At 47.9% G+C, this 57,671-nt stretch carries 55 protein-coding genes and 5 pseudogenes (1 of these 60 running past the window's edge); 3 read left to right on the top strand and 57 right to left on the bottom strand.

Annotated elements, in window-relative coordinates; translation table 11 throughout:
* The 23 genes from argH to A8990_RS13400 all read right to left on the bottom strand — a co-directional run.
* Window positions 1-626, bottom strand: partial view of an argininosuccinate lyase gene (gene argH / locus A8990_RS13510; protein WP_116189568.1) — the 5' end (the start) only. The gene continues 790 nt to the left of window position 1, outside the view; only the first 626 of its 1,416 coding nucleotides appear in the window; it begins with the start codon at window positions 624-626; its stop codon lies off the left edge, out of view.
* 30 nt (window positions 627-656) lie between these two features.
* Window positions 657-1,895: an argininosuccinate synthase gene (locus A8990_RS13505; protein ID WP_116189567.1), complete on the bottom strand. Its 1,239-nt coding sequence runs from the start codon at window positions 1,893-1,895 to the stop codon at window positions 657-659.
* Window positions 1,896-1,943: 48 nt separating this feature from the next.
* The gene (argF, locus tag A8990_RS13500; protein ID WP_116189566.1) at window positions 1,944-2,900 is read right to left on the bottom strand and encodes an ornithine carbamoyltransferase; all 957 of its coding nucleotides are present in this window, start codon (window positions 2,898-2,900) and stop codon (window positions 1,944-1,946) included.
* Window positions 2,901-2,937: 37 nt separating this feature from the next.
* Window positions 2,938-4,146: an acetylornithine transaminase gene (locus A8990_RS13495; RefSeq protein ID WP_245996006.1), complete on the bottom strand. Its 1,209-nt coding sequence runs from the start codon at window positions 4,144-4,146 to the stop codon at window positions 2,938-2,940.
* Between the two features lie 29 nt (window positions 4,147-4,175).
* Complete coding sequence (gene argB / locus A8990_RS13490; RefSeq protein WP_116189565.1) at window positions 4,176-4,955, bottom strand: acetylglutamate kinase; 780 nt, start codon at window positions 4,953-4,955, stop codon at window positions 4,176-4,178.
* A gap of 66 nt (window positions 4,956-5,021) precedes the next feature.
* On the bottom strand, window positions 5,022-6,260 hold the full coding sequence (argJ, locus tag A8990_RS13485) for a bifunctional glutamate N-acetyltransferase/amino-acid acetyltransferase ArgJ (protein WP_245996005.1): 1,239 nt from the start codon (window positions 6,258-6,260) through the stop codon (window positions 5,022-5,024).
* Window positions 6,261-6,283: 23 nt separating this feature from the next.
* The gene (argC, locus tag A8990_RS13480; protein WP_116189564.1) at window positions 6,284-7,333 is read right to left on the bottom strand and encodes an N-acetyl-gamma-glutamyl-phosphate reductase; all 1,050 of its coding nucleotides are present in this window, start codon (window positions 7,331-7,333) and stop codon (window positions 6,284-6,286) included.
* Between the two features lie 141 nt (window positions 7,334-7,474).
* Window positions 7,475-8,383, bottom strand: a complete 909-nt coding sequence (locus A8990_RS13475; RefSeq protein ID WP_181909570.1) for a YitT family protein — start codon at window positions 8,381-8,383, stop codon at window positions 7,475-7,477.
* Window positions 8,384-8,497: 114 nt separating this feature from the next.
* Window positions 8,498-9,614, bottom strand: a protein-coding gene (gene prfB, locus A8990_RS13470) for a peptide chain release factor 2 (protein WP_116189562.1) whose coding sequence is annotated in 2 segments (ribosomal slippage) — window positions 8,498-9,541 and window positions 9,543-9,614 — 1,116 coding nt in all. Because the reading frame shifts where the segments join, the coding sequence is not laid out codon by codon here.
* 55 nt (window positions 9,615-9,669) lie between these two features.
* Window positions 9,670-12,177, bottom strand: a complete 2,508-nt coding sequence (gene secA, locus A8990_RS13465) for a preprotein translocase subunit SecA (protein ID WP_116189561.1) — start codon at window positions 12,175-12,177, stop codon at window positions 9,670-9,672.
* Between the two features lie 216 nt (window positions 12,178-12,393).
* Window positions 12,394-12,939, bottom strand: coding sequence for a ribosome hibernation-promoting factor, HPF/YfiA family (hpf, locus tag A8990_RS13460; RefSeq protein ID WP_116189560.1), 546 nt, complete (start codon window positions 12,937-12,939; stop codon window positions 12,394-12,396).
* A gap of 234 nt (window positions 12,940-13,173) precedes the next feature.
* The gene (locus A8990_RS13455; protein ID WP_116189559.1) at window positions 13,174-13,371 is read right to left on the bottom strand and encodes a cold-shock protein; all 198 of its coding nucleotides are present in this window, start codon (window positions 13,369-13,371) and stop codon (window positions 13,174-13,176) included.
* Window positions 13,372-13,543: 172 nt separating this feature from the next.
* Window positions 13,544-14,251, bottom strand: a complete 708-nt coding sequence (locus tag A8990_RS13450) for an acylneuraminate cytidylyltransferase family protein (RefSeq protein ID WP_116189558.1) — start codon at window positions 14,249-14,251, stop codon at window positions 13,544-13,546.
* An 18-nt stretch (window positions 14,252-14,269) separates the two neighbouring features.
* A complete protein-coding gene (locus tag A8990_RS13445; protein WP_116189557.1) occupies window positions 14,270-15,310 on the bottom strand; it encodes a nucleotidyltransferase family protein in 1,041 nt (346 codons plus the stop codon).
* Window positions 15,307-15,948, bottom strand: coding sequence for an acetyltransferase (locus tag A8990_RS13440; RefSeq protein WP_116189556.1), 642 nt, complete (start codon window positions 15,946-15,948; stop codon window positions 15,307-15,309). Before A8990_RS13440 ends, A8990_RS13445 begins: the two co-directional genes overlap by 4 nt.
* Entirely contained in the window at window positions 15,945-17,039 is a 1,095-nt protein-coding gene (gene neuB / locus A8990_RS13435; protein ID WP_116189555.1) for an N-acetylneuraminate synthase, read from the bottom strand. Before neuB ends, A8990_RS13440 begins: the two co-directional genes overlap by 4 nt.
* Complete coding sequence (locus tag A8990_RS13430) at window positions 17,036-17,710, bottom strand: PIG-L deacetylase family protein (protein ID WP_116189554.1); 675 nt, start codon at window positions 17,708-17,710, stop codon at window positions 17,036-17,038. Before A8990_RS13430 ends, neuB begins: the two co-directional genes overlap by 4 nt.
* A 13-nt stretch (window positions 17,711-17,723) precedes the next feature.
* Complete coding sequence (neuC, locus tag A8990_RS13425; protein WP_116189553.1) at window positions 17,724-18,896, bottom strand: UDP-N-acetylglucosamine 2-epimerase; 1,173 nt, start codon at window positions 18,894-18,896, stop codon at window positions 17,724-17,726.
* Window positions 18,897-18,917: 21 nt separating this feature from the next.
* A complete protein-coding gene (locus A8990_RS13420) occupies window positions 18,918-19,604 on the bottom strand; it encodes a WbqC family protein (protein WP_116189552.1) in 687 nt (228 codons plus the stop codon).
* Entirely contained in the window at window positions 19,601-20,278 is a 678-nt protein-coding gene (locus A8990_RS13415; RefSeq protein ID WP_181909569.1) for a class I SAM-dependent methyltransferase, read from the bottom strand. Before A8990_RS13415 ends, A8990_RS13420 begins: the two co-directional genes overlap by 4 nt.
* Entirely contained in the window at window positions 20,253-21,467 is a 1,215-nt protein-coding gene (locus A8990_RS13410; protein ID WP_116189550.1) for a LegC family aminotransferase, read from the bottom strand. Before A8990_RS13410 ends, A8990_RS13415 begins: the two co-directional genes overlap by 26 nt.
* Window positions 21,468-21,483: 16 nt before the next feature.
* The gene (locus tag A8990_RS13405; RefSeq protein ID WP_116189549.1) at window positions 21,484-22,491 is read right to left on the bottom strand and encodes an NAD-dependent 4,6-dehydratase LegB; all 1,008 of its coding nucleotides are present in this window, start codon (window positions 22,489-22,491) and stop codon (window positions 21,484-21,486) included.
* A 10-nt stretch (window positions 22,492-22,501) separates the two neighbouring features.
* On the bottom strand, window positions 22,502-23,839 hold the full coding sequence (locus tag A8990_RS13400) for a UDP-glucose dehydrogenase family protein (protein ID WP_425463904.1): 1,338 nt from the start codon (window positions 23,837-23,839) through the stop codon (window positions 22,502-22,504).
* 316 nt (window positions 23,840-24,155) lie between these two features.
* Between A8990_RS13400 and A8990_RS32740 the strand changes: the two are divergent.
* A pseudogene (locus A8990_RS32740) lies at window positions 24,156-25,401 on the top strand (ISL3 family transposase).
* A 107-nt stretch (window positions 25,402-25,508) separates the two neighbouring features.
* Window positions 25,509-26,015 carry an acyltransferase gene (locus tag A8990_RS13390; RefSeq protein WP_116189547.1) on the top strand — a complete coding sequence of 169 codons (507 nt, stop codon included), beginning with the start codon at window positions 25,509-25,511 and terminating at the stop codon, window positions 26,013-26,015.
* Between the two features lie 52 nt (window positions 26,016-26,067).
* On the opposite strand, the pseudogene A8990_RS32735 reads toward A8990_RS13390, so the two are convergent.
* The 4 genes and pseudogenes from A8990_RS32735 to A8990_RS13375 form a co-directional block, all read right to left on the bottom strand.
* Window positions 26,068-26,598 (bottom strand): annotated as a pseudogene (locus tag A8990_RS32735) (transposase).
* Complete coding sequence (locus A8990_RS32125; protein WP_245996002.1) at window positions 26,544-26,732, bottom strand: hypothetical protein; 189 nt, start codon at window positions 26,730-26,732, stop codon at window positions 26,544-26,546. Before A8990_RS32125 ends, A8990_RS32735 begins: the two are co-directional and overlap by 55 nt.
* A 588-nt stretch (window positions 26,733-27,320) precedes the next feature.
* Entirely contained in the window at window positions 27,321-28,286 is a 966-nt protein-coding gene (locus A8990_RS13380) for a Gfo/Idh/MocA family protein (protein ID WP_116189546.1), read from the bottom strand.
* Between the two features lie 30 nt (window positions 28,287-28,316).
* A complete protein-coding gene (locus A8990_RS13375; RefSeq protein WP_116189545.1) occupies window positions 28,317-29,366 on the bottom strand; it encodes a Gfo/Idh/MocA family protein in 1,050 nt (349 codons plus the stop codon).
* Window positions 29,367-29,405: 39 nt separating this feature from the next.
* Between A8990_RS13375 and A8990_RS13370 the strand changes: the two genes are divergently transcribed.
* Window positions 29,406-30,107, top strand: a complete 702-nt coding sequence (locus tag A8990_RS13370) for an SGNH/GDSL hydrolase family protein (protein ID WP_181909568.1) — start codon at window positions 29,406-29,408, stop codon at window positions 30,105-30,107.
* Window positions 30,108-30,115: 8 nt separating this feature from the next.
* Here the strand turns inward: A8990_RS13370 and A8990_RS13365 are convergent, their stop codons facing one another.
* From A8990_RS13365 to A8990_RS31820, 30 genes and pseudogenes are all read right to left on the bottom strand, one after another.
* Window positions 30,116-31,552, bottom strand: coding sequence for a hypothetical protein (locus A8990_RS13365; protein ID WP_147306806.1), 1,437 nt, complete (start codon window positions 31,550-31,552; stop codon window positions 30,116-30,118).
* Between the two features lie 19 nt (window positions 31,553-31,571).
* Window positions 31,572-32,903 carry a glycosyltransferase family 2 protein gene (locus A8990_RS13360; protein ID WP_181909567.1) on the bottom strand — a complete coding sequence of 444 codons (1,332 nt, stop codon included), beginning with the start codon at window positions 32,901-32,903 and terminating at the stop codon, window positions 31,572-31,574.
* Window positions 32,904-32,936: 33 nt separating this feature from the next.
* On the bottom strand, window positions 32,937-33,899 hold the full coding sequence (locus tag A8990_RS13355; protein ID WP_116189541.1) for a glycosyltransferase: 963 nt from the start codon (window positions 33,897-33,899) through the stop codon (window positions 32,937-32,939).
* 23 nt (window positions 33,900-33,922) lie between these two features.
* Window positions 33,923-35,389 carry a glycosyltransferase family protein gene (locus A8990_RS13350; RefSeq protein ID WP_116189540.1) on the bottom strand — a complete coding sequence of 489 codons (1,467 nt, stop codon included), beginning with the start codon at window positions 35,387-35,389 and terminating at the stop codon, window positions 33,923-33,925.
* Window positions 35,390-35,410: 21 nt separating this feature from the next.
* Window positions 35,411-36,373, bottom strand: a pseudogene (locus tag A8990_RS13345) (Gfo/Idh/MocA family protein); the annotation flags it as partial.
* A gap of 12 nt (window positions 36,374-36,385) precedes the next feature.
* Window positions 36,386-36,775 (bottom strand): annotated as a pseudogene (locus tag A8990_RS32730) (FAD synthase family protein); the annotation flags it as partial.
* 47 nt (window positions 36,776-36,822) lie between these two features.
* Complete coding sequence (locus A8990_RS13340; RefSeq protein ID WP_220376807.1) at window positions 36,823-37,665, bottom strand: LicD family protein; 843 nt, start codon at window positions 37,663-37,665, stop codon at window positions 36,823-36,825.
* A 232-nt stretch (window positions 37,666-37,897) separates the two neighbouring features.
* The gene (fliD, locus tag A8990_RS13335; protein ID WP_116189538.1) at window positions 37,898-39,718 is read right to left on the bottom strand and encodes a flagellar filament capping protein FliD; all 1,821 of its coding nucleotides are present in this window, start codon (window positions 39,716-39,718) and stop codon (window positions 37,898-37,900) included.
* Between the two features lie 84 nt (window positions 39,719-39,802).
* Window positions 39,803-41,749, bottom strand: coding sequence for a glycosyltransferase family 2 protein (locus tag A8990_RS13330; RefSeq protein ID WP_116189537.1), 1,947 nt, complete (start codon window positions 41,747-41,749; stop codon window positions 39,803-39,805).
* A gap of 77 nt (window positions 41,750-41,826) precedes the next feature.
* Entirely contained in the window at window positions 41,827-42,240 is a 414-nt protein-coding gene (locus A8990_RS13325) for a hypothetical protein (RefSeq protein WP_147306805.1), read from the bottom strand.
* Window positions 42,195-42,578 carry a flagellar export chaperone FliS gene (gene fliS / locus A8990_RS13320; RefSeq protein WP_116189535.1) on the bottom strand — a complete coding sequence of 128 codons (384 nt, stop codon included), beginning with the start codon at window positions 42,576-42,578 and terminating at the stop codon, window positions 42,195-42,197. The genes A8990_RS13325 and fliS overlap by 46 nt, the downstream gene beginning before the upstream one ends.
* A gap of 6 nt (window positions 42,579-42,584) precedes the next feature.
* On the bottom strand, window positions 42,585-42,953 hold the full coding sequence (locus A8990_RS13315) for a flagellar protein FlaG (protein WP_181909566.1): 369 nt from the start codon (window positions 42,951-42,953) through the stop codon (window positions 42,585-42,587).
* A gap of 83 nt (window positions 42,954-43,036) precedes the next feature.
* Window positions 43,037-44,095 (bottom strand): tetratricopeptide repeat-containing glycosyltransferase family 2 protein, encoded by a 1,059-nt coding sequence (locus A8990_RS13310; protein ID WP_116189533.1) that lies wholly within the window; start codon window positions 44,093-44,095, stop codon window positions 43,037-43,039.
* A 57-nt stretch (window positions 44,096-44,152) separates the two neighbouring features.
* Window positions 44,153-44,962 (bottom strand): flagellin N-terminal helical domain-containing protein, encoded by an 810-nt coding sequence (locus A8990_RS13305; RefSeq protein ID WP_116189532.1) that lies wholly within the window; start codon window positions 44,960-44,962, stop codon window positions 44,153-44,155.
* A 127-nt stretch (window positions 44,963-45,089) separates the two neighbouring features.
* Window positions 45,090-45,323 carry a carbon storage regulator CsrA gene (gene csrA, locus A8990_RS13300; protein WP_116189531.1) on the bottom strand — a complete coding sequence of 78 codons (234 nt, stop codon included), beginning with the start codon at window positions 45,321-45,323 and terminating at the stop codon, window positions 45,090-45,092.
* A gap of 2 nt (window positions 45,324-45,325) precedes the next feature.
* Window positions 45,326-45,748, bottom strand: coding sequence for a flagellar assembly protein FliW (gene fliW / locus A8990_RS13295; RefSeq protein WP_181909565.1), 423 nt, complete (start codon window positions 45,746-45,748; stop codon window positions 45,326-45,328).
* A gap of 58 nt (window positions 45,749-45,806) precedes the next feature.
* Window positions 45,807-46,373: a DUF6470 family protein gene (locus A8990_RS13290; protein WP_116189529.1), complete on the bottom strand. Its 567-nt coding sequence runs from the start codon at window positions 46,371-46,373 to the stop codon at window positions 45,807-45,809.
* 21 nt (window positions 46,374-46,394) lie between these two features.
* Entirely contained in the window at window positions 46,395-47,315 is a 921-nt protein-coding gene (flgL, locus tag A8990_RS13285) for a flagellar hook-associated protein FlgL (protein ID WP_181909564.1), read from the bottom strand.
* Window positions 47,316-47,338: 23 nt separating this feature from the next.
* Window positions 47,339-48,895: a flagellar hook-associated protein FlgK gene (gene flgK, locus A8990_RS13280; protein ID WP_116189528.1), complete on the bottom strand. Its 1,557-nt coding sequence runs from the start codon at window positions 48,893-48,895 to the stop codon at window positions 47,339-47,341.
* Between the two features lie 15 nt (window positions 48,896-48,910).
* Window positions 48,911-49,414, bottom strand: coding sequence for a flagellar protein FlgN (locus A8990_RS13275; RefSeq protein WP_181909563.1), 504 nt, complete (start codon window positions 49,412-49,414; stop codon window positions 48,911-48,913).
* A 21-nt stretch (window positions 49,415-49,435) separates the two neighbouring features.
* A complete protein-coding gene (flgM, locus tag A8990_RS13270) occupies window positions 49,436-49,702 on the bottom strand; it encodes a flagellar biosynthesis anti-sigma factor FlgM (RefSeq protein WP_116189526.1) in 267 nt (88 codons plus the stop codon).
* Window positions 49,703-49,801: 99 nt separating this feature from the next.
* Entirely contained in the window at window positions 49,802-50,224 is a 423-nt protein-coding gene (locus A8990_RS13265) for a flagellar protein (protein ID WP_116189525.1), read from the bottom strand.
* A 127-nt stretch (window positions 50,225-50,351) separates the two neighbouring features.
* Complete coding sequence (locus tag A8990_RS13260) at window positions 50,352-51,209, bottom strand: ComFC family protein (protein ID WP_116189524.1); 858 nt, start codon at window positions 51,207-51,209, stop codon at window positions 50,352-50,354.
* A complete protein-coding gene (locus A8990_RS13255) occupies window positions 51,206-53,083 on the bottom strand; it encodes an ATP-dependent helicase ComFA (protein ID WP_245996001.1) in 1,878 nt (625 codons plus the stop codon). The genes A8990_RS13260 and A8990_RS13255 overlap by 4 nt, the downstream gene beginning before the upstream one ends.
* Before the next feature lie 494 nt (window positions 53,084-53,577).
* Window positions 53,578-54,192, bottom strand: a complete 615-nt coding sequence (locus tag A8990_RS13250) for a hypothetical protein (protein WP_116189523.1) — start codon at window positions 54,190-54,192, stop codon at window positions 53,578-53,580.
* Between the two features lie 105 nt (window positions 54,193-54,297).
* On the bottom strand, window positions 54,298-55,017 hold the full coding sequence (locus A8990_RS13245; RefSeq protein WP_116189522.1) for a LiaI-LiaF-like domain-containing protein: 720 nt from the start codon (window positions 55,015-55,017) through the stop codon (window positions 54,298-54,300).
* Entirely contained in the window at window positions 55,014-56,144 is a 1,131-nt protein-coding gene (locus A8990_RS13240; protein ID WP_116189521.1) for a hypothetical protein, read from the bottom strand. The genes A8990_RS13245 and A8990_RS13240 overlap by 4 nt, the downstream gene beginning before the upstream one ends.
* 13 nt (window positions 56,145-56,157) lie before the next feature.
* Window positions 56,158-56,679, bottom strand: coding sequence for an anti-sigma factor family protein (locus tag A8990_RS13235; protein WP_181909562.1), 522 nt, complete (start codon window positions 56,677-56,679; stop codon window positions 56,158-56,160).
* Window positions 56,676-57,218 (bottom strand): RNA polymerase sigma factor, encoded by a 543-nt coding sequence (locus A8990_RS13230; protein WP_181909561.1) that lies wholly within the window; start codon window positions 57,216-57,218, stop codon window positions 56,676-56,678. Before A8990_RS13230 ends, A8990_RS13235 begins: the two co-directional genes overlap by 4 nt.
* 192 nt (window positions 57,219-57,410) lie before the next feature.
* Window positions 57,411-57,671: pseudogene (locus A8990_RS31820) on the bottom strand (group II intron reverse transcriptase/maturase); the annotation flags it as partial.

Here is a 57,671-nt window from a genome sequence, read left to right as displayed (position 1 = left end):
CGGTCGATCGGGAACGTCGTTCCCGCGAGCGCGCCCGCGCCGAGCGGCAGCGTGTTCACGCGCTTGTAGCTGTCCTGCAGACGCTCGATGTCACGGCCGAACATGGACACATACGCCATCATATGGTGCGCGAACAGAATCGGCTGCGCTCGCTGCAGATGCGTATAACCCGGCAGGATCGTGTCGACGTTGGCTTTGGCCTGCTCCACAAGCGCTGCTTGCAGCTTCTGCAGAAGATCAATGAACTCGACAACCCGCTTGCGCAGGTACAAGTGCATATCCGTCGCAACTTGGTCGTTCCGGCTGCGGCCTGTGTGCAGCTTGCCGCCGACCGGACCAATATCGTCGATCAGCGTCTTTTCGATGTTCATATGAATATCTTCATCGGAGATGGAGAATTCAATGTCGCCGCGGCCGATGCGCTGCAGAACGCGGTGCAAGCCGTCCTTGATTTTCTCCACGTCATCAAGAGGCAGAATGCCCTGCTTGCCGAGCATTGTGACATGCGCCAAACTGCCTTGAATATCTTCTTCAGCAAGCTCTTTATCAAACATAATCGATGCCGTATATTCTTCTACCAGTTGGTCGGTCTTCTTCGTAAACCGGCCGCCCCACAATTTACTCACAGTAGGTGCACTCCTTTATTCTCGCTCTACTTATTGCTTCTTGCTTTGCTCCACGCCGGAGGATACTTTCAAACGCAGCGCGTTCAGGCGGATAAAGCCGGTTGCATCGCCTTGATCGTACGCTTTGGACGGATCAGCTTCCATCGTTGCAATGTCCGGGTTGTACAAGCTAACTGGGCTCTTCACGCCAGCGCCGATCACATTGCCTTTGTACAGCTTCAGACGTACAACGCCTGTGACGTTCTTCTGGCTTTCCAAAACCAGCGCTTGCAGGGCAAGGCGCTCAGGCGCGAACCAGAAGCCGTTGTATACGAGCGACGCATATTTCGAAATGAGCGAATCACGCAGGTGCATAACGTCGCGGTCCATGGTGAGGGACTCCATTTTGCGATGCGCTGTGAACAAGATTGTACCGCCTGGTGTTTCGTACACGCCGCGGCTCTTCATGCCGACAAAACGGTTCTCGACCATATCGACGCGGCCGATACCGTGCTTGCCGCCAAGCTCGTTCAGCTTCTCCATTACTTCGAGCGGGCTCAATGCTTTGCCGTTCACCGCAGTACAGTTACCCGCTTCAAACGTCAGCTCGACGTATTCGGATTGGTCCGGTGCATCCTCAGGGGATACGGACAGAACGAACATGCCTTTGTTCTCGTCGCTGCTCGGATCGAACCAAGGATCTTCCAGCATGCCGCTCTCGAAGCTGATGTGCAGCAGGTTGCGGTCCATCGAGTACGGCTTCGCTGCCGACGCTTGAACGGGAATGTTGTGCTTCTCTGCATAAGCAATCATCTCAGCACGTCCTGGGAACTGCTCGCGGAACTCTTCAATACGCCAAGGCGCGATAACCGCGATATCCGGTGCCAATGCAGCAGCCGTCAGCTCGAAACGCACTTGGTCATTGCCTTTACCGGTCGCACCGTGTGCAATCGCCGTAGCGCCTTCAGCGCGTGCGATATCAACCATGCGCTTCGCGATCAGCGGACGCGCGATCGACGTGCCGAGCAGGTATTGACCCTCGTACAGCGCGCCGGATTGGAACATCGGATAAATAAAGTCTTGTGCGAACTCATCGCGCAAGTCATCGATGTATACTTTGGAAGCGCCTGTTGCCAGTGCTTTTGCTTCCAAACCGTCAAGCTCATCCTTCTGTCCGATATCTGCCGTAAATGCGATAATCTCCGCATCATACGTTTCCTTCAGCCATTTCAAAATAACGGACGTGTCCAGACCGCCCGAGTATGCCAGAACGATTTTTTCCTTCGCCATGAGTTCGTTAACGCTCCTTATTTATAATTTCAGTTATGTTTAACGCCATTACATAATGGCAGCCATAATTGCTTTCTGTGCGTGCAGACGGTTCTCCGCCTGATCAAAGATTATCGAGTGCTTGCCGTCGATGACGCCTTCGCTCACTTCTTCGCCGCGGTGTGCAGGCAGACAGTGCATGAACAAATAGTCGTTCTTCGCGTAACGCATAAGCTCCTCATTGATCTGGTAGTTGGCAAAAGCAAGCTCACGTTCCTTCTGCTCCGCTTCAAAGCCCATGCTCGCCCAAACATCCGTGTACACAACATCCGCATCGGCAACGGCTTCCTTCGGATCAGAACAAACGTGGATGCGCGAACCTGTCTCGGCTGCATTCTCCTTCGCCTGACGAATGATCTCCGCGTCCGGCTCGTAGCCTTCCGGCGTCGCCACCGAGATGTGCATGCCGAGCTTGGCAGCGCCCATCATCAAGGAGTGAACCATATTGTTGCCATCGCCAACGTAAGCGACCTTCAGCCCTTCCAGGCGACCCTTATGCTCAAGCACCGTCTGGTAGTCGCACAACGCCTGACAAGGGTGAGACAGGTCTGTAAGGCCGTTAATGACCGGAATCGTCGCAGCGCGCGCAAGCTCAATCACGGTGCGATGCGCAAACGTGCGGATCATAATGCCGTCCACATAGCGGGACATCACCTGTGCCGTATCCGAGATCGGCTCGCCGCGGCCGATTTGGAGATCGTTGCGGCTCAAGAACAATGCATGCCCGCCGAGCTGGTACATACCCACCTCGAAGGATACGCGAGTACGCGTCGACGATTTCTCGAAAATCATCCCGAGCGTCTTGCCCTTCAGCGGCTGAAACACTTCGCCGGATTTCTGCTTGCGCTTCATATCAATCGCCAGATCAATCAGGTAGCGCACCTCGGCAGGCGAGTAATCCGCGAGCCCAATAAAGTCGCGGCCTTTCAGGCTGACCGCTATTTCTTCCGTTAACAGATTAGACATATGTTCGTTCTCCCTTTCTTCTACAGCTGTCAGCTATCTAAACCGGAGCCGTTTGATCCGCAAAAATCGAAGTTAAAATGCTTACTCCAAGGTCCACTTCCTCACGTGAAATGAGCAGGCTAGGCAGCAGACGCACCACATTCGGTCCTGCAGATACAACGAGCAAGCCGCGTTTCTGACCTTCTGCAATGATGTGCGCAACCGGACCGCCGCACACGATGCCGACCATAAGTCCTTTGCCGCGAATCTCTTGCACGAACGGGTTGCCTGCAAGCTTCTCACGCAGCTGGTTCATCAGATATTCGCCCGTCTCTGCTGCGCGTTCTGCCGCTTTCTCTTCGAGCAGCGTTTCAATCGTCGCTTTCACGACAGCTGTAGCAATCGGGGTTCCGCCAAACGTCGAGCCGTGGCTGCCTGCGTTGAACGCTTCAGCCAGCTCGCCTTTTGCGAGCATCGCGCCAACCGGGAAGCCGCTTCCGAGCCCTTTTGCCAATGTGAAAATATCCGGTTCAATACCGTAGTGCTGGAAACCGAACAGCTTGCCCGTACGGCCCATGCCTGTTTGAATTTCATCGACGATGAGGAGCAAGCCGCGCTCCTTGCAAACCTTCGCCAGGTGCTGCACGAATTCAGGCTCTACCGGGATGACGCCGCCTTCGGCTTGGATCATCTCAATCATGATTGCCGCCGTCTTGTCGGTAATCGCCGCTTCAAGCGCATCGTAGTCATGCAGCGGAATGTATTTGAAACCTTCCGGCAGCGGGCCGAAGCCTTCTTTTACCTTCTCCTGGCCTGTTGCAGTCAGCGTCGCAAGCGTACGTCCATGGAACGATTGGGCGAACGTGATGATTTCATTGCGACCGTTCCCCTTCACCTTCTGATGGTAACGGCGGGCCAGCTTGATTGCCGCTTCATTCGCTTCCGCGCCAGTGCTGCAGAAGAACACCGCGTCTGCATGGCTGTTATCCGTCAGCAGCTTCGCCGCCGCCTCCTGATTCGGAATGTGGAACAGGTTGGATACATGCCACAGCTCATCAAGCTGCTTCACGAGCGCTTCCTTCACTTGCTTCGGCGCATGGCCCAGGTTCGTGACGGCAAGACCGCACATGAAGTCCAGATACTTATTGCCTTGATCATCCCACAACCAGCTGCCCTCGCCCTTCACGAGCGCGATCGGGTATCTTGCATACGTTGGAAAAAGAGAGCTGCTTGCTGTTTCTGCCACTTTGTTCATATCGCTCATCATTCGTTCACCCCACTAATAATTAATAGAATTTATGCTTGCACAATTCGTGTGCCGATGCCGCCTTCGAGCACTGCTTTGCTCAGTACGCCAGGGACATCGCCATTCACGATTACGACTTCCTTCACACGGCCGTGGATGCAGGCAATCGCTGCACGCACCTTCGGAATCATGCCGCCGTAGATTTCGCCGCTTACGATCATCGCTTCGATCTCTTCCACGGTAACGGTCGGCAGCACTTGCTTCTGGCCGTTCATAATGCCCGGCACGTCGGTCACAACGATCATTCGCTCTACGCCGAGATGCGATGCAACAGCACCTGCCGCCGTATCTGCGTTGATGTTGTAACGCTGGCCTGCAGCGTCAATGCCGATCGGTGCGATGACGGGGATGTAGCCCATGCCCATCACGCCTTCGATGATCTCGGCGTTCACGTCCGTCACATCGCCGACGAAGCCGATCTCATCCGCGTTCGCGACCGGCTGTGCCTTGATGAGCTCGCCGTCTACGCCGGACAGGCCAAGCGACTTCGCGCCGCTCTGCTGAATGCGCCGCACGATCTCTTTGTTGATGCGCCCGGCGAGCACCATCTCCACGACATCGAGCACTTCGCCCGTCGTCTTGCGAAGCCCGTTCACGAACTCGCTCGGGATGCCGAGCTTGCCGAGCGTCTCAGAGATCGCAGGACCGCCGCCGTGTACGATAACCGCCTTCACGCCGCGCTCTTGCAGATCTCGCAAATCCTCGAAGAATGAAGCCGGCAGCGCCGCTAAGGTGCTGCCTCCGCATTTCATAACAAACCGTTGTTCCATCGTTCGCCCGTTCTCCTTCTATTCGAAAGCGCCTTGCTCTATCAGCCAGCCGCTGTCCGCTGTCTCTTAAGTGCGGTATGCCGCGTTGATGCGGACATAGTCGTACGTCAGGTCGCAGCCCCACGCCGTAGCGGAGCCTTCGCCCATATGCAGATCGACATAAATGACGACGGTGTCGCCTTTCAAATAAACGAGTGCAGCCTCTTCGTCAAAAGCAACCGGACGCGATTGTGTCAGCGTCACGATATCGCCAAGCGCGATATCGACTGTCTCCGGGTTGACCGGAACCCCTGCGCGGCCTACTGCCGCGATAATACGGCCCCAGTTCGCGTCTGCGCCGAATACGGCGGACTTCACGAGCGAAGAGCCGATAACCGTCTTCGCAATCGCCTGAGCGGATGCGTCGGACTCAGCGCCTCGCACCTGCACTTCCACAAGCTTCGTTGCGCCTTCGCCGTCGCGCGCGATCGCCTTCGCCAGCACTTCGCATACGTAGCGAAGGCCTTCGGCGAATGCTGCGTAGTCCGGGTGGCCAGCGTGCAGCTCGTCATTGCCTGCGAAACCGCTCGCCATGGCAACCAGCATGTCGTTCGTGCTCGTATCGCCGTCAACCGTGATCATGTTGAACGTCACGTCCGTCACTTGACGCAGCAGCTTATGCAGCTCCTCGCTGCCGATCGCCGCATCCGTCGTCACGAAACCGAGCATCGTCGCCATGTTCGGATGGATCATGCCGCTTCCTTTGGAAGCGCCGGCGATATGTACCGTCTTCCCGTCGATGACAACGGAAACACATACTTCTTTCTTCACGAGGTCCGTCGTTAGAATCGCTTGGCAGAAATCATCTGCTGCTTCGTACGAAGAACCGAGTCTTGCTGGCAGCTCTGCAATGCCGCCGCGCACGCGGTCCATCTTCAACAGCTCGCCGATTACGCCTGTCGACGCGACTGCGACCTGCTCCGCTGGCACGCCAATCGCTTCCGCGAACGCGCTGCGCATCTCATATGCGTCAGCTTCGCCTTGCTTGCCTGTGCATGCATTCGCGTTGCCGCTGTTCACGATCACCGCGCGCAGCTTGCCGCCAGCGATGCTCTCGCGCGTCACCTGAAGCGGCGCCGCCTGGAACACATTCGTCGTATACACGCCGGCTGCTGCTGCTGGCACTTCGCATACGATCGCGCCAAGATCGTGGCGCGTCGTCTTCTTTAAGCCGCAGTGCAAGCCGCCGGCTTTAAAGCCTTGCGGTGTCGTGACGGAGCCATCCGGTACGACCGTATAAGTTGCTGCCATGTTCCCCTGTCCCATCGTTCAATCGCGTCTCCTTATGTTTACGGATATACCGGTACGAACTTCAAGCCTTCCGTCTCGTCCCAGCCCATCATTAGATTCAAGTTCTGAATCGCTTGCCCTGCAGCGCCCTTCACGAGGTTATCAATAACCGAAATAATCGTGATCCGGCCCGTACGCTCATCGTACGCAAACCCGATATCGCAATAGTTCGAACCGAATACTTCCTTCGTCGCCGGCCATGTGCCATTGCTGCGGATACGAACGAACGGACGACCCTCGTAATAATTGCGGTATAGCGAAATGAAATCTTCGACCTTATGGTCGCCAGTAACTGTCGCATACATCGTGCTCATAATGCCGCGCGTCATCGGAACGAGGTGCGTCGTGAACGTCGTGACGACCTTTTGGCCAGCAACGTCCGACAGCACTTGTTCGATCTCAGGAATATGTTGATGCTTATTGATCTTATAAGCTTTAAAGTTTTCATTCAGCTCGGAATAATGCGTGCCAAGGCTCGCGCCGCGGCCAGCGCCGGATACGCCGGACTTCGAATCGATAATAATCGTCGCCGGGTCGATGTACCCTTCCTTCACGGCCGGAATCAGGCCGAGCAGCGTCGCTGTCGGGAAGCAGCCTGGATTGGATACGAGATCTACGCCTTGCACGGCGTCGCCGTATACTTCGCATAAACCATACACCGCTTGATCCAAGTATTGCTGCTCCGCTGCTTCTTTCTTGTACCAAGTCTCGTACTCGGCACGAGATTTCAACCGGTGGTCACCGGAAATATCAATAACCTTAAGGCCTGCCGCAAGCAACGAAGGCGTTAGCTTGGTTGCAATGCCCGCTGGTGTAGCTATAAACACGACATCCGCTTTGCTCTTGATCAAAGCCGGGTCGACATCATCAAGCAAATCTGTCCGAATTTCTGTCAAATGCGGATATCCTTCCGCGATTGGCGCTCCCGCGCTAGAAGACGAAATAACCGAAGTTACTTCTACCTTCGGATGGCTGGCCAGTAGCCTTATGAGCTCAACGCCGCCATATCCGGTCGACCCGATAATTGCTGCTTTTACTGCCGTACTCATACCCGTTCTCTCCCATCCTTAATTTCCTAACTATCCATTTTACACGAACAGGAGGATAGAGGAAATAGATAACACTTTGTATTATTATACATATGTATTCATATAAATACAACGCAAAATTGTGGCATATTTCTCACGTTTTTACGTCAGTTGAAACCCTTCCCCAAGCACCTCTGTCGTATCGCTAATAATGACAAAAGCATACGGGTCCGTCGACTTAACAAGGCTCTTCAGCTTCGAAACTTCGTTCTGCCCCAAAACAACCATGAGCACCGTCCGAGCTTCGCCTGTGTATCCACCATGACCGTCAAGCTTGGTGAGCCCCCGATCGAGATCATGCAGCACAACCTTCGACAGCTCCTCTGGCTTGTCCGAAATGACGAACGCCACCTTCGAAGTAGCAAGCCCTGTCTGCACAAAATCTATCGTCTTACTCGTCACGAACAGGCCAACTAGTGCATACAGTGCATTTTCCGGTGCGATCAGAATGCCCGCCGCAGTAATGACCAGCCCGTCGAAGCAAGCAACCGCAAGTCCAAGCCGAATACCTGTAAACTTATGCAGCAGCTGCGCCGCTAGATCCAGGCCGCCCGTCGACGCCTTGCCGCGGAAGACAAGACCAAGACCTGCTCCGACACCGATACCGCCATATATCGAAGCGAGCATCGCGTTATCCGTTGGTGCATGCCAGTGCGACGTAAACAGGACAAGCAGCGGCAGCAGGAACGAGCCAAGCGCCGTCTTCAGCGCGAACTTCTTCCCAAGCAGCCAAAGGCCAAGCAGGAATAGCGGAATATTGAGAGCCCACTGCGTGTATGCCGGTGTAATCCCCCATTCGTGTTGAACGAGAATAGAAATACCCGATACGCCGCCGGATGCGATGCCAAGCGGAACAAGGAACAAGTTGAAGCTGATGGCAATGAGAAAAGAACCAATAAGCAGCAGTACTACGCTGATTACGGCTTCCGTCTTGGCTCCGATCGGCTTTCTCGTTCGACTGTTCGGTTGATGCTTCGTGAATGAATGCTGCCCATCTTGCTGTTTCTTCATCGTGATGACCCGTCCTCTGTGTATGTATGTTCTTCCATTAGGATATCGCAAAAAAGAGTTCCAACACATTCAGTGTAGGAACTCTTTCCCTGGGCTATGCAAGCAGCCCTAATTTCATTGCTCTTCGTGGCGAATTTTGCTGCGCAGATAGCCGTCGATAAACATATCGATATCGCCGTCCATTACCGCGCCGACGTTGCCCGTTTCCACCGATGTGCGATGGTCCTTGACCATGCTGTACGGATGGAAGACGTAGGAGCGGATCTGGCTGCCCCATGCAATGTCCGATTGTTCGCCGCGGATTTCCGCCAGCTGCTTCTGCTGCTCTTCGATCTTCCGCTCATAGAGCTTGGAACGAAGCATCTGCATCGCGCGCTCACGGTTCTGAATCTGAGAACGCTGTGTCTGGCATGATACAACGATTCCTGACGGGATATGCGTGATCCGGATCGCCGACTCGGTCTTATTGATGTGCTGACCGCCCGCGCCGCTGGCCCGGTACGTGTCCACCTTCAAATCCTCGGACCTAATCTCGATCTCGATATCATCGTCGATCTCCGGCATAATGTCGCACGATACGAAAGACGTATGGCGACGGCCCGAAGCGTCGAAAGGCGAGATGCGCACCAGACGATGCACGCCCTTCTCCGCTTTCAAATAACCGTATGCATTATGGCCTTTAATCGATAAAGTGACGCTCTTAATTCCAGCCTCGTCGCCTGCCAGGTAGTCGAGCAGCTCGACCTTGAAGCCGTGCTTCTCCGCCCAGCGAGTGTACATCCGGTACAGCATTTGGCCCCAGTCTTGCGACTCGGTACCGCCTGCGCCAGGATGAAGCTCCAGGATGGCATTAAGCTTATCATAGGGCTCGCTCAGCAGCAGCTGCAGTTCGAACTCGCTCACCTTGCCCATTAGCTCGGCGACGCTCTTCGTCAGCTCTGCAGCCAACTCCTCATCGTCGCCCTCTTCTTCTGCCAGCTCCAGCATCGTCTGCAAATCCTCTTGCTCGCTTTGCATTCGCGTGTACTGGTCGACGACAGACTTCACGGCGTTCAGCTCGGCAATGGTGCTTTGCGCCCGCTCGTTATCATCCCAGAAGTCTGGCGCACTCATGCGTTCCTCGAAGTTCGCGATCATCTCTTGCTTAAGATCTAAGTCAAAGAGACCCCCTGAGTTCTTGGAGACGCTTCGCCATTTCACGCAGGTCCTGTTTGACCGCTGTGTCTATCATGACTGTCGCTCACCTCAAAATATGTTCGTTGCCCTACCTTATGCAGCGAGCAGGCCTATTGTCCGTGGCACTGCTTATATTTCTTGCCGCTTCCGCAAGGGCATGGATCGTTACGGCGTACGCGTTCTTCCTTAACAACCGGACGTTTCTGCGCCATTTCACTGCTGCCGCCGGACTCGGTTTGGCCTTTAGCAACCTCTTGACGCTCCAGGTTGTTCTCGACATGCGCCTTCATAATATATTTGGTGACTTCTTCTTGAATATGCTCAATCATTTCCTTGAACATTTCGAAGCCTTCAAATTGATATTCGCGAAGCGGATCCGTACCGCCGTATGCACGGAGGTGGATACCTTGGCGGAGCTGATCCATCGCGTCGATGTGATCCATCCATTTGCTGTCTACTGCACGCAGCACGACAACCTTCTCGAATTCACGCATCGTTTCCGCGCCGATTTCTTCCTCACGCTGATCGTACAGCGCAACGACTTTCTCGAACAGGAACTCGATGATCTCGCTCGGCTCTTTGCCCCATAGATCATCCTTCGTAATCATATCTTCATGCAGGAAGTTGCCTTCCGCATAATCGATAATCTCTTGATACTCCCAGTTCTCTGGCACATCGTCTGCCGGGCAGTGCGCTTCAACAATCTTCGTAATCACCGGCTTAATCATCTCAAGAACGATCTCTCGAATGTTCTCGGAGAACAATACTTCACGGCGCTGCTTGTAGATGATTTCACGCTGCTGGTTCATCACGTCGTCATATTGAAGGACGATCTTCCGTTGGTCGAAGTTGTTACCCTCAACCCGCTTCTGAGCAGATTCAATCGCACGGGAGATGAGACGGCTCTCGATCGGCTGGTCTTCCTCGAAGCCCAGACGCTCCATCATGCCCATAATGTTCTCGGAACCGAAACGGCGCATCAGTTCGTCTTCCAGCGACAGGTAGAACTGCGATGAACCTGGGTCGCCTTGGCGTCCAGCACGACCGCGCAGCTGGTTATCGATCCGGCGGCTCTCATGACGCTCCGTACCGATAATGTGCAAACCGCCCAATGCGTCTACCGATTCGCCGAGCAAAATATCCGTACCACGGCCAGCCATGTTCGTCGCAATAGTGACGGAACCCGATTGACCTGCACGCGAGATGATTTCCGCTTCTTCCGCGTGGTACTTCGCATTGAGGACTTTATGCTGAACGCCTTTCTTCTTCAGCATGTCGGACAGCTTCTCCGAGTTCTCGATGGAAACTGTACCTACGAGCACCGGCTGATTGTTCTTGTGGCGCTTGACGATTTCTTCAACAACTGCCTTGAATTTACCCATCTCCGTCTTATAGACAACGTCCGCAATATCATTACGCACGTTCTTCTTATTCGTTGGTACGGTAATAACTTCAAGACCGTAAATCTTCTTGAACTCTTCTTCCTCTGTCTTCGCTGTACCTGTCATACCCGACAGCTTGCGGTACATCCGGAAGTAGTTCTGGAAGGTGATCGTCGCGAGCGTCATGCTCTCGTTCTGCACCTTGATCTGCTCTTTCGCTTCAATCGCTTGGTGAAGCCCGTCGCTGTAGCGGCGGCCAGCCATCAGACGGCCTGTGAACTCGTCGACGATGACAACTTCATCTTCTTGCACAACGTAGTCCACGTCGCGCTTCATAATAACATGCGCTTTAAGCGCTTGTTGAATGTGGTGGTTAATTGTGACATTCGCATGGTCGAACAAGTTCTCGATGCTGAATGCTTTCTCCGCTTTCTCTACGCCGGCTTCAGTCATCGTTACCGTACGCAGCTTAATATCAACGGTGTAATCCTCTTCTTCTTTCATGCGCTGTACGAAACGGTCCGCAGCAAAATACAGCTCCGTCGATTTCGCAGCCTGGCCAGAAATAATAAGCGGCGTACGCGCTTCATCGACGAGGATGGAGTCAACTTCGTCAATAATGGCATAATAAAGCGGACGCTGTACCATCTGTTCCTTATACAGGACCATGTTATCGCGCAAATAGTCGAAGCCGAACTCATTGTTCGTTCCGTATGTGATGTCGCAAGCATAAGCTTCTTGCTTCTGTTCATGCGTCAGGCCGTGCAGGTTACAACCTACAGTCAAGCCAAGGAATCTATATAGCTGACCCATTTGCTCGCTATCGCGAGTTGCCAGGTAGTCGTTGACCGTTACGACGTGAACGCCTTTACCTTGCAGCGCGTTCAAATAAGTCGCAAGCGTTGCGACGAGCGTTTTACCTTCACCTGTTTTCATCTCAGCGATTTGGCCTTCGTGCAGCACCATACCGCCGACCAGCTGAACGTCATAGTGACGCTTGTCCAGCACCCGCTTGGATGCTTCTCTACAAACAGCGAACGCCTCCGGGAGCAGGGAGTCAATATCTTCTCCTTGTTCAAGACGAGCTTTAAATTCCGCCGTCTTGTCTCGAAGCCCTTCGTCCGATAGTTGTGAGATTTGCGACTCTAGGCCATTTATTTCCTCAACAGTTTTTAAAAGACGCTTAATCTCTCGTTCGTTGGCGTCTCCGAATAATTTTTTAACAAGTCCGAGCATGGTCTTCCCCTTTCGTGTGTTACGCCTGTTTGCATAAATTGTATCAGTTTGCGGCAGTTCTCGCAATGTTGGCCCCCTTAGGGATACGCTGGGTTGGGCAAACCTGCCATTTCGCCAGCGTGCCATCCGAATATGAAAAGACCCCGGTTGCCCGCCAATGCCATTAAGTCCTTTGACTTAATGACATTGCGGTTACCCGGGGTCCTGTGACTTGTCCTAATCTGCTGCGATTAATCCGTATTTGCCGTCACTGCGTTTGTAGACAACATTTACTTCTTTCGTCTCGGAATTCGCGAACATGAAGAACGAATGTCCGACCATATTCATTTGCAGAATGGCCTCCTCAACATCCATCGGCTTTAATAGGAAGCGCTTCGTCCTGACAAGCTCATATTCCTCTTCTTCATCAAGCACGCGAACCGCTGCGCCGTCGTCTTTAAATAACGTGCGAATGCCGCTCTCCCTACGGAATTTATTGTTTAATTTCGTTTTATGTTTCCGGATTTGCCGCTCCAGTTTGTCCACAACTAAATCAATAGAAGCGTACATATCCTCGCTCTTTTCCTCTGCTCTAAGTATAACGCTCGCGAGCGGGATCATCACTTCAATAACATGCTTTCCTTTCGTTACTGACATTGTTACATTTGTTTCGGAGGTAATCGGCTCTTCAAAATACTTTTCCAGGCGGTTAAGTTTCTTCTCGACATATTCGCGCAAGGCGTCAGTCACCAAGATGTGTTGACCTCGAATGTTGTATCTCATGTGGCATTCCTCCTTTTACATGACCTTATTATAACACTCTATTAACGTGATCTCAAAGATATTTTCAGTCAATTTTGAATATTTAAATAAATTGGTAGAACAGGTAGTTCGCTAGGCCACATGCTAGTTTCTAGCTGCACAACAAAAAGCCCCGGATCAGATGTCCAGGGCTGTTGCTGCTCACATTCGGTTAAGCGTTTACCACTTATTATTGGCCGCTTAACAGCGGGATGATTACAGTTTAGTTACGTTTGCTGCTTGAGGACCACGCGCGCCTTCAACGATGTCGAATTCTACGGCTTGACCTTCTTCAAGAGTTTTGAAACCTTCAGCTTGGATAGCCGAGAAGTGAACAAATACGTCTCCGCCTTGCTCAGTCTCGATGAAACCATAACCCTTCTCTGCGTTAAACCATTTAACTTTACCTTGCATTCAGAACATTCCCTTCATCTTCAAATAACTGTAGGATCACTAGGCGTGGCCCACAAATCGAATATATCATCGATTTCACAATATTGTCAATAATTATTTTGTAAGCGAATACATTGCCGTATTGTGGGATTCTTCTCATCCGCACTTAATTCAATTTAAGTCAAATAATACTTCAATGGGGAAATCGTTCGGGTGAGCCATATTGTCTAAGCAATAATTCTCCCCATTCCAAATCAATAGGATGATCGATATCGAGAGAACGGCTCTTCGGCATAGTATGAGCTAAAATGCTTCCGGCTAAAAACGATTCCTTCTTGTAGACTTCTCTTATAAACGAAACATAAACTGCCCCGTTTAGCACAAAAGTTCCACTATCATCTTGACGACGAAGTATCTCTTTATCCTTGATCACCGATTCCATCATTCCGTCTTCTTGGACACGATACATCCAAGCTATAGGTTTTTCTACGGGAGAAACGGATACGACACTATGTGCATCAGAGGATAGAAATAATTCTATACTGTCGTCAATATCGCGCGAAAGACGGAAAGGAGACGTAGGTTGAAGAAGGACCACGGTCTCGTATTCCGGAAACTGATCCAAGGCATGAAGGATCGGTGCCATCCCTGGCGTATCGTCTCTAGCCAAATATTCAGGTCGAAGGAATGGGACGTCTCCCCCCCAACCCTTGGCGACTTCAGCAATTCGCTCGCTATCCGTGGAAACGATACATCTATCAATATATTTTGAACCCCTGGCAGCTTCGAGAGTCCATGCAATCAGAGGCTTACCACCAAGTTGTCTGATATTTTTGTCAAGGATCCCTTTGGAACCTCCACGTGCGGGAACAATTGCAAGAATCCGACCAAGATCTTTCATACTTAACCGATCCCCCTTCTATTCTGCATATTCCGCATTGGCCCGCTCGTAATCATCCATTCGTCCGATATCCATCCAATATTCACGGATTGGAAATACCGATGAAGGCTTGTCCTTACGTAACAAATCCTCAAACAATGTCGGCATATCATAAAAAGTCTTTGGAGGAATAAGCCTCAGCACGTCAGGATCTAGAATGTAAATGCCCCCGCTGATGAAAAACCGCTGCAGCGGTTTCTCCTCTATCGCTTGCAAGCGATGATTGTCCACTTTGACAACTCCGTACGGGACTTGATACTCATACTCACGAACGCACATTGTTGCCATGGATCCCGTCTCTTTGTGAAACTGAAGTGCATGCGTAAAATTAACTTTCGTAAGGAGATCACCATTCATGACAATAAACGGAGCGTCTGGAGGTTCCGGTAGGAGACTCAGAGCTCCAGCAGTTCCAAGACGCTCGTTTTCCTGCAAATATCGAATATTGATATTCCATTTTTTCCCATTACCGAAATAATCCTTAATCATGTCGGCCTTATAATTGACCGAAATATAAAACCGGTGAAAACCATGTGCAATGAAGTTATCCAAAATGACTTCCAATATGGGCTTAGTACCCACTTTGAGCAATGGTTTGGGGCAATCATTGGTTAATGGAGCAAGTCTGCTACCTAAGCCTCCGGCCATTAGAACGACGATATGGTCATTACGAGGGATCTCCAAAAATTGATCTATAAATTCGATGTCAACTAGTCGCCCTTTATCGTCGATAATCGGGACTTGGCGAAGCTGACGACTTTTCATCACTGCCAGAATTGTCTCTCGCTCTTCTCCCATCCTGATCATAATCGGATTCTTGTTCATGACTTCCGTGACCGGAGCATTGAGAGATAACCCTTTAAGGATTCCCCTTCGAACGTCTCCATCGGTAACCGTACCTCGCAACTTATCGTCCCCATCTACAACTAGAACGATTTGTTTGGCGTTCGCATCAAGAACCTGAAGCGTTTCGAGAATGGTTTCATCAGTTGTTACGAGCAATTTTCTCCAATCTCTCATTTGCTTCCCTCCCTTGCTGGTATACCGATAACCGTTGATCCATCGGGTACATTCTTCGTGACGACGGATCCGGCACCGACAGTCACGGCCTCGCCGAGTTGTATGCCTTGCAATACCACTGCACCTGCTCCAATATGAGAGCAAGCTCCAATCCTTACTCCACCGCAAATGACCGACCCCGATGCAAGATGAACATGGTCACCAATTCTGCACTCATGCTCGACAACCGCGCGGGAATTGACGATTACGTTACTGCCAATGACCGCACGGGTTTGAATGACTGTACCGGCTAATATTTGAGTACCTATTCCAATCAAAGCAGATGGTGAAATAATCGACGATGCATCTAACAACGTCGCCCAATTGTAATTCCAAGCGGACCATCGCTCGAAAGCATCCTTCCGCTTAAAGCCGGCACGTATCTGTCCAAACCCGATTACCAATCGGAACAATTCCAATTGGTAGTTAGCTCGGAATTGTTCTTCTGTCCCTAGCCAAGGAACGCCAAGAAGCGAACCCTTGTCTTCCTTATCGACATATCCCACTATTTCCATGAGTCGGCTTCGAGCCGCTTCAATAATAACGCTGGCATGGCCTCCGCTTCCTAATATCACAATCGGTTGATCAACCGGTTTCATGTCCGGTTCTCCGTTTCCTTTTTTAATATCTGGTTAGCGGGATATGTTGACTCGGCAAACTGACCTAACAAATCCCAGTAATGCATGGGAGAAATACCCGTACCAGGCCGTTTAGCCGTTAGATTGGCCGAACTCCAAGGATCACCTGCATGGACTTCGGAGGCTGTGACCAAACTTTTGCGGGAAATGCTGCGATTCTTGAATTCAGACGGGGTTGGAACTTTTCGGGAGTCCCCAAGCGCCCTCTCCACTCGTCTAATATTTTGAACCATAAACGCTAGCTCGTCAGGCTCCAAAGAACTCTGATGATCTGGGCCTGGAAGTTTCCGATCCAACGTGAAATGCTTCTCTATTATCTCCGCCCCAAGAGCTACTGCCGCCAAAGCTACTTCGATTCCTTCGGTGTGGTCCGAGTAACCTGTCCGAAGCGTGAATGAGGAACTTATCGTCTCAATTGCACGTAAGTTCACTTCATCTATCGGTGTTGGATAATCCGTCGTACAATGCAGGATTGATACTTTATCCCGCAACACGTTACGACCGTTAATCGAAGCATAAACCTCGAACAGCTTCTCGTTTGTCGGATTTCCTTCAGGACATAGATATCCGAACGCCAATACCCGTAAAGCATCTTCAATTTCTGCCAACGTAGCCATTCCAGTAGAAATAATAATAGGCAAACCAGTCCTGGCCGCGTTAAGCAGTAACGGACCATTCGTCAAGTCACCGGAGGAAAACTTCAATCTGCCCACATTGCACTTTTGCACCAAAAATTGCAAGCTCCAGTCATCGAAAGGGGTGGAAAGAAACTCGATGTTGCAACTGCGGCAATAGGAAACAAGCTCTAGAAAGGTTTCTTCTGTTAGTTCCAACGACTTGAGCATGTGCCATTGGGACTCTTCGGGAGAAGTCAATTTCTTCTGATATTCGGCTTTTTCCGTCTCCGGGATGACCAAAAGGTCCGCCCGGAACGTTTGGAATTTAACTGCGTCGGCACCTGCGCGGACCGCCGCGTCCACTAGCCGGAACGCCATCGCAGGAGAACCATTATGGTTTACTCCGGCTTCTGCAACAATATAAGTTTGACTCATGGCACCCATACCTCTCTCAAGAGCATGAACGACTCTGCAGCTTCAAAGCCGCTCGAAGTCCCACGAAATTTAGCTAGAGCATGGATCGCTTCGACACTTCTAGGAAACGGAAATTCATGAAATTCGTTTTCGAAGAGCAGGGCGATTTCGCATTTCCGATCCAATTGCTCCGCGATATCCACGAAAACATTAGGACGAAAACCATTAAGGTCGGGATTAAATCCGAACTCCGTCTCCGAAAGAGTTTCATAGAGCATGAACCTTTTGACAGATGGATAACGAAACCATTTGCTACATGCTGCTACTGCATCGAATACAATCTTGTGATCTGAATGAGCATCTCCGGGATACGGAGCGTATACCACTTCGGGACAAAGTTCCCGAAAGAGCGATCCAATTTTTTCAATAATTGAAGGTAACATTTCAGGAGTCAACCTCGCTGCGGGGAGACCAAGAGTATGAATACCTCTGAATCCATATTTATCCGCCACAAGCTGGATTTCCCTATCCCGCTTCACATTACGTTCGATTGTCCATCCTGGAAGATTTACCGCCTCGGTTACGATAACCCAATGTAGCAAATCCCCATTTGCTATATGACGGATGAGCGTACCACCGCACCCCAACGTTTCATCATCAGGATGAGGAGCGACCACCACTACATTTTTCATTAATTAATCTCCTTCAGGCATGGAATATATGCTTTTTGGCCAATAATCTCGTTTTCTCAGGGAGCGATCGCAAAATTTCAATCGACTTATCGGCCATTTGCCCATCCCCATAGACGTAACGATCCTCGATTGCTTGCTCACTAAAGCCTTTGTCGAATAACGCTTTCTGAACAGCTGCCTTGATTTCATTAAAAGAGGCGTTTACAAATTGGACATTCCGTCCGGAAATCCTCCCTCTTTGCCTTTCTCCTACATTCACAGCAGGCAACCCTAAATAAGGTGCCTCCAGAATACCGAGTGAGGAATTTCCTACAATGCAGGAGGCGTTCTTCAAGAGAGTCAAGAAAGCCGCACGTGGCAGATTGCGATAAAGGTGAAAACCTGGCTTACTAGCGAATTTATCCAAAACATCCAGCACCTTCGTGAAACCCGGATCACTATTAGGAGCACCGATAAAGACCGGTACATTAAGTTCACTTAACGCTTCCAATGCAATCTCTACTTCCTTCGACGCCATATCAATTGCAGAACTCAACGGATGATAGATAAAAATTACGTACTGTCCTTTAACATCTGGTCCAAGTAGTTCCGCCAATTGTTCCAAAGAAATACCGTTCTCTGAAGCAAGTCGATCTATACCGCCATTCCCTACTGTATGGACACGCCAAGCCTCTTCCCCGAGATTCATCAAGCGCTCGCTATGCGCGGGATGCATCGTCAAATGAACATGGCTTAACTTGGAAGCAGCGTGACGAACCTCTTCATCCACGTCGCCTTCCGACGGATCCGTCTGATCGCCTCCGGCAATATGTACGATAGGTACACCCATGTAAGTAGCAGCCATCGATCCCGCCAATACTTCCTCTCGGTCACCAAGCACAATCATAAGATCGGGCTTTTCCTCTGCAAGTACCGAAGCGAGACCTTGAATAATTAGACCGATTGATTTCACCTTAGCACTGACGGAATCAGACCAGATAAAACTTTCGATCTTTGCAACTATATGGAAGCCGTCCTGCTCGATCTGATGCACGGAATAATGATGAAGCGGCGTCAAATGCGCACCACTAACAACGATTCCCAGTTCAAAATCCTCTGCTGCATTCAAGCGTTTTAGAAGAGGGAACAGCAGATCATACTCAGAACGAATGCCGGTAAGCGCCAACACTTTACGGATTTGAGACATTATTTTTTCACCGCCCGATAACTACGAGGTATGATACAAGTAAGAATGAATTTCATCTTTTGAGACGTTCATCATCATATCAATCATAGACAATCCCGACAAGAAAGTTCCATGAAATTGGGTATAGCTTGGCGGATTCGACCTAAGATAACGAACCGAAACATTGTTTTGAGTAAAGGAGCCTTCATCCAAGTAGTTGAGACTGCCCGTCCCGCTTAAATATATATCTGCATTAAGCTTTAGACAGGTTTCAAGCACGAGATTTGACTTGCGGCCTTCAATCTGCAGCTCAGATAATCGAACGATCTTAGTTTGAATTCCAAGTCTCTCAATAAAAAAGAAAAACAACCGGTCGTTAATCGCTCCAAGCCGATCGTAAGTTTGTCCCAAGTATATCGCTTCTAACTCTTCGGAATATTCATGCCAATATGGAGCTTTGGCATAAGCGCCCTTCAACGAGTTCCAATGCTTAGCAGGCCAACGTGAATCCGAAAGGAGCTTGTCTTCGATGGTGTCGCTAAGCCCCCTAGAAACTGGTATTGTTATCCAGAAATCGCTGCTTTTTTGGCGAATGCGGTTGCGATTTTGTACTCCATTATTTTGATACTGGACATTGTCCATTAGCACAAATATATCGGATAATGCAATTTTACGAAAATAAGGAGGCCACGGCAGGTATTGACTCTGATGCATCGAGACGGTAGTCACGGAAGTGCCTCATACTCCGGTTTGCGGTAAGTAACAATCCAATGGCGAGAAACCCGTGTACCGAACTCAAAACCAAACGAACCAATATCCAACTCTCTGTCAGGAAAGCAGCGGGCCAATTGTTCTTTCTCAACAATAAGTATCGTTGCACCTAACTGATTGGGGACTATCGACTCATACGTGCTGTCCCCCTTTGGTACACTGTTAATATGCGAGAAGTCGCCTGGCGCAGCCATTGTTCCAATAAAAATTCCGCCGGGGCGCAGCACTCGCTCAATTTCGCGGATTGCATCCGACAGAGTTTGCCAAGTGTTATAATAAAGCACCTGCCATGCTACGACGGCATCGAAACGTTGATTCTCAAAAGGTAGCTTTCCCTCTTTTACGGACCGGAGATCTGCCTCACTGCCTCTCTCCACTAATCTCGCCTGCAAATAACGGATCGCAGATTCACTTACTTCCACTCCTGATACTTCGAAGCCCCGATCAATAAAGTGAATTAAATTGGAGCCCGTACCGAATCCGTAATCGAGAACAGCGCGGCATTCTCCGTTCTTCAACGTATGATGACCTACCCTTATGAGCACATCATCCGGATAGCCTAGTATGTTCTGATTCGTCTTATAGATCGATTCCCAGATATCGATATTAGTTTCGCGTGTGTTCGCTGACAATGCTATCCCTCATTTCCTTAGATCCGAGAAAGGGACTACTCGGCACATTTATTATCGTAGCTTCTAGCCGCTCCGCTACGGTCAAATCCATTCTTGGAACATCGCTGTACATAGGCATTCGGTGTAGCAAACTCCAGACAGGTCGTGTCATAATTCCTTGATCATTAGTCACTTCTAGAAGTTCATCCCGAAACTGAGCTGTTGACTCGGAGAGAATAAGTGAGTTGAGCCAATAATTACTTGCCGCATGGTTAGGTTCCATCAAAACAGACACATCTAATTGATGATGTTGGAATACGTCAGCATAACGAGAAGCCAGTGCCCTTTTACGACTAAGCATTCCATCCAGTCTCTCTAATTGCGAGCATCCAAGCGCAGCATTTAAGTTAGGCAGCCGGTAATTATAACCGATCACATCATGCTCATAAGCCCATCTATGAGGAATACGTGCCATTGTGGTCCAGTGCTTCGCCATCTTCGCTACTTCAGGCTTCCGAGTGATAATGGCACCGCCGCCACCAGTTGTAATGATCTTGTTTCCGTTGAAGCTCAATGCTCCCACTTCTGACAAAGCTCCGGCCGACCTACCTTTATATAAAGATCCAAGCGCCTCCGCTGCGTCTTCGACTACAGTTATGTGGTAACGTGCACACACCTCATTCAGCATATCCATATCGACAGGGTGGCCGAATACATGCATCGGTACCGCCGCCTTGATTCTTCGGCCAGTCAAGGAATTATAGCATTCCGCTCCGCGAATCACTGCGATTTCTTGCAGATAGTCTGCAAGTTTACGTGCATCCATACCGCAGCTGACCGACTCGCTGTCCACTAAATGGGGGATGGCACCACAGTATGAAACCGCATTGGCCGTAGCGATAAAGGTCAACGCGGGCGTCAACACCTCGTCATTCTGTTCTACGCCCGCAAGTTTCAATGAGATATGCAGGGCCGCTGTCCCGTTTACGACTGCCACGACGTGAGCGCCATCCATACGTTCAGACAGCATTTTCTCAAAACGGTCGACATAAGCACCTACGGAAGAAACCCATCCGGACCGAACGCAATCCGTTACGAAAGCTAAGTCTGTTTCATCAAACCTGGGTTCATGCAGCGATATCGCCTGATCCTGATAACCGACTACTTCCTTGATTGCATCGACGACTGCATTCGCCCATCGAATTTCCATTGGTTCGCGCTCCTTCTCACATATTATATATTTCGCTCTTGTACTGACCTAAATTCTCCGAATTAGTAAACCAAATCACCGTCCTGCGAATTCCTTCACGAAATCCTTCGTTTCCTCCGAATCGCGGCTGCCATTCCAATAGACGCTTGGCCTTAGAGTTGTCGCACCACAATCTTTCCACTTCGCTAAGTTTAGGACGCAGTCTATTATCGTCACATTCTATAACAATCTCGGCATTCATAACCTCCGCGATCATCCTCGCGGTATTTCCGATGGATATTTCAAAGTTACTTCCAACTTGAATGACTTCGCCAACCGCTGCATCCGACTCCATCACTCGAACAAATCCGCTTACCGTGTCCTCAACATACGTAAAATCCCTGGTTGGGTGAATAGATCCCAAATGAATCTTGTTATTCCCAGCCGCAATTTGCGTGATAATCGTTGGAATGACCGCGCGAGCAGATTGACGAGGTCCATAAGTATTAAAGGGACGAATAATAGCCACTGGAGTTCCAAAGGAACGGTGAAAAGCAATCGCCATTTGGTCGGCACCGATCTTGGATGCCGAGTACGGAGATTGTCCGACTAGTGAATGCTCTTCCGTGATCGGCACATATTCAGCAGTCCCATATACTTCGCTTGTCGATGTATGTACGATCTTTTGAACATTTAACTCCTTTGCTGCTTGCAAAATGTTTAAAGTGCCCTTGATGTTCGTATCTACATAAGTGTCCGGAGAATGGTAAGAATAGGGAATCGCAATTAAAGCCGCCAGATGCAATACCGCATCGCATCCAGACATTGCTTTCTTAACTCCATATGGATCCCGAATATCGCCGGAAAATACTTCTATGCTTTTCTTTATATTTTCACCGCTTTGATCCAACCATCCCCACGAATTAAAGGAGTTATATTGAACAAAAGCTCGGACGTCATATCCAAGGCTCACTAAATACTCTACAAGATGTGAACCAATAAATCCGTCTGCCCCCGTAACGAGGATTTTTTGATATTTCCTCATAAGACCCTCCCTATGTACTCTGAATTCTATCCATCGGCTTTGAACGACCAATGGGAAAATAGATTATTCCAGCTTTCTTCACGCTTTCGTAATCAAAGACGTTTCGTCCATCAATTATGATTGGACTCGCCATGACTTCAGCCACTTGTTTCAAATTAATTTCACAAATTACCTCCCACTCCGTGAGGAGGCATACGGCGTCGCATCCAGTGACGGCTTCCAGTGCGTCTTCGAAACCTATTATATCAGGGTGACCAAGATATCTGAGGAAATTATCCATGGCGACTGGATCATAAAGCCTAATTTTCGCTCCCAGTTCAAGCAGCTTTGCTACGATTTCCAAAGAAGGCGCTTCCCTCACATCGTCAGTTCCAGGTTTGAAGGCCAATCCCCATATCGCGATCTTTCTTCCTTTCAAAGTTCCCAGTGCCTGTTTAAGCTTCTCGATAATCCCCCAGCGCTGCATTTGATTAACCTCAACAACCGACTTCAGTAACTTGAAATCGTACTCGACGTTGCCTGCGATTTGGATCAAAGCTTTCGTATCCTTTGGAAAACACGAACCTCCATAGCCGATTCCAGCTTTCAGAAAAGAAGACCCAATTCGCCGATCTAATCCCATTCCAAGGGCTACCTCTTCAACGTCGGCGCCTACTTTCTCGCAAATATTCGCAATTTCATTTATGAAAGAAATTTTAGTTGCCAAAAAGGCGTTTGACGCATATTTGATCATTTCTGCACTGTGTATATCTGTCAACATGATCTGATCACTCAATGGCCGATGAAGTTCAAACAACAGCGTCGAAGCCCGCTTAGAATCTGCCCCAATGATAATGCGGTCAGGGTGCATCGTGTCGAAAATTGCCGAACCTTCGCGCATAAACTCCGGAATGGAAACAACGTCAAACGGATGCTTTGTTTTAGTAGCGATCCATTGTTTAACCCTCACATTTGTCCCTACCGGAACGGTGCTTTTTATTGCTATAACCAAATATCCGTTCATTGCCAAAGCCACTTGATGCACTGCAGATTCAACAAAGCTAAGATCCGCTTCACCGGTCGACAATGGAGGTGTGCCAACGGCTACGATTACAAGATCCGCGGTTCGAACCGCCTCCAGTAGTTCGGTAGTAAAGTGCAATCTACCCACATTCATATTTATGTCCATTAATTCCTTCAGACCTGGTTCATAGATCGGGATCTCACCGTCTCTTAGCATGGAAATTTTTTTTTTGTCGTTATCGACACACGTTACCTGATTTCCGATTTCAGCATAGCAAACGCCAGAAACCAAGCCGACATAACCTGTGCCGATTATGGTGATTTTCATGTTCTTCACTCCCGAGATTTTTATATAAAGTTCGGTTCCGCTAGTACGATTTAAACCTCTCTTATTTATTCGGAAGATGTCCCGACATTCATTAGGAAAAATGCTTGTATTATCAGTTAAAAAACCAAGAGTTATTTTCCAACTATAGAGACCTACTCTCATCAAGAACTTCTTTATTAGTAATAATAATTAATAGTATAATAAATTTGGCTCAAAACCAAAATTAGCGGTTGAAAAAATTGAGTTCGTGTTGAGCGAGGATTAAAATGGAAAAACATCTGTAAATCCTTTATTGTTGTAAGTCCTACCCAACAACAAGAAAAGGAAATGACAGATGCAAATCCAGTATATCAACGAATTGCTCGGATTACCAGAACTTCACCTTCAACAAATCATCACTACGGATATACAGGAAGTTCTTCTCGAGGCATCTCCTGTAGCTTATTAATAAGCTTGCCCGTCTGTCACTCCGAACAAGATGTCAGGCGTGACGGTCGGAATAAACGGCGTAAAATTCAGCATTTGAGTATCTTTGGAAGAAAAAACTATCTTCTTGTTCCCGCCATTCGCTTGGTTTGTAGAGGTTGCCGAATCAGTTTCGTTTGGATGTATGACTTTGTAGGTCCTAAACAGCAATATAGCTGGGCTTTTCGTGCTCAAACGGTAGAACAAGCCCTTGGCTCCACGGCAGCACATAGCGCAAGAATGCAAGAAGCGCCTGTCAGTACGGTACAGCGCATGCATCAGAACGCTCTTCCAGAAAAAAGAAAACACTTAGCCGAACAGTATGGCAGGAAGCTCGGGACGCGTCAGGCTTGGTACTGGGTGTCGACGACTTTGCCATCAAAAAGGGGTACACGTACAATACTGCTATTCATAATCTTCGCGGGGAAACCATGCTGGATTTGCTAGCGGGACGTAAACTCGAAGATCTTCGTGCCTATGCGCCTGAGCATCCCGACTTTCTAGCACTAAACCCCAAAGCGGTTGTGATGGACTTGGTTCAAGCCTATCACGCATGGATCAGTAAATGTTTCCCACACACCATCCGCGTTGAGGATCGCTTCCATATTCACGGATATGTGATCGAAAGTGTCCAGGACGTGCGCAAGTCTGTCCAGCAAACGCTTTCCCCCAGGGCTAGCACGATCTTGAAAAGTCCTCATCGATTTTTAAATCTCTCTGTCGAAAGCCTGACTAAAAAGAGCAAAGCTCAGTTAGAAACTCTCCTTGCCTTCTCGCCAGTCCTACGTAGCATTTGGGAATGGAAGGAAGCCTTAGCCTTTTCTCAGTGTTATGACTATTCATCGAATGTCTCCATGGCCCGCTTAGGTTTTATCCGATGGTTGTAACAAGGCGAGAACATCGACCATGCTTCTGTAAGAAGCACCTTGAATACCATGCGCAATTGGCAAGATGAAATCGTGAACTACCATCGTTATCGCTGGACGAAAGTAGCCATTGAAGGAAGGCATACTCGCATCAAGGCTTACCAGCGGAGGCACTACTTCACCCGTAATCGGGAGTGCTATAAAGCTGGCATTTTAATTGAATGCAATCGTCTTCACTTGTCGAGTTGAAAAATTCAACCGCCAATTTTTAGTTCAAACCCTAATTTTTCCCTAAATTTATACTGAAGGAAATTGTTCAGAGAACGAAACATTCATTTCTAAGGAGAGTTACAATTATGAAATTAATAAACCGTCTAAAGCGTGCTATTCGTGTGAAATGGTGGACTAGGAAAGTTTCACGTAAAGTAGCGAAAGTTGGAAACGGATTGTTCGTTGGTCATCAATCGATCGTTACTCGCAATACCTATTTGGGCAACAATGTAAGCTTTAACGGAATGAAAATTGCAGGCAGAGGGAAGGTCTCAATCGGAGATAATTTCCACTCAGGTGAAGAGTGTTTGATGATTACGGATGTCCACAATTATGATAATGGAAATGCCATCCCGTATGATAACACTTACATTGTAAAGTCTATTACTATAGAAGATAATGTTTGGTTGGGTACTAGAGTCATTGTTCTGGGCGGAGTGACCATTGGAGAAGGGGCAATCATCCAAGCAGGCAGTGTTGTCGTTTCAGACGTACCTAAGTATGCAATTTATGGAGGACATCCTGCTAAATTCATTAAAAGCAGAAATGTTGAACATTACGAAACCCTAAAAGCAAAAAAAAAATTTCACTAATTCCAATAAAAAATAGGCTCAACCTCAAAATCAGTGCTTGACGATTATCACATCATGCGGTGCCAATTACATTCCACCAGGATGCCGTCTTTGTAGTAGTTACGATATCGTATGAAGTAATGGAGAAGTTGGAATGCTTAATGCGGTTGTGCCGACCTTCTATCGTGGCGTTCATCCATTGGCAACGATGATAATTGATGATCTCTTCTTGCTGCCAATTCCGCATAGTTCTTACGAGGCTTTGAACGGCCGAATGAAAGATTGATCACCTTGTATGCACCACCGTTCAAAACCGACTTCGGCAATGGCAACGGTTGAGAACAGCCATACCAAGTTGTGAAGGCTTCTTCCCATCCCATGCGCTGCGTAGCAACGAACCATAGTTCAGCAAATTTTCTAATCGCTTGCGGCAATCCTCATTCAATGCGTCTGCAGGCGGATTTAGCAAGCGATGATGGGATTTCAGAAATGTTCGTACGCGCGGCGATAACCGCTGTTGAATGGTCTTTCGAACCTGTACGCACTCGATTACATAACCATGCGCATGAAATCGCTCGGCAATCCGGATCGCTTTGGGGAACATTTGCTGATCCACGTATGATAGGCTTGAGCCAGATCCATCACAACCGCTTTGGGCTGCAGGAGACAGAAGTCTGGATGGGCGGCAGCATAGGTTCGCAAGTCTTCCAGCTTCCGTCCCGCCAGCAAATCGAGCATGTTTCGCTGCGAAGATTATCAACGCCAGTGTTGTAGGTATGACCTTTCTTGGATAACGAAGTCATCCACGCCTAGCACCAACTCAGTCACCGCTTTTGCCTCTCCCCAGGCTTTGGTTTGAACGAGGCTACTCATCTGTGGAATGGCTTCGTGGTGCATACGTTGTACCGTACTCGTCGGTGCTTGTTGCATGCGAGCACTGTGTGTCACCAGGCTGTACAATACAAGCGAATAGCCGGTACTTAGAGATAGGATCTCTTTTCGAAGACAGGGAGATGGCGGATAATCCGCATCCCATTTGTGCCCTTAACGAATAACTTGCATAACGGACAGACAGATCGGACAACATTAACGTTGTTCGACCGGTATGGCCTCCATATTAAGTTCATTGCAGTTGGCAAATAGAATCTGGTTGATATGTAACTCTGGTATGTTAAGAAGTTCGTTGATATACTAGGTTTGCGTCTGCTTGTTCCTTTTGTTGTGGTTTGGGAATTACAACAATACAGGAACAGCAGATGTTTATCCATTTCTACCCATGGATTAATTCGTCAAGCACTGGTTTCGGCTTTGAGCCATATAAAATGGCTATTGTTTGGAAAACGACAGTCGACGAATCAAATCCATCGTTTCAACTGCATCTAATAATGAGTGTTTACCGTTGTAGCTGGTTTTCAGCCGGACAACATGATTCGCAAAATACTCCAACATTCTTACAAAGCCTGGTTTGGCCTCTATATCTTCTTGTTGCGGGGTCAACTCAACGACTTGAGTAGAGCGAGTAGAATAAACACCCTTCTCCAAGTTTGAAAAAGAAATTCTACCATCAGGTATGTATAACTCATAACTCCAATTCCCAAGAGCATGCCAAAATGCCTGAAAAGTGACGGCAACATTCGACTGTGTCCTAATCATTGCCGCGTACCGATGATTAAACGGTTCTTTACTAAATTGATTTTCAAAAGCGTGAACATCCAGTATATCACCTGCGTAAAAACGGATTAGGTCTATGCAATGTATTGAATTTGTCGTTAACAATCTCTCGAGCGCTTCGGCAGTGTATCCTTGTTCTTTCAACATGCGGTAACGCTCAAACCCATCTAACCGCATTCCTAGCAAACCGCCAGAAACATCAATCTGCTGTTTGGCTTGTTCAACTACACTATAGAATCGTCGGTTGAATCCAACCATGACGCTCGTCCGATAAGATTGTGCCATTGCAAGCAATTGTTCTGTCTCGCCAATGTTTAGACCAGGTGGCTTCTCAACCAATATAGGAATTCCATACGGAATTAGCTTCTTCATCACATCTACGATCTCTGTAGCTCCAACGGAGCAAATTAAACCATCCGGCTGCTCTTTCTCGATCATGACATCAATATCCAAATATACGTTATCTATTCCCAGTGCAACCGCTCTAGCATTTCCCTGTTCCGAACGATTGACCGCTGCCATAGGCTGTAATTTAAATCTGCAGTTAGCGTTTCCCCAACGCAAAGCCTGCATATAGGCCGAAGCTATCCCCCCGGTACCAATGATAGCTATCTTCATCATACCCTATTCCACCCAATCTCGAAAAAAATATTATGTGAACGAAAACACTTTCTCAATTGTATGATTTTCATTAATTGGGAGCATTATCATCTTGTTTCCCATTTCATGAGAAGCATGAATCGCGATAACAACCTCTAGTGCCTTCAATGCATCGGAGGGGTCCGCCAGAATTTCTCCCTTAGCTAGATTCTCTAAGCCCACCCGTGTCAGTTCTACAATATCCAAATGCTCGAAAAAATGCTCTGTGACGTGTTTCAGTGGCGTTCCATATCGGGTTACTGGCAATTCGCAATCTTCAGATGCTCTTTTTTCAACCGTCATCCTTTTTTTTGTTTCTTCTATTGTCACCCTGCCATAGGTACCATTAATAATCAGCAAGGGAGGGATTCCTAGATCCTCTGTCATTTCAAAGTATACGCGAATTCCGCAATCCAGATGAACTAGTGCGTAACCCCCCGGATCAAAAAAATGTTTGCCTCTCGGATTTTCTACTCCTTCATCGTTTAGAAATCCTATTAATTTGTCTACTCTTGCTCCTGTCAAGTAGGAGATTAGATCAAATATGTGCATTCCATTGCAACCCATCTGCCCTCCGCCCATCGAGAATGTTACGCTTTCTACCTTTCCAATCTCACCGATCTCCAACAGAGACTTCAGTTCAACATAATCGAGACACCAACGGCGAGAATGATTAACAAGTAAAAGGACATCGTATAGGCTAGCTGTTTCTATCATATTAATTGCTTGCTCGATTGATGTAGCTATCGGCTTCTCACACAATATATTTTTGACTCCCAGATTAACTACCTCGTGGAATATATCGTAATGGCTCGGAGCATTTGTGGAGATCACAACAATATCCGGTTTAAGCTCTACTATCATTTGTTTATAATCGGAAAATCCGCCGCCGCTTGGCAGAAATCCATCGGATATTAATTCTTCTACTCTTGCCACATTCAAATCGGCGCCGCCCGCCAAGTCCAACTCTTTCGAGTTGCGACATGCCTGGATATGTCGAATCCCCATAGGTCCCAAGCCGATTATTGCAACCTTTTTCATATTCAAACCTCGATTCATCATGATATACTGATCCTAATCAATTACTCAGGAGTGTTCCACATGCACGTTCTCATTCTTGGAGATTCTCTAGCACTGCCACGACCGCGACATGCCCATGAATATAATCCGGCAGATGACGAGCCTCTTGCCGTCTCCTTCCGTCATACATATGGTGCCCGCTTGTCTGAATGGCTCTCGAAAGTATATCCGGAGCCACATCCTATCGTCACGAATCGTGCGGGAAGAGCATTTACAATGGTACAAATTCATGATGAATTCGCTAATCAATTATATTTCATGGAGCCAAATGTCATCATATTGCAGATCGGTCTGGTTGATTGCTGGCCACGTAAAGAGAATAATGGTTCTCCAAAAACTTCTCCAAATGAGTTCGAGTCCCGCCTCAGTGCATGCCTTAAGGCTTTGTATTTGCGTCCTCATGTCCGGCTAATCCTAATAGGCATCTTACCATGCGCGGCTTACCTAGAACAAAAATCGCCGGGTGTATTGGATTCTATTGCTTTATATAATTCCATATTGAAGCAAAGTGTCGATTTCCACCAGGTGTTTTTTGTGGACATGGCTTCCGAAGTGGACCCTTATCATCCGAACAATTATTTGCACTCAGACGGGTATCATCTAAGTCCCATGGGTAATGCGCTTGTGTTTCAAAAAATATCTACGTTAATCACCCAATTCGTTGAGAATGATGCTGAGTTTAAGCTGCCCTTGCAGACACTTCCATTTCATGATGAGTATTAGTATCTTTTTTAAGACGACATTTGGCGACTCGCTAAAGCTGGAATATAGGAAGGGGCCAATGATCGATAAGTGATTCCCTGGCGTTCGCCGAACTCAAGCAGTTCTTCCATGAGCCGATAATGCCGTTCATAATAAGCGCGGGGATCGTTATAACGAAAATAAGAAGCATGTGCAAGGTAAACCTCATCTTTAACGTCGTTATCAGGCGTCGATTGACTGTGTTCCCATTGACGTCCTTCTGTTAGTGGAATCCCGTCACATCCCAGAATATAAACAAGTGGTGCTAATGCAGAAGCCGTCGTCAATCCAAGTCTTGTCAGTACATTATAGGTTTGCTTAACCGCAAACGAATCAGCTGATGGAATATTAAATGACGAACTAATCACCGGAATGCCAATCAATTGTTCTTTCACTTGCGGGAAATAGGTAAGCAATAACGGCACATACACCTCTGGGACGATGCAAAACCTTTTTTTATTTTCTAGAAAATTAATAACATATTTTCTATATTCTTCTCCAAATCCCGTGTAACTTAGCCATAGCGGGTCAGAGAATACGAGAATATCTGCTCCTATCTTTTCTACTAAGTCAGAATTCTTTACAATAGTATTACAAATAATTTTAATGGATGGCTCTAATTTCACATCCCATGCTTTCTCAAGTGAGGGCCCTGTGCCGAAAACATAAGCCAGCTCTATATTACTAAATTGACTTTTCATACGTTCGAAGTTCAATATCGATTGAGAGAGATACTCTTTCCTCTGCACATTATGGAGCGTTCGAAAATACAGAAAAGAATAAATTATGGCCTCAGGTGTATCAGAGTACTCCGGATCTACGCAAGCTATTTTCACTTTAAACTCGTTTAAACATTCATCTGCTAATCTATCCTTTTTCCATACGAGTATCAGGTCACATGCCTCTAATTGTCTTCGCCACTGTTGTTCGTTTTCAGAAGTATGAGATATAAATACATCCAAACTGGACCTGTTCGGTAAATACCATTTCAATCTTCTCTCTATGTCATTAAATATGAAATCTTCAGTAATCTCAGGGTATATAAAAATATGCTTAACTACCCCACGATATAGAGGGTAGTACACAGAGTTATTTTCCATCTCAACAGGCTTTGGCGTTACAATATTGGAGTTATCGATTCCAATTTCCCGTAAAGTATCCACAATAGGCTGGGAGTCCAAGTATGCTGCAACAACATATATCCATTGTTTTTTTTCTGGGTGCTCTCGCAGTTGCTGCAGGCTTAATACCGGTTTCCCTCTAAACTCCTTCGCTTCCGATGGATAAGTATTTGCAAAAAATGCAACTTTATCCCCCAATTTAATTTCTTCTATTTGATCCATGTATTGTTCGGCCACTTTACCCGTACCATAAACGACTACGAGGGCAGACTTCGTGAATGCTTCAACAGGCAGTTTAAACTTCACTTCACTAATCGACATCCTTTCAAAAAATACATTCTTCTATTTTCAAGCCTAACCGAAGATAACTATCTATATCGATTAATTTGATCTCCCTGCCAGATTGACGAATGACACGATAAATGTCTTTACTGAATTGACTATTCGTCACAATTACCGCGTTTACTATCTTGCTGGCACTCTCGAATGACTGAATTGCGAGGCCATCCACCTGCAACCCTAATTTTGTAATGTCTTCGTCAATTATACAGCTCAAATCAAGATGATGCTCATGGCAAGCATGATAAAAAGATTTGCCGAATGCCCCGTATCCCCATAATCCATACTTATAGCCCGCACTAATTAAAAAATGAAATAGTTCATTGTTTTTGAATAATGCATTTGGCTTAAGCCTGTCGTCAAATTCGTCATTTTTTAAATATAAATACCGGTAATACTCATATTTACTGATAAAATTTTCTTGACCGCAATCCATCATGTCCAATTCTTTCAAGCCTTCATCTTGAATGAGTTGGTAAAGTTCTCGATAATTCCCCTCGGATTTTTCGAACATATAATAAAAGTTATCAACCGCACGCGAGTAAAAGCTTCGTTTATATCGTTCAAAGATGCCGAGTTCCTTCATTGAATTCTTAACGGCTATTAATGCCTCAAGCACACATTTAGGATTCCAATGAACATTACTTGTGATTTGATTTTGTAGATTGACTCGATAATAATACAAGGGCTTATCCGTATCAATGTATATAACTTTTTGGGCCTTAGTTAATATCATATATCCAAAAAAGTTATCGTTACAGTTTTTTATATCCTGAAATTTAAATCCACTTTCTATTACAAAGACTCTTTTATATAATTTGTTCCATGGGGCACAATTGATTAGCTGAAATACTTGATCGTTCAGTTGCTCAAAACTAAAACAACTGCCCTCGAATTCCCTCATAAAATACAAAGGGAACGACAAATGAAACGTGCTTTTCGTTATATTATTATACTTGTAATAGTCATAAGTTCCCAAATCCGCGTCGTATTCCGCACATCTATTGTATGAAATCTCCAACATTTGAAGGTCACAAAAATCGTCTGAGTCAATAATCGCCAGGTATTCTCCTCTTGCATACTCCATTCCAAGGTTCCTTGACTTTGCTGCCCCTTGCTTAGCTTCGTTGTTTATTACAATAATTCGAGAATCACGAGCCTCATATTCCTTTAAAATGTCCAACGATTGATCCGTTGAGCAATCGTTGACGCATATAATCTCGATATCTTTTAACGTTTGCTTAACCACGCTATCTAGACAATCTCTCAAATAGGGCTCCACATTATGAACAGGCATAATAACTGAAACCTTGATCATCCTCATTACCCCCTGTGGCTATATCTATCACCATTAAAGACGAAACTTCAGCAATGATTCTATTCTTGCAATTCGATCAGGATGGTCCTGATTCGTATCCAAATACTCGGTTAAGTAACGTTTCATCTCTTCTTGCAACAGAGCTAAATTAGCCGCATCGTTATTTTCAATAGCGATTTCACTTATTAGACTCGCATGATACGTATAAAATCGCTTCACCCAAATGCCGGTATTGGGGTTTATGTTGTTCTTGTCAAACCGTTCTAAAACTGCCGCATATGCTTTTAAGCTCCCCATTCGTTTGACGACGTTCTTGGAATGAAACGCTGAATTGGCTCGCTGATAATAATGATAATACGGCTGTTCCAGATACACCGCGTTTCCGGCTTTTAGTGCACATTCCGTAAATAAAAGCACATCACCTCCGACCACCATCTCTTCGTCTAAGCGAAGATGATAACCAGAGTCTTTAGTTGAGGTAAAGAATTTTGCTTTAAATAATTTATTGCACAGATATGCACCGAATCCAGGATATACATCTCTAATGAAAGTGTAATTCAAGATGTGCTCCCGGCTTAATAACCCTTGCGGTATCGGCTTTTTGTTTCTAAACGGCATGCAGTCAACGTCAGTATCCTTAAACAATCCCGTACAGACGATATCAGCTCCTTCTACTTCCATTGCCTCGCATGCCGCTCGATAAAAATCCAACTCCACCCAATCGTCCGGATCGATAAAGCCTACATAATCGCCGCAAATAAGATCCAGTCCTGCATTCAATGCAGACGGATTGCCTCTATTCTTCTGATGAACAACCGTAAACCTAGAATCCTTACTGGCATACTCATCACAAATAGCACCTGATGCATCCGTTGAACCGTCGTCAATACAGATAATTTCAAGATTTGTATATGTCTGGTTGACCACGCTTTCCAGACACTTTCGTATATATGGCTCCACATTATAAACAGGGATAAGGATTGAAATTTTTTTCATTGTATTCCCACTTTCATGAATCCTTACTTTTTCAATACGCGTTCCTTAATTGTCTGATAAACTTTCGCCCCACTCGATCCATCCGTGTTGACATATGCCTTTTTCGCCATTCCTTTACGATTCTCAGCTAATGGATCGTAACCTTCCGAGAACTTCTTAATAAGATCAAACCACGGCTCTTGTTCATCAAATGCATAATAAAATGCATTATTAGGAATTAAAGAACCCTCAGGCATAGAGCTCCCCCAGAAGAGGACCTTCTTTTCCGTCAACAAAAAGGAGCGCAGCAGCGAACCTACATTTGAAATGATCACGTCTGCAGCCTTTAATGCAGGAATATAATCAGCCGACTCATCTAAAATGATGTGCCTATAAAGAGGATCCCGGTTTCTAATTGAACTCGTTAACCTAACATAATATTCCATAAAAAATGGTGAATACTGCTTAATGGAGGCTTGAGTGAGCGGATGCGGACGCCAAATAACAATGCTGTTCGGATCAACTGTTGGTATATTCAAAAAATTGATCAGTGTTTCCAATCGGTTAAATAAATTATTGGCAAACATAAGAACAGGCGTGTTTATCAAATACACTCTCTTGCCCTGAATTCTTTCTACCCATTCGATAGGGTAGTCTATCTCATTGTTCATCGCCTTAACCAATGCGTCAAATTTAGGTGAACCAAGCACGAGCAACTTTTCCTTAGGAACACCTTGACGAAGGGCCCCTTGCTTTAAAAACTCATTAACAAGGATCACTTTATCAATGTTTTTAATGCCTGGGATATCATAGGCAAGTCTGCTGTCACTCTCTGTGGGAGGAACAAACGAGGAAACATGATAAGGTACATAGACCAGCATATCCGTATATTGCTTCAAATTCGATGTGAAAAAATGTTCGTGGACTCGAGTTAACGTATTGTATTGATCATAGATGTTATGTACAAAAATAATGTCCGGTTGCTCAGCTTCCAGACTATATTCGTTAAAATGCGTTACAGGTATATGAGCCGGAAATAACTCACCTTCATAGGCGGGAACAGCTCCGTCTTGAGACAACTGATAATAAGGAATCGGCACGACCTGAGCAACACAGTCCGGGTCATTGGCAGCTGCCTCGTAAACGGACTCCAAACTATCCCACATGGATGCTTTATAGGGAAAGAACACGACATTGAGCTTTGGTTTAATTTCGACTCTCAGTGTCGTCTGGAGGTCCCTTACAAGTTTCCGAAGCAGCGCGACTGATTTATCATTAACAAATGCTCCCTCCGCATATAAATCTTTAAACATCGCTTGTAAATGTATTAGTTTATCTACCGTTCTCCCAGGCGCTGTCTCTTCTTCTTCCAATTGTGCAGAAATAGCTTCGATCGCTCCCAAGCAATCGGATATCGCGCCCCGCCGATCACTAAGCGTTCTCATTTCCTCTACCATATCTGAGACAGTATCTAGTAAATCAAATATCCTAGTTTTCATGCTACGAAACATAATTGCAGCTCCTTGCTGAGTTTAAGTGATTAACTCGGTTATTTCGATAAATACTTTCTTGGTAGCCAAGAAAGCTTCCAGCATTCCCGCGATTACAATAGACTCTCGCGGAGTGAGTTTAAAGCTTTTTTTCTCATTCCCGTTAATTAGTGAGATAAAGTCGCTTAATTCATACCGAAGACCTTCGCCAACGAATTTGGAAAAGAACTTCTCGTTCTGACTAGGATCCTCGTGGCGAACCTCGAAATATTGCGTCTTCCACCAAGGCGCTTCCACATAGATATAGCCCTGCGTACCGGAGATGAGCAGATGGCCTTCCGACTTCACTCCAAGCCCTACTTTGGCGGTAGACAAAGCGTTCTTGTATTTCAGATGTATCTTAGTGTATAGATCAACGCCGTTCTCATCTTCAAAAGACTCGAAACGAATGTCGGTATAGTTCGTCCCCAGCAGCTTAATAATGGCCAGAAGCGGATAACTCGCAAGCTCTGTAACACTTCCACCATTCTCCTCTGGACGCAGCTCTCGTATATCACCCGATACCAGCTTTGTAAAAGATGCCTCTACGTCACGAATCTGACCAATTCTTCCGCTTCTCGCAATCGCAAGAAGCTGCAAGAAGCCAGGCGCATAAGCTGTTTTAATCCCCTCTAACAATATCAGACCTTTATCTTTTGCAAGTTGATACACCTCTTCTGCCTGTGAAACTGCTAGCACCATCGGTTTCTCGCACAGAACATGCTTACCGGATTGAAGAGACTGCCTAATATACTCGTGGTGCGTATTGTGTGGGGAAGCAATATATACCGCATCAATTTTTTCGAAGAACGTTTCCAACTGATCCGTATAGAACTTCAATTCAAACTGCTCAGCGAACTTACTGGCGCTAGCAAGGCGCGGGTTGTACACGCCCTCAAGATTAGTACCGCTCACGTACTTCACTTCCGGCGCAAACCGAGCCGCAATTCTGCCGCTGCCTATAATACCAAGCCTAATAATGCTATGGTTCTGCTGTCTGATCATCGTGCTGGAAATACCCTTTGTCCGCTCCAGATAAACAACATCGCAATATTGCCTTAAGAACTCAAACTTCCCTTTCCAATCCGAGCCGACCGTAAAAATATCAATGCCATACTTCTGAATATCTTCAACCTTCTGACCTTCGTGATCCTCAATAATGATTTCATCCGCAAAGCCGGTTGCCTTAATATTCTCAATCCGCTCCATAAGCGAGTTGATGACATTCATTTTCCCTCTTTTTTCGTCGTACTGTTCCGTCGTAACACCAACGATGAGATAATCGCCGAGCTCTTTGGCACGTTTCAAGAGCTTGTAGTGCCCTTCGTGAAACAAATCGAATGAGCCATATGTAATTACCTTTTTCAAAAGTTGCACTCCTTTCTAGACAAGCAATATGCAGTTAGCTTAAAGCTTTACTTCCTTTCAGCCTCGGGCAAGAGCTTATATCTCGTTGCAGGATGACCCTGACGCTGTTCAATAGGCGGCAGCTCCATATAATTACCGAATTTAAACGAAAGATACTCATCATAATTTTTGGCCGCAGGAAATAGGTGGCCCTCAAACTCAATCTCAGCCAGTTCTTCATACCATCTTCGGTAATAGCCGTAATATCCGTTGTTTGGCGTTGGAAACATTAATTTACGGACCATTTGAGTCGGCTTGCGGTTATAGAAGCGCATCAATATGTCATGCAACCAGAAAACTACATCTCTTGGAATAAGCGATAAAATGCTGAAAATGCCGCGCATGAATGCTTGCCGATCTGATTTCGCACCAACCGCGGACCAGAGCATCTTGCGAATGACCGTGCATGCGAAATTATGAATACGGCGGACATACTTGTTATCTGGGACATTATCAAGCGGGAATATATCTATAAAAATCCCGGTTGGATACGGCATATGCTCCTGCCCCTTGCGCAGAAATTCCGTTCCTTTTCTTCTAATCTTCCCATAACCCCAGCGGTATCCAGGCGTATTCTTGTACGTCTGCAGATAGAAGCGAGACTCGTCCAGTTCTTCTTCGCACACTTTACAAAACCGTTCATACTCCGAGCGAAACATAGCCACGTCCGCATCATCGTCCCATGGTATGTAACCCTTATGACGTACAGCGCCAAGTGTAGTTCCAGCAATAATACAATATTTGATATTACGCTTTTTACATATTCGGTCAACCTCTAGCAACATCTCTAATTGAATAAGCTGTAATTGACGTAAATCTTCTGGAGGCATTGTTGTATATTCAGGCTGCAAGATAACTCCCCTCTTTCAATCCGTTCGAAGTCTCTTACTACATATATCGACATTTTCTCTTAATTTTATTATGCTCGTAGACTCGAAGTCTTCAGAATATATTTTCCAATACTTAATCTACCACATCCCGATGACACTAATTAGAGAAAAGCGTTGATTCTCCTCTTAATACAACAAAAGAAAGCCTGAGAATATCATCTTTCAGGCTTCCTCCCCCAAGTTATTTGAATCATTAATTCATAAAGCTTGACAGCCAGCCAACCTGTGCATTGCTATTTGCGATGGCGGTGTCCATTTTGGAGAACATGGAATAGTAGTTGTTTTCTTTGGTCGTGAGTTTATCTTGCATATCAAGAATCTTCACATTTAATTTATTTACTTGATTACCTAGTGTATTTGTAACTTTATCGTAGGCTTCCGAACCTGAGCCGGCTGTCTTAATAATGTTCGTAATCGTGCTGCTTGAGGAGGAATAAAGTCTTTGCATAACACCTTGTTCCTCTGTCGTGTCAGTAAGGGACTGATTCGCGAATATCTTAATGACACCCTGCGGATCCCTGGAAATCGCATCCTTCAGCTTCGTTGCGTCAATGGAAAGTTTGCCCGCATTCGTCGTATCCCCTTTCGTATATCCCGAAGTCGTAATTCCGATTTCGTAGAGCGCATTCATGTCCGATGGCAGCGTGGAGACAGAAGAATACGAAATTTGACGCATCGAATCGCGAAGCTGCTGCAGATTGCTATCTCTAGCTAATAGCCCGCTCTTAGCTTTGGCTTCCCAATTGGTAATATCCGTTTCGTTCATCGCTTTCTTCTGATCGTCGGTCAACGGCTGAAAATCACGGTAAACAGGCTCGTTAATCTTCGTATTCAAGCTTGTCAGCAAATCGTTGTATTTGTTAACAAAATCCGTTATCGAGTTGTAGATGGAGTCTGTATCCTGGTTGACGTTCACATTAATACCCGCTGCATCTGTTTGGCCTTTCAACGTATATGTCACGCCGTTAGAGGTTACTGTATTGGTGGCATATGTACCGTCAACGCCGTCAATCTTCACCACCGCGTTCTTCCCTTGCTGAGCTGCAGCAGGCGTAGATAAGTTGAATGCCGTCTGGAAATTACTCGAAGCTCCAAATACGATCTTGGCAGTATCGCCAGTGGTCTTGCTTGCAACGCTTATCTTATCTGTCACCGAATCATAATACATGTTAACGCCAGCCGAGGAGCTATTCACCCTAGCCATCACAGAATTCAACGTATCTGTTGATGAAATGGTGAAGGATTGACCATTTATTGTAAAAGTGTCACCTGTTAAATTCACTCCTCCCGCCAATTTTGCTGATTGAGAAGATAACGTTGTGCTGCTATCCAGCTTGAACGATTGTCCTTCGTTCAATCCAAGGCTAGTCAGCATCGTCGCATCGCCACCACCAGCCTCCACTTTCAGCTGAGGTAAATATGCGGGATCTCCCTGGGGAGTGAGCTTTAAAGTGCCTGAGGTCGTATCGGCTTTAATTTGATTGGCGCCAAAGGACTTATCCATCGCAGACTGAATTGCTGTTTGCAGCGTAGCACCGTCAGCATAGACTCCAGCAGCAACAGTGACCGTCTTCGTTACACCATTCAAGGTTACATTAAGTTGATTTTTGTCGGATGCGATCGTTAGACCCGCACTCAGATTTGCAGTTCCTTCAAGCTTCGCGGATGCAGTGACCGCGGAGCTGCTTACCGCGTTAGCTCCTCTCGCCAATGAGGTTACAACAATATTATGAGTGCCCGCGGAAGCAGTTCCGACTGAGGATACGTCAATCTTCGACGTATCAGAAGATGTCGAAGATGTTTTACCCCATGAACCGCTGAAACGAAGTGAGGACAAGGAATCGCGGAATGCGGCTAATTTCACATTAATGTCGCGATAAGCCTGAGCCTTCCAAGCTAGCTTCTGATCGGTTTGCTTTAATTTGTCTAACGGGGCTCTTTCTGCCGTCATCAGCTTTGTGACCATGCTGTCAATATCCATACCTGACCCTAAGCCTGCTATCCTCATGACCATATGCTATTACCTCCGATTAAGTTCTCTTACTATTAATATCGTTAATTGGACCCCAATTGTTTAATGTTTCCTTCTATTTCGTGTCTATAATAGTGCGTTAACGAAAGAAACCCCTTGAAGCTTAGGAAACCTCCCTAAAAATGCTTTTTTATAACGTTTCTTATCGGAATGATTTCTTGTATGTTTACAGTACAGCAGATATAAGCTCGGCTTATCCGGATTGAGAATAATCGCTTGAGCAAGCCAATCTAAGCCTTGTTCCATTTCACCTTGGTTTAGATACAACTTCGCGAGATTCTCATAGCCAGCGGCCTGCAGGGCATTCTCCTTAAGGAGCAGCGAATAATAATCCAGACTCAGTTCAATCTGATGGACAGAGTAGAAATAATCGCCAATATAATTAATCGTACTCGGGCCTGATAAATGATTAATTAATAAGTCATATGCTTCATAAGCTTGAAGATTAAACAGCTGCATAACCAGCTCATTGAAGAATGTATAGTCTTGCTCTTCAATTGAGGCAGGCTCCTCGCCTGTCAGCACAGCAACAACAGAACCCCAAACGTTATATAACGGGTGATTCTCCGTAAGCTGGAATTCCTTGATGTGAACCGAATCTCTCCAAATCAATAAAGCAAGCAAACGAAGCTTTACAAACAAAGGCTCCATCGCTTCCGTCTGACCGATCTTCTCATTCACACGATTAAATAGCGGCAAGTCGTTAACCAGCAGCGCGTAATCAAGACATTCAGGCTTGCCCGGTTCTACCTGCAGTGAGGTCAATTGATCATAGTATCGTTGGGCGAGCCCTCCAGCAGATGCCATAATGGACACGCGGAACAGAAGCAGCAGATTGGCAGGCTTACCCGCAGGATACAGCTTCTCCAGGAAGGGGATGATTTCCGACTCCGGTTCGGACTGAGCAAGAATCTTGATGAGCTTGAATAATACGGCAGCGTCATCTGGCGTATGGTTCAGCACCTTGGACAAGTAATAAACGCTTCGCGCGAAGTTCTGTTCATTATAATAGAGCTGTGCAAGACCTCGAGACGGGAACACATTAGCGAATTGCGATCTAATAATGGTCGCTGATCTCCCCGACTGATTCGCAGTCTCTTCGATCTCGATTGCTTTCAAATACGATGTCTTCGCCAAATCATGAAATCCCAGGCTCTCATACAGAAAACCGGAGTAATAATGATAATCGCTATACCCGCCCCAGCGCTTCAGGCCGGTTTGTATCATTTGATTAGCCTTGGAATACTCATGTATAAGCAAATAGTTCGTTACCATGAAATCACTGCAGTGCGGGATCCAGTTCAAGCTAAGATCAGACCGCTTATAAGCCCGTTCGTAACACTCCAGCGCTTTCTTGACCTCACCTGCATTCGCGTACTCATTGCCCAGTGTGAAATCGTAATAGGGATCAAGCTCATCACCGTCTCTTTGAATCGCATCAAAAATTTCCATATTGCGCTTAGATTTTTCTTTCCTTGCTACCGTCTCATCCGTGTAACCGGAATGAAAAATGGTAAATTCCATTGGGATACATTCAACTTCACCGTAGGTATACGTCAATTGCTCATGAATGGGTCTTGTATAATAAAGGTCTGGCGAGTTCGGGAATAGTCTAGCAGCAGAGGACTGCAGCAAACCATTCATGCTCTCTTCATTCTGACCTGTCATATTCATAATCGTCAGCAAATAGCCTCGCGGCAAACTTGCATCAGCTTGTGATATAAAGCTTCTCAGCTTGTCATGATTTTCTTGTTCAACAAACTCGTCGGCATCCAGAACAAGAATCCATTCCCCTGTCGCTTTCCGAAGGGATTCGTTCCGTGCAGCGGAAAAGTCCCTCGTCCACGTATAATCATACAGATTAGAAGTATAACGGAGAGCGATTTCTTTCGTAGTATCAGTTGATCCTGTATCGACAATGATGATCTCGTCCACGAGCCCCTTTACGCTGTCAAGGCATCGTGCCAATGTGCGCTCTTCATTCTTTACGATCATACAAAGGGATAGAAGCATCGTAATCGTTCCTCCTAGCTTTAACAAATGAACCCCTTACCGGCTGGCAGGCCGGCAGGGGTCATTTGTAAACCATTCTATTGGTGTGCATCCAGAAAATATCCTTCCGCCTGCGTATAAGTCTGATGGTACCTACTGCGCGCCATTTCAGCCTTCTTTATCTGACTCATATGCTCATTCAAAACTCCTCGTTGTACCGATAACTTCACTGCAATTTGTTTCTCCAATGCGACACATTCTATAAGCAACTCTCTCAGACTACGCTTGTCAATAGGCATACCGTTTGCCTTGCATAACTCATCAATTTGCTGCCTTGTTCCGGATTGAACCGATTGAAGCTGCTCTAGTCTATCGGTAGCTGCTTCGTTCTCCAAATCCAGCTGCAAGATTTCCTGAGCTGTAGAGTTCAACAGCACTAGCAGCTCTTGTACCGACTCCACTACGTTCATTTCGCACCCTGGGTCTTCACTTGCTTTAGTGCTTGAGCCCACGTATCGCGAAGCTCCTCTGTCATGTCGTAAGCAATTTGAATACTTTCCTTGCTCATGCGCATGTTCGCTTCGATCAGCTTATCTTTAATAAAAGCATACAAACTGAACAGATTGCGAGAAATATCATATTGCATATTCAGCGTAGCTTGAAGCTCTTCAATAATATCGAGCGCACGCTTGATGTTCGTATTTCTCGCTTCAATATTCTTATTCTCGAGATGCTCCCGAGCCTGCTTCATAAATTTGAGACAACCGTTATACAGCATCAAAGTGAGTTCTCCAGGATGAGCCGTATTGACTTGAGTCCTCGCGTAAATATCCTGCGGCCTGGCATTCATTCGTTTCTACCTCTTTTCGTCGACGACTCTACCATTAATTTCTTGAAGTTTATCGATCAATTCCAACAGTTTTTCACTCGGATACTCATGAATGACTTCCTTCGTATCCTTATTCATCACTTTAACGATGATATCCCCTGAAGGCCTATGCACACTATATTCAACATTGCTTTCCATCCCCGCACGCACTTTATTCGCTTTCTCTACGGCTTTTATAACGACACGTTCTGAAATCGTGAGATCAGACTCCGATTTCTGCTTTAAAGCTTGCGTTGTCGGAAGCAAATTCGTGTTCGTACCAGATGCGGCGGCTATATCCGAAGTCTGTTTGGCAGTGGGTACGTACCCCACTTGATTGGCTTGGTTTATTTCCACGTTCAACACCCCTTATAAAAAAGTTCTTCATCCATAATATCGAACTTTCCGTTCCTAATTTTTAGAGGTTTTACATGAAAATATTAGTTTAAAGCCAGTTGATTTAATCTTTCTCTTGCTGGCGCATAATTCGCCGCAGCAGATGTCCTATAGTATTGAATCGCCTTCGCCTTACCTCCGGTAATTTCGTAATAAACGGCCAAATTATATGCAGCCTTATAGGATCCAACACCATCAACGGACGTATACTTCGATGTGTCTCCAATCGCTAGAGCTTTCAGGAAATGAGATTCGATGTCGGCGACCTTGCCTGTATCCATAGCCAATAACCCGAGCAGGAATGGAAGATCCGGAAATTGGGGATATTCCGTCTGCACAGCGCTAAGCAGTTCTTCTGCCAGCGCACTCTGCCCGATCTCTTTCAACGAATAGCCTAGCATTACAAGCATGACCGGGTAATACAGCTGTTCCGGTTCATTAACAGCAAGACAACGCTCAAAGGCGTCAAGAGCCTTGTCCAGCTCCTTATTGGAGTAGTACAGCTTCCCTAGCTGATACAACATATAGCCGTCTTTCGGGTTTTGGACTAGATGCTTATTATAAAGTTCTACATATTTGTGGACTTTCGATCCGTCGGCATATTGCTCTTCCTGATATCCGTAGTGATATATGGTCATCTCCGATGCTTGGAACGGAGCTGGTTGTCCGTTGTAATACAGCATCTCGTGTACGATGCCGTAAAATTGATAAGCATGCTTGTTCGGGAAAAAGCGTACCATACGATGTTTATGTGTCTCATCGTTAATCATAGTGATAATGGTAATCGCAGCAGCGCTGTGTGGATCACTCGCAATAAATTGTTCAATTCGGTTCTCAATACCATGATCGAGTGCTTCATCTGCATCCATAATCAAAATATATTGGCCTGCTGCTTGTGAAATGCTGTAGTTTCTTGCGGCCGCGAAGTCGTCAACCCATGTGAATCTCGCTACCTTTGCACCTAACCGCTGTGCAATTTCAACCGTTGTGTCAGTTGAACCAGTATCAACAACGACCTTCTCATATGATGCAGGAATACTATTTAATGCCCGTTCCAAATTCGCTTCTTCATTTCGTACAATCATACAGACAGATACGAGCATGGTGATCCTCCATTAAAAAAAGCCCATTGAAATTCAATGGGCTTTTTCCAGTTAAAATTAGTGCAGCAATTGCAGAACGCCTTGTGGCGCTTGGTTCGCTTGAGCCAGCATCGCTGTAGCAGCTTGCTGCAGAATGTTGAACTTCGAGTAAGACATCATTTCCTTCGCCATATCTGTATCGCGGATACGGGACTCAGCTGCTTGCAGGTTCTCTGTAGTCGACGCTGTGTTGTTGTAACGGTGCTCAAGTTGGTTCTGAACAGCACCAAGCTCGGAACGGCCTTTGTTAACAGTTCCGATTGCAGTATCGATTTCTTTCAATGCGGATTTTGCAGTTGCTGCAGTCGAAATGTTAGTGAAGCTAAGAGTTTTAATATTTGCTTTCGACAAGTCGATCTTAACGACATCAGAGCTGTTGTCGCCAGTTTGAATCGAAACTGCACCTGTCTTACCATTCAACAGTGTAATACCATTGAACTTCGTATTCGCTGCAATATCCTTCGTGATCGAAGTAGCAAGTTTTTGATACTCGTTGTCCATTGCTTTCAGGTCAGTGGCGTTGTACGTACCGTTATTCGCTTGTGTAGCAAGCTCTTTCATACGAGTCAGCATGTCGGATACTTCGTTCATCGCACCCTCGGCTGTTTGTACGAGAGAGATACCGTCTTGCGTGTTGCGTTGTGCTTGGCTAAGCGATTTGATCTGTGCGCGCATCTTCTCGGAGATCGAAAGACCTGCAGCATCATCTGCTGCACGGTTGATACGGTAACCGGAAGATAGTTTCTCGCTGGATTTACCTTGTTGAACGTTGTTGAATGCCAAGTTGCGGTGTGCATTCATTGCATTGATGTTGTGATTGATAATCATTGAAATTTTCCTCCCTGAATGTTTGTATGTCCACTTCCATGTGGAACCGGCTGTTAGCCTTACACTTTATTTATCGGATTAACTAATCGAAAGTTTAGAGTGATTCAAAAAAAAAGAATAAAGTGTTCTACTTCTTCTTTAAGCTCGATAGCTGCTTCAGATCATTCGGGTTTAGCGATGTCTGCAGCGCTTGCTTATTGCTTGCCTGCACAGCTTCATATACTTCTTTGCGGAGGATACTAACCTCTATAGGCGCATTAATGCCAACCTTCACCTGATCTCCATCAACCGCTGAGATGAAGATCTCGATATCGTTATTGATGATAATGGACTGACCTTTTTTCCGACTCAATATAAGCATGTCTATTCACCACTTCCTACTGATTCTGCTTTCAAAAGCGGTTCCACGGTGCTGTATTTACGTTTCGGAGAAAGGACCGTCTGTTTCCCTTGTTCATTCTTCACATTCAAAATAATCGGCGCGAGCAAATTGAGCGTAGAAGCACCAAATGGGTCATTGATTGTCACGATCGATAGAACGCACACATCCTCAGGGGATTGAATGCCTAGAAGCTGATTATCCTTCTCCTCTAATTCTACCCAGTATTCCGGATAAAATGAAAAAGGAGAGACAACTAGAAATTCGACACCTTCCTGATCAACGCTTCGCATATAAGCAAAGTGATCGTTCTCTTCGACCACGGATATAACAAACGCATTGCATTGATCAAAGCCGAGTATGGTGCCATTTAATTGAAATACTCTGTCATGCAAAAAATTCAGCAAGAAAAAAGCCCCCTCAAACGACATAATGCTATAGCATGCGCTATAGCATCTCCTTGTATTATTTGTACCAATCGTATTGACTCACTTGAATATCGATACTATTCTGCTGTTTCATGTAGATATCGACAGAACCGGGGTTGTATTGAACATCCAGCTGAGGAGACGAAGCCTGCAGCTCAACCGAATGCGGCACGCCAGTAATCTCTGCCGGATACGGCTGATAGCTGATTCTCACATTCGTATAGGATGGCGCAGTTGTATATTGAACCGGATTGGGCGCACGGTAATCACGCTTCGCGATTTCGGCGAAAGGATTCTGAGGATTCGTAATCTGGGCCATCCGATGGCCTTCTGCCACGATTCTGGCTATCCCTTGAAGCGCGATGCCCTTGCTCTGACTATAGATCATGCTCATCCAGTCCAGATTGGGTCCTTTCCCGAGTGCCGCCCATGCAGCAGACGAATCGATGTTCAAATCACCGGATGGCGAACTAATTTCAAGCGTTCCAGGCGGCTGCTTAATCGACAGCTCTGCGGCTTGCGAATGCATCTCTTGACTCGCATTCTGTGTCTGAATGGCTATTTGCCCAAAGGTTTGTTGAATAGACACCTTAGTTAAGTTCATGTTCGAATCACCTGCTTTGGATTATCTTAAGTAGTCCATCAGGCTTGGCTGGATGATCTTCGCCCCAACGGAAAGAGAGGCTTGATACACATTCTGATCTTCCTGCAGCTTCGTAATTGTTTCTGCCATGTCCGCATCCTCGATCTTAGAGTCAAGTGACGTAATGTTTGTATTCATATCCTCAAGACGATTGGCCATCAAATCAATACGGTTCGATCTGGCCCCTACTTCAGATCGGACATTTAATATTTTATCCATTCTGCTGCTTAACTGATCCATCAAGCCACGCGCTTTCTCCTGATCGCCTGACGAGAAAGCGTCCTGCAGTCCCTTCAACACCGAAAACAGGTTATCCGGATTCGTTTCGGCAGCCGGAGGAGCCGGGTTAGGATCGCCAAACACTTCATTTCCCGTCACATTAATCGGAACGGTAACGCCTGCTGCAAACGTATAATTAATGGACTGGGTATCCGTTTGCTCATAAGCTGCATTCGCAGATGTGTAAGGTGCCTGATCCGTAAGCTGCCCATTGAAAATCGATTTGCCATTATATTTATCATTAGCAATTGTGACGACCTGATCGTAAATCGTCCCCATCTCTGCAGCAATGGCATCCATAGCTGTCTGAGGATTTGTTCCGTTTGCGCCTTCATTCGTAATCTCAGAGGCACGCTGCAGCGTATCCGTCAACTGGCTTAAAATCGTATCCGTGTAATCAACGAATGAATGCGCCGCATCCACATTCTTCTGATACTGCTCATTATTGGAGAGCTCGCTGCGATAACGCAGTGCGTAGGTAATACCGACCGGATCATCAGAAGGCTTATTTATCTTAAGTCCGGTTGCAAGTACATTCTGCCCAACGTTCATGCGTTGCAGATTATGATTCACATTGCTTAGCAGCTGCGAGTGCATCATACCTTGCGTGATTCTCAATGCCATTTAATTGCCTCCTCTACTTACGGTTAGCGACCGACTTGACCTGTGCCGTTAATAAGCTTATCTAGAATTTGATCGTAGGTCGTCATAAAACGTGAAGCTGCCCCATACGCGTGCTGAAACTTAATCAGATTAGACATCTCTTCATCGAGGGATACTCCGCTGACCGATTGGCGATTGCCATCCACTTGTTGAACGAGATTCTGCTGGTTATCATACTGCCGCTGAGCCTCTTGCCCTTGAACGCCGAGTTGTCCGACAAAGGATTGGAAATAGTCGTCAATGGTTCCGCTCTGGACGCCATTTGTGCTTGAAGTGAAAGAGAACTTCGTGTCTTTGAGATTGGCCATCAATAACGCCATTGTATTATTACCTTTAACCGCAACTTCGTTCGTACCCGTTCCAGTTGTCCGCAAGGAAGTCGCAATCAAGCCGGAATCAGCGGCAAGCTCCGGATTGAGTTGAATGCTTGAAGCTGTAATTGGACCGTTTGTCGAGGTGAAGAATTCTCTTCCGGATTGCGCCGGCGTCTCAAACGAATAGCCCAATTTATAGAGCCCATTCAGACCTGCCACATTCACCGCAATATCCGAGCTAACAACGCCTGAATAATCTACACCGTCGAACACAGAACCAGTAGGCAGGACAGATCCTGCAGGAATCGTGACAGACAAATTCCCGTTAGCGAGTGTATTCGCAAGCGTATCCAACTGATTCATGTAATCTGCGACGTATTTCTTCTGCGAAACAAACATGCCGAAGACTTCGCCATCATTTAAGTCGCCTGTACCGTCCCCATTACCGTACGCTGCGGACAAGTCTTCCATGGTGGTTGGATTTGCCGTCGCGCCGGAAACCAGTGAGACATTACCCATCGAAATGTTATACCCCTGCGGCGTATTCGTCACACTGATATTCGCGATTTTGGACAGGTTATCTGTCAATAGATCCCGCTGATCTCTGAGATCATTCGCATCGTTCCCCAGCCCTTCAACCCGCTGAATCTCTACGTTCAAGTTCGAAATGGTAGAGATTGTTGAATTAATCTCGTTCACCTTCACTCGAATGTTGGATGTCAAGTCATTGTTAAAGTCGTTCAGCTGCTTGCTCATTTGATTAAAGGCGTCGGTTAGTGCCATCGCATTCTCACGAACGATTTTGCGTCCGGTTACGTTCTCCGGATCCTTACTAAGATCTGACCAAGACTTCCAGAAGTTGTCCATAACCGTCCGCAGACCCGATTCCGAAGGCTCGTTCACAATACTCTGAAGCTTGTCCAAAGTGCTTGCTTGAACTTCCCAGCTGCCCAGCGATTTATTCTGGTTTCGGAATTGATCATCTAAGAATGCTTGACGTACGCGAGTAATGGATTGGAATTCGACACCTGTACCAATTTGACCGGGTGTATTCGAACGCTGCATCCCCGGATATTCCATCGGTCTTGCAGCTGTCATATTGACAATTTGTCTGGAATAGCCTGCTGTATTGGCGTTTGAAATGTTATGACCTGTTGTATTCAATGCGGCAGTCTGCGTAAACAAACTTCTCTTCGCCGTTTCTATCCCCATGAAAGAAGACGTCATGTCCTAGTTCACTCCCTATCCTCTTCTATTGAAAATACCGGATCGCGTAGTGGTGTTATACCCTTGACTATGAGGATGCTGATAAACAACATCGCTATTCGGGTCATCCATCATTAGGTCGATAGAGTAATCTATAAATTTAAGCGACTGCATAATAAGCTGTTGATTCATCTGACTTACTCTCTGCAGATCGTCCAATAAGCTCGTTAATGTGTTGTGAAGGTCGGTCAGCTGCTGCTTATCACGGGGCGAGGTCACAGTCCGAATCATCTCGCTGATCTTGCCGCCCTTATAGCGGAGCATTCCGAGCCCCGTAAAATATTGGCCGCATAGTCTCATGCGCTGCTGCTCCAGCTCTTCTGCCGCCTTTACTAGCTTCCGTTCCTGCTGGAGCGCCAGATTTAAATGCTCGACTTGGTTATGAACAAGATATGGTGTCTTCTCTTTCGCCAGATCCAGCAACTGACGGTAAACGTCAGCCTGCTGCTCAAGCGTTGCGATAATCGTTTCTACGTTCACGGAGGTCACCCTATCTTGTCGTTAGTTTTTCAAATAAGGAAGCAGCTTCTCGGCAATTTTGCCCGATTCCACATGGTAAGTGCCGGACCTTACCGATTGCTTTAAATTATCGATCAGCTGGCTGCGGTCGGCATTGTTCACACGGTTGCTGGATAGCATCTCATGCGCTTCCGCCGAAATTTGCACCTCGTCCGTCTTGCGCTTGCGGCTGGCCGCTCCTGCCTGCAGATCGGATTGTTTCTGATATGGATTGACAGCATTAATTCGATGTGTTTGATTGATCTTCATCTTAATCCCTCCAAACAAATAAAAAAGCCGATAACTCTATATAAGAGTATTATCGGCATAATACGTTAATATTTTATAGACAATGCAAATGAAACCCGATCAATTGCCTCTGTCCAAATTACGGTAAGTGGAAGCGGCGGAGGTTGGTGCTTTTTCAGACGTCTTGTCAGAAGCGGCTGCATTCCCATTCTGACGATACTTGTTCACTTCGGTCAGCAGCTTCGCTCTGCAACTATCACACTTCGTATGATCCCGAATCAGAACGCCGCACATTTCGCAAGGATACATCAGATTTGGAGCATTCACGAGGGATATACGGCCTTCACGAATGAACTTTGTAATCTGCTTGATGGACACGCCTGTCGCATCAGAGAGCTCGTTAATGTCGGTGCCTTTATTTTTACGAAGATACTCGGAGCAAACCGAATATTCAGTATCGATTTCTTTAATGCAATTCCCGCAGACATCGCGAAAGTTCTTGGCAAATAGTTTTCCGCAGCGAGGACAATTATCGAGATTCATGTTCACTGCTCCCTTCATTCATCCATTGGTGACTTCATATTACCTCATAAAAGGACAAATTTCACCACCTTTTTCAGCTTGAACATACCGGAAATAGGCATATTTTACGAAAAATGATTCTATTGTCCTAGGATCGAGCCAGCGTCAGCACGAAAAGTTCGACGAGGGCAGCCGGCTGCTGCCTCTTAATCTCATCTGCCAGTGCTGCTGCGCAGGCATTCGCCGTACTTCCAGTCGTATAAATGTCATCCACTACGATGAGACGGATGTGCGGCTGATCTAGTGATGACAGCATACTACCAGTGAGTGCTGGATTAGCAGTAAAAAGATTATGTGTATCGCGCAGCCGCGCACCTCTTGTCTTGTAACTCTGTTTGCCACTATGGCGTGTTCGTTCCAGCACATTATGAAGAGGAATGAGCGTATGTTCAGCGAGGTAAGCGCCCAGCCTCTCCGCTTGATTGAACTCGCGCTCCGCTAGACGCTCACTGCTTACGGGAACCGGAATGATGGCATCTATCGGATGCTGGGATTGGAGGGGCAGCGGATGCTGGTGATTGAGCGTTTTTATAAGTCCGTGATAGGCAGCTAGCAGCATCTCTCCGAGCAACGGAGCGAGCGCTTCATGCCCTCGGTATTTATATAGCGCCAGCCATTCTCGGATGAGGGCATTGTAACGCACGGCGGAACGGTTCCAGATGAAGGCGGCATCGCTTCGGCGTGAGCAATCCGGACAATATTCCGGGCGTCCGCACACTTGGCACTCTATGCGGGTAATCCATGGGATTTGGTCAAAACAGGCGGTGCATAGTGAAGCGAAGCTCGGATGGCGCGGCTTGCGATCCATGTTGCCGCATAGGAGACAGGCACCGGATGTGGCATTGAGCAGCTGGACCGACTTACGCATAGCGGTGAGGATGATGCGAAGCTTGACAGTGATGGCAATACGGAACCGGGCAGATATGATTCTGGGCAGGGTGATCATCCCTTCTCCTTATGTGTTATGAGAAAGCCTTTGCGCTTGGCGATTCGGTTCATCATTCTTATTTGGCGGATGGCGGATTGCTGGGACCGCGTGCGGGATGGGGCGAAGAAATACACCCTTCCTGCCGGATCGTCGCTGGATCGGCCTGCTCGGCCTGCCATTTGTATTAGCGAAGCATCGTCAAAGAGCTTTCCGTCCGCATCGAGAATGAACACATCGCTCTTCGGGATCGTGACGCCGCGCTCCAGAATCGTCGTCGTGACGAGCAGCCGAATCGTGCGATCGCGGAAGCGAAGCACCTTCTCTGCCCGATCCCCGTCTTTGGACGAGGTTCCTTCAATACTTATATCGGGAAAAATAGAACGGAGCTGCTGGACGAGCGGCTCTACCTCCCGGATCTGTTGAACAAAGAGGAATAACTGGGCACCGCGGGTGATGGATCGTTGCAGCGACTGGACTAGCTTTCGCGGCAGGGAGCGCTGCTTAAGCAGCTTATGTACAGGAGGGACACTGATCTGCTTTGGTATCGGAAGCGGATGCCGATGAAATCTTACGGGCACGCGCACATGAGAGAGACACCCCGATCGGGCGGCACTGCGCAGCTCTGCCGGAGGCGTCGCCGAAAGCAGCACATTTACCCCCCCAGGCTTGCATACCTTCTCGGCAGCATACTGGAGCATAGGATCATTGTGATAGGGAAAGGCGTCGATTTCATCAATAATGACCAGGTCAAAGCCGTACTGAAACCGGAATAGCTGATGGGTCGTCGCAATCGTAATCTCTCCCTGTTCCCAGCGCTGATCACTTCCGCCGTACAACGTTACCACACTCGCATTCCGAAACGCTTTGCGTATGCGAGGATCCAGCTCCAGCACGACGTCACGGCGCGGAGTTGCGATTAACGCCCTGCCCCCGCGCTGAAGCTCAGCTTCAATGAGCGGGTATATCATCTCGGTCTTGCCCGCCCCGGTGACGGCCCAGAATAAGAATCGGCGAGGGGCTGGGTGGTGGGCAGGAGCAAGCATAAAGCGCAGCGCTGCGGCAGTTGCTTCGGCTTGGGCAGGGCTTAGTGCCCAGGTGGCGCTCAGTGCAGACGCGGCGCTTGGCGCGGGCGTGGCGCGCGCCTGAAGGCTCGGCGTGCCGAAGATGAGCAGGCCGCACTCTCGGCTGCGCCCCATGGTAAGGCACGCCTCGCAGTACGCACATGCGCGGCCGCACCCCGCGCATGCCGTGCGGCGCATGCGCGCCGTGCCGCTGCCGCATCGCTGGCAGCGGAGCCGCGGGCGCGGCCTGGCGCCAAGCGCCGCTCGCCACCGCAGCAGCCGGGGCTGCGGCTGCGGGGCGACTGCTGCGCCTAGGCGCAGCAGGCCGAGCAGCGCGGCCAGCTGGAGCGCGGGGGCTGCCGCGCTCCACGCCGCTGCGCCGGCCGGCTCGGCCGCGCCCGCGGCCCCAAGCAGGGCGAGCGCTTCGCTGCTGAGCAGCGCTCGGCCCTGCAAAAGCGAAGCCGCGCGGCAAGCCCGCGCAGCAAGCGCCTTCGCGTCCGCCACGCCTCCGGACGCCATACCTTCAGTCGCAACGACCTTCACCGCATGGGCATCCTCCCGCTCCTGAACCGGCAACCCTAAGCGGACATCAGAAGCCCATGCTTCGCGAACAAGGCGCGCCATCTCCTCGCGCACTCCATGCTCGTCCCGAGCTTTGCCGGACCATCGCTCTGCCACTTGTACGGCATGCCCGAGCGGAATCGGCACAGACCACGCAATAACAGCAACTACCTCTCTTCTCCTTATTGCTTCTTCCTTTAGATCTGCTTTCACTGCCTTCCCGTTCTTTGCCGCTTCTTCCGTCTCGCCTGCCCGCGCTCTTCTCCTCACTGCTTCTTCCTTTACTCTTACTTGCGCTATCTTTCCGTCCCTTATCACTTCTTCCGCATTGTCCGCTCTCCCTATCTCCCCGTTCCTTCTCTTATCCCCCGAATTTCTGCCCCGCCTCTCCTCTTCGTTCCTTCCCACTTCTATCTCCCCACCTCTTTCCGCCTTTCCCACACCGCTCCATCCCCCAGCAGCCACCCCAACCGCCTTCCTATACCCGCTTCCCAGCCAATAAGCAAAGTCTATCTCAGGCGCCACGGACCACCTTGCCCAAGAACCGCCATGTACCAACGCCGCATATACTGTCACCCTCACACGATCACCCCATTCCCACGACAAAAAAGCACACCCAAAAACCGCCCAAAGGCAGTTTACACGGGTGTGCTTCACACGTCTGTTTTATTCTCTTAGGAGGATTATACCTCTAGCTCAATGCCGCTGCAATCCATTCGTGTTCGTTCAGAGCGCTCTTGTTATTGCCCTTACACATTTCCGCCTCAATAAGGCAGCTTCGACAAATCCGCCGGATCACGCAGGTCGATTAACACCGCATGCTCCTTCGAGGACACAATACCTTCAGCTTGTAACTTCCATAGCAAATTCGTCGGCTCCGCCAAAGGCTTTTTCGCTTTCGAGTTGCTCCGCTTGCTCGACTTGCTCTGCTTGCGCGGCTTCCACGGGTTCATGCGGAAGCGGTGCCATTTTACCGGCGCTTCCTTCGCACGACGCTCCTCGGCTGTTGCTGCGGTGGCATGCCCTTTTACAGATGCGAGACTCTCGTGCGTGTCCGTCACAGCGCCGGAATGTTCATTTTGCCCGATACCGGAGTGAAATTGGACATCCATGCCCCTTCTGGCGAAGATCCTCGCGATGCCCATCGTATCATCCTCGGAGCCGCGGTCCACGACAGTCACTTTCACTTCTGTGCCGGAAAAATGAGAGAACCGCCGAAGCGATCGCATATACCATTCCATCTGCAGCTGGTGGTTACCCGCGATGAGCACGTAATGCTGCACATCACGCTCTCGCTTCCAGGTAAGCGCGAATGCGGCATGCACGGCAGCCGCTGCCAAGGCGTAACAACCGAAGATCCATAATAGGACTGGAATCAAGGCAGCCACCTCCTTTTTTGTGACATCATATGCCGGGAAGCGCCCATGGGTGACGGACTTTCACGGACAAGTCGCAAAAAGGGGCTTGCCTGTCAGCCTAAAAAATTACCGCTGCACCTGCCAGCCCGCAGGCAGCTTGGACCCCGCCGGCAGCTGCATGCCGATTTCCGGTCTAACCATGACCTGCTGCTCGCTCGGCAGCACGATCGTAACATCGCATGAAGGCGTGCCGTCATTCAGCATATGCCGCTCCTCGGAAGGTCGATTCACCGTTACGTACAGCGTCTCACCTGCCTGACGAGCCACTACAAGCTCCGGCGATCCAGGCGCCGCGGCATCCTTCTGAAGATCATAGCGGCACGCGCCGAACGCCGAAAGCTGTCCCGCATCGCTGCCATCCGCATCAAGATGAATGCGGCCGTTCCAGTAGTTCTCGCCTTGTACTACGATTTTCTTCACATTAGCCGCAATACGCTCCGATATCTCTTGAGCCTCCACACGCACCTCACGGGAGCCAATGCTTCCGCGCACTTCATCGAGCAGTCCGGTTGCACTCACGGTTGTGAACACCAGACAGCATCCTCCTAGCGCCGCAACCACGATAATACTGAATAGATCATAACGAAGTACCGCACTCTGCTGCTCGGATTTGCTGCGCCATAGATAAATGACGATTTCGAGCCCGAGCAGAATAAGCAGCATCGGCCACCAGACAATGCCCTGGTCGAACCATTGAAAGCCGCCGAGAGAGGATGCCAGCAGCATGATGCCCATCGCAATAAGTGCCGCACCCATCGACCATGTGCCTACGCGCCATTGTCTCATTCCGGCTTCACCTCTTTCTTGCCCGAGAGCAGCTTAACGCCCGCTCCGATGAGCAGCAGCGCAGTCAGCCCGGTTTTGAAATAATAGCGGATGTCTGAAGTTAGCTGCCAGTCGCCCCATACGCGCTGAATATACTCGATCAGCATCCGGTCTGCGATATAGTAGAGGCCAAGCGCCATGAGGCCGATGCCAAGCCATTTCTGGTGGTTGATCAGCCAATCGACAATCGGCACATCCTCGAGCTCGCCTTCCCCGCTGTTCAGACGGGACTGCATCTGCAGCGCATCGAAGAACGAGAAGCACCAGAACAGCGGTACGAGAAATAGAAACAGGGAGAGCTGCAGGACGTCCAGCAGATAGATCGACAGCAGGAAGCCCGCCATAAGCTGAAGCCCTCTCTTCTGCAAGCCGAGATACATATGGCCCGCTCCCGGCATAATCGACAGCACCGTCGACAGCCATTTGCTGCGCTTGCCGCCTTGACGATGCTCCTCCCAATCCTCAAGCACCGATTTGTCCTGCAGCGTCTCGCCCGCCTGCTTCAACTGCACATGGCGAATGGCGTCAAACATGCCGAAGATCCATATGATCGGCAGCACAATGAGGAAGGTCAGGAAGCCCGGCTGATCGGCCAAAATCGCTACGAAAACGATCATCGCAAACAAGCCGAAGAATCCGATCATAAGATTCAGTCCCCGCTGCATGAGCCCCAGCTGCAGATGGCCAAGCCCCGGAATAAACGACAGCAGAATCGTGTAAAATCGCTCACTGGATCGGCCTTGCACATTCTCATTGGCAGCAGGCGCATATATAACGCCGTCCAGCTGCTCCGAGACATACATCGGATGCACAGGCGGAACATGTACGCCGCTGATTCTGCTGCCATTTTGGCGGACGAGATAGATAATGAGATCCATGAAATTAATGAGCCAGAAGACGGCGGAGAAGAACAGCCCTATGAAAAAGAACGCTTCCTCCCCTTCGGCGGCTCCTGCCACAATGCCAAAGAACAACGACATGATACACAATAGAAGGTACAATGTCCCCCGTCCCGAACGACCGACCCTGTAATGCCCGATGCCCGGCAGAAATCCCAGAAACAAGGTTAACACTGGATTTTTGACCACACCGCTCTCTCCTTTACTTCAATGTTGATTTATTTGGTTTCACGACGATGGAATCAATAACAGCTGATGTACGCTCCATGATCGAGGTTGTTACGGACTCGCGCTTGCTCAGCTGCTGGGCTTCCCAATGCTCCGGCTGGTCAGCTAGCCGCTGGAATACGCCCGCCGACATAAGAAGCAGCATCACGCACACAGCAATGAGGTAATGAACGAGCGCCTGCTTGCGACTGTCTCTGCTGCCTTTCTTGCGACGCTGAACGGCCTTGTCTGCATCCTGCTGAGGAGGGGATTGGACCTCCGGCATTGCTGCAGCTGTCTGCCCCAGCGTTCTCACTTGCTCCATGACGCGCTTCGTAATCGCATCCGCGGCTTGGCCGCTCAAGCGCTCGATCTGCGGAGCCTCCGATAACACATCCATATATCGCAATAAACACGGCTCACACTCGGCCAGATGCGCCTCCACCTCTTGCCGCTCCTGCTCCTGCAGCCTGTCCTCCGCGTAATTTCGCAAGTCCGCGTCATCCCAATGCTTCATTCCAAATCCTCCTCCTTCCAATGCTTGCGCATCCATTGTCTCGCCCGGTACAGCTTGGATTCCACGCTCTTGATCTGCAGCTGCTCTTGCTCGGCAATTTCCTTCTGGGGCCGATCCTCCAGGAAATAAGAGCGCACAATGCTGCGGTAACCTTCCGGCATTGCGCCTACCAACGCCCGAACCCGGCGTTTGCGGTCACGCTTCAGCGCTTCGGTCTCGGCCGGCAGCGCGTGCGACCTATCTGCCGTCATCAAGGCGCTCGCCGCAGCCTCTTGCTGGAGCAGCTCTGCCTTGCGGGCATTGCGCCGCTTGCAATCGATAGCGAGATTAACGGAGATCCTCGCCGCCCAAGTCTTGAATCCTTCGCCCCGATAACTCTCCAGGGAGAGATAGATTCGAACGAACGCCTCCTGCAGCGTATCCTCCGCATCCGCCGTATCCCGCAGCACGCTCCAGATCAGCCGGTACAGCTCGTCCCGGTACAGCGCCACGAGCTCGCTGTATGCTTCCCGGTCTCCACCTCTAATTTGTGCAATCAACGCCTCGTCCCGAATCTCTCTCCCCCCTCTCACATGAAATAGACGATGCTGCCCCTGCTTACCCCTGCACTTCGAAAGGATTATTTTTGTTTACTAGACTCGCTGACAATCGGGTAGGAGGCTACCCATTAGTTGAGTAGCCGACCTCCCACACCACCGTACGTACCGTTCGGTATACGGCGGTTCCTAAGTTTACGTTGTAACTTGTCGGTAGTAATCTGAAAAGAATAAGAATCCGAGTTCTTTGAGGGTATTGTTGTCGAGGGATTTGGAGAGGATCGGGCTATGGGAGGTTCTCCAGTAGCCCTTTCTTGTGTTGGCGTATTCCCATGCTTGTTTGGCGCGGATCCCAAATGCTTTTAGGTTCGTAAACCTTGTCTTCACTCGTTTCCATTGTTTCCAGTACACCATGCGGATTCGCCTTCTCATCCATTCGTCTGCGGTCTGCATCAG

The sequence above is a fragment of the Paenibacillus taihuensis genome (genome assembly GCF_003386535.1).
GTDB lineage: Bacteria > Bacillota > Bacilli > Paenibacillales > Paenibacillaceae > Paenibacillus_Z > Paenibacillus_Z taihuensis.
The sequence above is the reverse complement of the archived record's forward strand: the minus strand, read 5'-3'. Positions and strand labels throughout refer to the sequence as shown.

Excerpts from the sequence above, each read along its gene's own strand:
- argF (WP_116189566.1), bottom strand. The coding sequence starts at position 2,900 with ATGTCTAATCTGTTAACGGAAGAAATAGCGGTCAGCCTGAAAGGCCGC.
- A8990_RS13310 (WP_116189533.1), bottom strand. The coding sequence starts at position 44,095 with ATGCTCGTATCTGTCTGTATGATTGTACGAAATGAAGAAGCGAATTTG.
- A8990_RS13405 (WP_116189549.1), bottom strand. The coding sequence starts at position 22,491 with ATGAGGAAATATCAAAAAATCCTCGTTACGGGGGCAGACGGATTTATT.
- argB (WP_116189565.1), bottom strand. The coding sequence starts at position 4,955 with ATGGAACAACGGTTTGTTATGAAATGCGGAGGCAGCACCTTAGCGGCG.
- A8990_RS13440 (WP_116189556.1), bottom strand. The coding sequence starts at position 15,948 with ATGAAACCGGTTGATCAACCGATTGTGATATTAGGAAGCGGAGGCCAT.
- A8990_RS13370 (WP_181909568.1), top strand. The coding sequence starts at position 29,406 with ATGCACGTTCTCATTCTTGGAGATTCTCTAGCACTGCCACGACCGCGA.
- A8990_RS13375 (WP_116189545.1), bottom strand. The coding sequence starts at position 29,366 with ATGATGAATCGAGGTTTGAATATGAAAAAGGTTGCAATAATCGGCTTG.
- A8990_RS13455 (WP_116189559.1), bottom strand. The coding sequence starts at position 13,371 with ATGCAAGGTAAAGTTAAATGGTTTAACGCAGAGAAGGGTTATGGTTTC.
- A8990_RS13260 (WP_116189524.1), bottom strand. The coding sequence starts at position 51,209 with ATGATCACCCTGCCCAGAATCATATCTGCCCGGTTCCGTATTGCCATC.
- A8990_RS13265 (WP_116189525.1), bottom strand. The coding sequence starts at position 50,224 with ATGAATCTCGATAATTGTCCTCGCTGCGGAAAACTATTTGCCAAGAAC.
- A8990_RS13390 (WP_116189547.1), top strand. The coding sequence starts at position 25,509 with ATGAAATTAATAAACCGTCTAAAGCGTGCTATTCGTGTGAAATGGTGG.
- A8990_RS13450 (WP_116189558.1), bottom strand. The coding sequence starts at position 14,251 with ATGAAAGATCTTGGTCGGATTCTTGCAATTGTTCCCGCACGTGGAGGT.
- hpf (WP_116189560.1), bottom strand. The coding sequence starts at position 12,939 with ATGAGATACAACATTCGAGGTCAACACATCTTGGTGACTGACGCCTTG.
- flgK (WP_116189528.1), bottom strand. The coding sequence starts at position 48,895 with ATGACGTCTTCTTTCATGGGGATAGAAACGGCGAAGAGAAGTTTGTTT.
- flgL (WP_181909564.1), bottom strand. The coding sequence starts at position 47,315 with ATGGCATTGAGAATCACGCAAGGTATGATGCACTCGCAGCTGCTAAGC.
- A8990_RS13430 (WP_116189554.1), bottom strand. The coding sequence starts at position 17,710 with ATGAAAAATGTAGTGGTGGTCGCTCCTCATCCTGATGATGAAACGTTG.
- argC (WP_116189564.1), bottom strand. The coding sequence starts at position 7,333 with ATGAGTACGGCAGTAAAAGCAGCAATTATCGGGTCGACCGGATATGGC.
- A8990_RS13355 (WP_116189541.1), bottom strand. The coding sequence starts at position 33,899 with ATGAAAAAAATTTCAATCCTTATCCCTGTTTATAATGTGGAGCCATAT.
- csrA (WP_116189531.1), bottom strand. The coding sequence starts at position 45,323 with ATGCTTATATTGAGTCGGAAAAAAGGTCAGTCCATTATCATCAATAAC.
- A8990_RS13290 (WP_116189529.1), bottom strand. The coding sequence starts at position 46,373 with ATGAACTTAACTAAGGTGTCTATTCAACAAACCTTTGGGCAAATAGCC.
- A8990_RS13380 (WP_116189546.1), bottom strand. The coding sequence starts at position 28,286 with ATGATGAAGATAGCTATCATTGGTACCGGGGGGATAGCTTCGGCCTAT.
- A8990_RS13235 (WP_181909562.1), bottom strand. The coding sequence starts at position 56,679 with ATGAAGCATTGGGATGACGCGGACTTGCGAAATTACGCGGAGGACAGG.
- A8990_RS13505 (WP_116189567.1), bottom strand. The coding sequence starts at position 1,895 with ATGGCGAAGGAAAAAATCGTTCTGGCATACTCGGGCGGTCTGGACACG.
- secA (WP_116189561.1), bottom strand. The coding sequence starts at position 12,177 with ATGCTCGGACTTGTTAAAAAATTATTCGGAGACGCCAACGAACGAGAG.
- A8990_RS13305 (WP_116189532.1), bottom strand. The coding sequence starts at position 44,962 with ATGATTATCAATCACAACATCAATGCAATGAATGCACACCGCAACTTG.
- A8990_RS13330 (WP_116189537.1), bottom strand. The coding sequence starts at position 41,749 with ATGCTTCTATCCCTTTGTATGATCGTAAAGAATGAAGAGCGCACATTG.
- A8990_RS13445 (WP_116189557.1), bottom strand. The coding sequence starts at position 15,310 with ATGAGAGATTGGAGAAAATTGCTCGTAACAACTGATGAAACCATTCTC.
- argJ (WP_245996005.1), bottom strand. The coding sequence starts at position 6,260 with ATGGGACAGGGGAACATGGCAGCAACTTATACGGTCGTACCGGATGGC.
- A8990_RS13410 (WP_116189550.1), bottom strand. The coding sequence starts at position 21,467 with ATGGAAATTCGATGGGCGAATGCAGTCGTCGATGCAATCAAGGAAGTA.
- A8990_RS13495 (WP_245996006.1), bottom strand. The coding sequence starts at position 4,146 with ATGATGAGCGATATGAACAAAGTGGCAGAAACAGCAAGCAGCTCTCTT.
- A8990_RS13245 (WP_116189522.1), bottom strand. The coding sequence starts at position 55,017 with ATGAGACAATGGCGCGTAGGCACATGGTCGATGGGTGCGGCACTTATT.
- A8990_RS13360 (WP_181909567.1), bottom strand. The coding sequence starts at position 32,903 with ATGATCAAGGTTTCAGTTATTATGCCTGTTCATAATGTGGAGCCCTAT.
- A8990_RS32125 (WP_245996002.1), bottom strand. The coding sequence starts at position 26,732 with ATGCTCGATTTGCTGGCGGGACGGAAGCTGGAAGACTTGCGAACCTAT.
- A8990_RS13350 (WP_116189540.1), bottom strand. The coding sequence starts at position 35,389 with ATGTTTCGTAGCATGAAAACTAGGATATTTGATTTACTAGATACTGTC.
- neuC (WP_116189553.1), bottom strand. The coding sequence starts at position 18,896 with ATGTCTCAAATCCGTAAAGTGTTGGCGCTTACCGGCATTCGTTCTGAG.
- A8990_RS13475 (WP_181909570.1), bottom strand. The coding sequence starts at position 8,383 with ATGAAGAAACAGCAAGATGGGCAGCATTCATTCACGAAGCATCAACCG.
- flgM (WP_116189526.1), bottom strand. The coding sequence starts at position 49,702 with ATGAAGATCAATCAAACACATCGAATTAATGCTGTCAATCCATATCAG.
- fliD (WP_116189538.1), bottom strand. The coding sequence starts at position 39,718 with ATGGTCATGAGGATAGCAGGCTTAGGGTCAGGTATGGATATTGACAGC.
- neuB (WP_116189555.1), bottom strand. The coding sequence starts at position 17,039 with ATGAGTCAAACTTATATTGTTGCAGAAGCCGGAGTAAACCATAATGGT.
- fliS (WP_116189535.1), bottom strand. The coding sequence starts at position 42,578 with ATGAATGCCAGGCCGCAGGATATTTACGCGAGGACTCAAGTCAATACG.